42 protein-coding genes and 2 pseudogenes (1 of these 44 only partly in view) are annotated in these 57,671 nt (G+C 42.6%); 21 read left to right on the forward strand and 23 right to left on the reverse strand.

Features of this window, described 5'->3' with window-relative positions; all coding sequences use genetic code 11:
• The 3 genes from KA717_15595 to KA717_15605 form a co-directional block, all read right to left on the reverse strand.
• Positions 1 to 384: the 5' portion of a gamma-glutamylcyclotransferase gene (locus KA717_15595; protein ID UXE63846.1), read on the reverse strand. It extends 36 nt beyond the left edge of the window; the window shows 384 of its 420 coding nt (coding positions 1-384); its start codon is at positions 382 to 384; its stop codon lies off the left edge, out of view.
• Positions 385 to 633: 249 nt separating this feature from the next.
• On the reverse strand, positions 634 to 2,001 hold the full coding sequence (locus KA717_15600; GenBank protein UXE63847.1) for a cytochrome c biogenesis protein: 1,368 nt from the start codon (positions 1,999 to 2,001) through the stop codon (positions 634 to 636).
• A 74-nt stretch (positions 2,002 to 2,075) separates the two neighbouring features.
• Positions 2,076 to 3,863: a ShlB/FhaC/HecB family hemolysin secretion/activation protein gene (locus KA717_15605; GenBank protein ID UXE63848.1), complete on the reverse strand. Its 1,788-nt coding sequence runs from the start codon at positions 3,861 to 3,863 to the stop codon at positions 2,076 to 2,078.
• Between the two features lie 163 nt (positions 3,864 to 4,026).
• Between KA717_15605 and KA717_15610 the strand changes: the two genes are divergently transcribed.
• A complete protein-coding gene (locus KA717_15610) occupies positions 4,027 to 5,106 on the forward strand; it encodes an IS1 family transposase (GenBank protein UXE63849.1) in 1,080 nt (359 codons plus the stop codon).
• 217 nt (positions 5,107 to 5,323) lie between these two features.
• Here KA717_15610 and KA717_15615 read toward each other — a convergent pair whose 3' ends face one another.
• Entirely contained in the window at positions 5,324 to 5,809 is a 486-nt protein-coding gene (locus tag KA717_15615) for an alpha/beta hydrolase (protein UXE63850.1), read from the reverse strand.
• A 131-nt stretch (positions 5,810 to 5,940) separates the two neighbouring features.
• On the opposite strand from KA717_15615, the gene KA717_15620 reads away from it, so the two are divergent.
• The 3 genes from KA717_15620 (at position 5,941) to KA717_15630 (ending at position 9,797) form a co-directional block, all read left to right on the forward strand.
• Positions 5,941 to 7,239 (forward strand): hypothetical protein, encoded by a 1,299-nt coding sequence (locus KA717_15620; protein ID UXE63851.1) that lies wholly within the window; start codon positions 5,941 to 5,943, stop codon positions 7,237 to 7,239.
• A 60-nt stretch (positions 7,240 to 7,299) separates the two neighbouring features.
• A complete protein-coding gene (locus KA717_15625) occupies positions 7,300 to 8,256 on the forward strand; it encodes a PhoH family protein (protein UXE63852.1) in 957 nt (318 codons plus the stop codon).
• Positions 8,257 to 8,546: 290 nt separating this feature from the next.
• Complete coding sequence (locus KA717_15630; GenBank protein UXE63853.1) at positions 8,547 to 9,797, forward strand: AmpG family muropeptide MFS transporter; 1,251 nt, start codon at positions 8,547 to 8,549, stop codon at positions 9,795 to 9,797.
• A gap of 356 nt (positions 9,798 to 10,153) precedes the next feature.
• On the opposite strand, the gene KA717_15635 is transcribed toward KA717_15630, so the two are convergent.
• Positions 10,154 to 10,672: a YqeG family HAD IIIA-type phosphatase gene (locus tag KA717_15635; GenBank protein UXE63854.1), complete on the reverse strand. Its 519-nt coding sequence runs from the start codon at positions 10,670 to 10,672 to the stop codon at positions 10,154 to 10,156.
• Positions 10,673 to 10,927: 255 nt separating this feature from the next.
• On the opposite strand from KA717_15635, the gene KA717_15640 reads away from it, so the two are divergent.
• The 7 genes and pseudogenes from KA717_15640 to KA717_15670 all read left to right on the forward strand — a co-directional run bounded on the left by KA717_15640 (position 10,928) and on the right by KA717_15670 (position 20,584).
• Positions 10,928 to 15,157 carry a DEAD/DEAH box helicase gene (locus tag KA717_15640; GenBank protein UXE63855.1) on the forward strand — a complete coding sequence of 1,410 codons (4,230 nt, stop codon included), beginning with the start codon at positions 10,928 to 10,930 and terminating at the stop codon, positions 15,155 to 15,157.
• Between the two features lie 1,034 nt (positions 15,158 to 16,191).
• On the forward strand, positions 16,192 to 16,665 hold the full coding sequence (coaD, locus tag KA717_15645) for a pantetheine-phosphate adenylyltransferase (GenBank protein ID UXE63856.1): 474 nt from the start codon (positions 16,192 to 16,194) through the stop codon (positions 16,663 to 16,665).
• Between the two features lie 32 nt (positions 16,666 to 16,697).
• A complete protein-coding gene (locus KA717_15650; GenBank protein ID UXE63857.1) occupies positions 16,698 to 17,492 on the forward strand; it encodes a DivIVA domain-containing protein in 795 nt (264 codons plus the stop codon).
• Positions 17,493 to 17,545: 53 nt separating this feature from the next.
• On the forward strand, positions 17,546 to 18,574 hold the full coding sequence (locus tag KA717_15655) for a glycosyltransferase (protein ID UXE64677.1): 1,029 nt from the start codon (positions 17,546 to 17,548) through the stop codon (positions 18,572 to 18,574).
• Positions 18,575 to 18,766: 192 nt separating this feature from the next.
• A complete protein-coding gene (locus tag KA717_15660) occupies positions 18,767 to 19,096 on the forward strand; it encodes a DUF4277 domain-containing protein (GenBank protein ID UXE63858.1) in 330 nt (109 codons plus the stop codon).
• 53 nt (positions 19,097 to 19,149) lie between these two features.
• A pseudogene (locus KA717_15665) lies at positions 19,150 to 20,218 on the forward strand (IS4 family transposase).
• 63 nt (positions 20,219 to 20,281) lie between these two features.
• Complete coding sequence (locus tag KA717_15670) at positions 20,282 to 20,584, forward strand: hypothetical protein (protein ID UXE63859.1); 303 nt, start codon at positions 20,282 to 20,284, stop codon at positions 20,582 to 20,584.
• Positions 20,585 to 20,764: 180 nt separating this feature from the next.
• On the opposite strand, the gene KA717_15675 is transcribed toward KA717_15670, so the two are convergent.
• Positions 20,765 to 20,995: a NifU family protein gene (locus KA717_15675; GenBank protein UXE63860.1), complete on the reverse strand. Its 231-nt coding sequence runs from the start codon at positions 20,993 to 20,995 to the stop codon at positions 20,765 to 20,767.
• Between the two features lie 82 nt (positions 20,996 to 21,077).
• A complete protein-coding gene (locus KA717_15680) occupies positions 21,078 to 21,512 on the reverse strand; it encodes an NUDIX hydrolase (GenBank protein ID UXE64678.1) in 435 nt (144 codons plus the stop codon).
• A 101-nt stretch (positions 21,513 to 21,613) separates the two neighbouring features.
• Between KA717_15680 and KA717_15685 the strand changes: the two genes are divergently transcribed.
• A complete protein-coding gene (locus KA717_15685; protein ID UXE63861.1) occupies positions 21,614 to 22,546 on the forward strand; it encodes an NAD(P)H-dependent glycerol-3-phosphate dehydrogenase in 933 nt (310 codons plus the stop codon).
• Here KA717_15685 and egtD read toward each other — a convergent pair.
• Positions 22,543 to 23,550 (reverse strand): L-histidine N(alpha)-methyltransferase, encoded by a 1,008-nt coding sequence (gene egtD / locus KA717_15690; GenBank protein UXE63862.1) that lies wholly within the window; start codon positions 23,548 to 23,550, stop codon positions 22,543 to 22,545. The genes KA717_15685 and egtD overlap by 4 nt on opposite strands.
• A gap of 125 nt (positions 23,551 to 23,675) precedes the next feature.
• On the opposite strand from egtD, the gene rdgB reads away from it, so the two are divergent.
• On the forward strand, positions 23,676 to 24,242 hold the full coding sequence (gene rdgB, locus KA717_15695; protein ID UXE63863.1) for an RdgB/HAM1 family non-canonical purine NTP pyrophosphatase: 567 nt from the start codon (positions 23,676 to 23,678) through the stop codon (positions 24,240 to 24,242).
• Positions 24,243 to 24,258: 16 nt separating this feature from the next.
• Here the strand turns inward: rdgB and KA717_15700 are convergent, their stop codons facing one another.
• Positions 24,259 to 24,597, reverse strand: a complete 339-nt coding sequence (locus KA717_15700; protein ID UXE63864.1) for a P-II family nitrogen regulator — start codon at positions 24,595 to 24,597, stop codon at positions 24,259 to 24,261.
• Positions 24,598 to 24,870: 273 nt separating this feature from the next.
• Between KA717_15700 and KA717_15705 the strand changes: the two genes are divergently transcribed.
• Complete coding sequence (locus KA717_15705) at positions 24,871 to 25,767, forward strand: cation diffusion facilitator family transporter (GenBank protein ID UXE63865.1); 897 nt, start codon at positions 24,871 to 24,873, stop codon at positions 25,765 to 25,767.
• On the opposite strand, the gene KA717_15710 is transcribed toward KA717_15705, so the two are convergent.
• Entirely contained in the window at positions 25,764 to 26,306 is a 543-nt protein-coding gene (locus KA717_15710; protein ID UXE63866.1) for a peroxiredoxin, read from the reverse strand. The two genes, KA717_15705 and KA717_15710, sit on opposite strands and share 4 nt — an antisense overlap.
• 129 nt (positions 26,307 to 26,435) lie before the next feature.
• On the opposite strand from KA717_15710, the gene KA717_15715 reads away from it, so the two are divergent.
• Positions 26,436 to 26,591: a hypothetical protein gene (locus KA717_15715; GenBank protein ID UXE63867.1), complete on the forward strand. Its 156-nt coding sequence runs from the start codon at positions 26,436 to 26,438 to the stop codon at positions 26,589 to 26,591.
• On the opposite strand, the gene KA717_15720 is transcribed toward KA717_15715, so the two are convergent.
• Positions 26,588 to 27,922, reverse strand: coding sequence for a HAMP domain-containing histidine kinase (locus KA717_15720; GenBank protein ID UXE63868.1), 1,335 nt, complete (start codon positions 27,920 to 27,922; stop codon positions 26,588 to 26,590). The two genes, KA717_15715 and KA717_15720, sit on opposite strands and share 4 nt — an antisense overlap.
• A 250-nt stretch (positions 27,923 to 28,172) precedes the next feature.
• Between KA717_15720 and KA717_15725 the strand changes: the two genes are divergently transcribed.
• Positions 28,173 to 29,042, forward strand: a complete 870-nt coding sequence (locus KA717_15725) for a class I SAM-dependent methyltransferase (GenBank protein UXE63869.1) — start codon at positions 28,173 to 28,175, stop codon at positions 29,040 to 29,042.
• Here the strand turns inward: KA717_15725 and KA717_15730 are convergent.
• Positions 29,039 to 30,877 (reverse strand): APC family permease, encoded by a 1,839-nt coding sequence (locus tag KA717_15730; GenBank protein ID UXE63870.1) that lies wholly within the window; start codon positions 30,875 to 30,877, stop codon positions 29,039 to 29,041. The two genes, KA717_15725 and KA717_15730, sit on opposite strands and share 4 nt — an antisense overlap.
• Before the next feature lie 278 nt (positions 30,878 to 31,155).
• Positions 31,156 to 32,193, reverse strand: coding sequence for a fatty acid desaturase (locus KA717_15735; protein UXE63871.1), 1,038 nt, complete (start codon positions 32,191 to 32,193; stop codon positions 31,156 to 31,158).
• 469 nt (positions 32,194 to 32,662) lie between these two features.
• On the opposite strand from KA717_15735, the gene KA717_15740 reads away from it, so the two are divergent.
• Entirely contained in the window at positions 32,663 to 34,024 is a 1,362-nt protein-coding gene (locus KA717_15740) for an NAD(P)/FAD-dependent oxidoreductase (GenBank protein UXE63872.1), read from the forward strand.
• Between the two features lie 83 nt (positions 34,025 to 34,107).
• Here the strand turns inward: KA717_15740 and KA717_15745 are convergent, their stop codons facing one another.
• From KA717_15745 to pheS, 4 genes and pseudogenes are all read right to left on the reverse strand, one after another.
• Positions 34,108 to 34,566 (reverse strand): DUF4164 domain-containing protein, encoded by a 459-nt coding sequence (locus KA717_15745; protein ID UXE63873.1) that lies wholly within the window; start codon positions 34,564 to 34,566, stop codon positions 34,108 to 34,110.
• Between the two features lie 322 nt (positions 34,567 to 34,888).
• Positions 34,889 to 45,085 (reverse strand): hypothetical protein, encoded by a 10,197-nt coding sequence (locus KA717_15750; GenBank protein ID UXE63874.1) that lies wholly within the window; start codon positions 45,083 to 45,085, stop codon positions 34,889 to 34,891.
• Between the two features lie 49 nt (positions 45,086 to 45,134).
• A pseudogene (locus KA717_15755) lies at positions 45,135 to 46,416 on the reverse strand (ISKra4 family transposase).
• A gap of 541 nt (positions 46,417 to 46,957) precedes the next feature.
• A complete protein-coding gene (gene pheS, locus KA717_15760) occupies positions 46,958 to 47,953 on the reverse strand; it encodes a phenylalanine--tRNA ligase subunit alpha (GenBank protein ID UXE64679.1) in 996 nt (331 codons plus the stop codon).
• Positions 47,954 to 48,101: 148 nt separating this feature from the next.
• Here pheS and glgA point away from each other — a divergent pair, with 148 nt between their 5' ends.
• The gene (glgA, locus tag KA717_15765; GenBank protein ID UXE63875.1) at positions 48,102 to 49,577 is read left to right on the forward strand and encodes a glycogen synthase GlgA; all 1,476 of its coding nucleotides are present in this window, start codon (positions 48,102 to 48,104) and stop codon (positions 49,575 to 49,577) included.
• A 162-nt stretch (positions 49,578 to 49,739) separates the two neighbouring features.
• On the opposite strand, the gene KA717_15770 is transcribed toward glgA, so the two are convergent.
• Complete coding sequence (locus KA717_15770) at positions 49,740 to 52,046, reverse strand: ATP-dependent helicase (protein ID UXE63876.1); 2,307 nt, start codon at positions 52,044 to 52,046, stop codon at positions 49,740 to 49,742.
• A gap of 169 nt (positions 52,047 to 52,215) precedes the next feature.
• Here KA717_15770 and KA717_15775 point away from each other — a divergent pair, with 169 nt between their 5' ends.
• Positions 52,216 to 53,652, forward strand: a complete 1,437-nt coding sequence (locus KA717_15775; protein ID UXE63877.1) for a DUF697 domain-containing protein — start codon at positions 52,216 to 52,218, stop codon at positions 53,650 to 53,652.
• A 212-nt stretch (positions 53,653 to 53,864) separates the two neighbouring features.
• On the opposite strand, the gene KA717_15780 is transcribed toward KA717_15775, so the two are convergent.
• The 5 genes from KA717_15780 to KA717_15800 form a co-directional block, all read right to left on the reverse strand.
• Entirely contained in the window at positions 53,865 to 54,446 is a 582-nt protein-coding gene (locus tag KA717_15780; GenBank protein UXE63878.1) for a Uma2 family endonuclease, read from the reverse strand.
• Between the two features lie 113 nt (positions 54,447 to 54,559).
• Positions 54,560 to 54,916, reverse strand: a complete 357-nt coding sequence (locus KA717_15785) for a type II toxin-antitoxin system PemK/MazF family toxin (protein UXE64680.1) — start codon at positions 54,914 to 54,916, stop codon at positions 54,560 to 54,562.
• Positions 54,888 to 55,127 carry a hypothetical protein gene (locus KA717_15790; protein ID UXE63879.1) on the reverse strand — a complete coding sequence of 80 codons (240 nt, stop codon included), beginning with the start codon at positions 55,125 to 55,127 and terminating at the stop codon, positions 54,888 to 54,890. Before KA717_15790 ends, KA717_15785 begins: the two co-directional genes overlap by 29 nt.
• 143 nt (positions 55,128 to 55,270) lie before the next feature.
• A complete protein-coding gene (locus KA717_15795; protein UXE63880.1) occupies positions 55,271 to 55,486 on the reverse strand; it encodes a HigA family addiction module antitoxin in 216 nt (71 codons plus the stop codon).
• A 71-nt stretch (positions 55,487 to 55,557) separates the two neighbouring features.
• Complete coding sequence (locus KA717_15800; protein UXE63881.1) at positions 55,558 to 55,773, reverse strand: type II toxin-antitoxin system RelE/ParE family toxin; 216 nt, start codon at positions 55,771 to 55,773, stop codon at positions 55,558 to 55,560.
• Positions 55,774 to 56,200: 427 nt separating this feature from the next.
• Here KA717_15800 and KA717_15805 point away from each other — a divergent pair, with 427 nt between their 5' ends.
• Both KA717_15805 and KA717_15810 read left to right on the forward strand, forming a co-directional pair.
• Positions 56,201 to 56,395: a transposase gene (locus tag KA717_15805; GenBank protein UXE63882.1), complete on the forward strand. Its 195-nt coding sequence runs from the start codon at positions 56,201 to 56,203 to the stop codon at positions 56,393 to 56,395.
• 17 nt (positions 56,396 to 56,412) lie between these two features.
• Complete coding sequence (locus tag KA717_15810; GenBank protein ID UXE63883.1) at positions 56,413 to 57,588, forward strand: IS4 family transposase; 1,176 nt, start codon at positions 56,413 to 56,415, stop codon at positions 57,586 to 57,588.
• The last annotated feature ends 83 nt before the right edge of the window (positions 57,589 to 57,671 follow it).

Raw genomic sequence — 57,671 nt, forward strand, 5'->3', positions numbered from 1 at the left:
CCATCCTGATGGCAACACGATCCCCTCTAATTCTTGAACCTTTTCAGGTCGCATCACATAACCCCAAACCTGTTCCAGAAAATGGCCGCTTTCTAGATCGTAAATGGGAATGAGACGGCGATCATATTCGTTGTCCTGGGGGGCGGATTGAGGATCATAGGTTTCCAGTTGATCTAGAATCTGGAGAGGCATTTCATCTGCAAACTTTAGAACGTAGCCATAGACTTTCTGATCGCCCTCTGTCATGCCTGGATAACCTACTTGATTGAGATGATAAAGCTGACCGTAGGTATAAACTTTCCGGGATTGTATCACCTGGTTTTGGCAGTAAAGCGGATAATTACATTCTCCAGGCTTAAGGGTTCCATAAACGAAGACTTTCAAGGGACTGCTGGTCGAAACGATTTCATGATAGTACTCAAGAATATAACAAAATATGTCAAGGCTGAATAGTGGGTAATGGTTCAGTCTGATTATTGGAATTGCATCAAACCCCTGTGCAGCAAGGGATACAACGATTTTTGCCCTGAATCACTAAAATCCTTACAGGGCAAGACTTTCAGGCTATTTAACAACTAAGCTGAACCAGTGCCGAATTGGCCAATCTTGATTCGAGGTGGGCAGGTTGTAAAATTAATTTTCTGCCTGAAGTTGAGCAATGATCGCCACTAATTCCCGTTCAAAACTGACCTGGGCACGATTCGTTTTTCCCCCTAGATAAAGTTTGGTCAATTCACTTCCAGAATCTTGAGCTAGTACCCAAATCTGAGAATGGGAAAAATAACTTATTATTACTCCCAACATCAGCAAAGCAAAACCGAGATAAACAAAGGGAATCCCTGGATCTGCTTTAATTTGCAGTCCCGTACTGCCAACTAATTCAAAGACCTTGAGAGTGACACCATTAATCTCGATACTACTACCAGCTCTTACTGCATTAAATAAATTTCCCTGTTGATCATAAAGAATCATGGTTCCCTGAAGATCCTTGACCAGCAGAGCCACACCTTCACTTAGATCCGTTTTTGTGGGAATCCAAGTTCCCCAAAGTTTACCGCCATTTTCCGTATTCAGAGGAGCCATCGGCAATTGAAAAATCGGACTATTATTAATTTGGACTTTAACTCCTGCAATACCCCAATTCGTTTGGTAAAAAGTCACACCGTTATAGCGCAAAGGTTGATTAACAAAAATCGTTTTGCGATCTAATTCTTCGCCGGTTGTTTTAACCACCGATAGATCGGAATAAAACTGATCAATATTACCGTCTGGTGTATAGTCGATCCAAAAACGATTGACCTTAATTCCCCAATCTGTCGGAATTTGTCTTTTGGCCAGAGGGCCGGCTTCAATAATATTTTTAACTTGAAAACTGTCGCCACTGGCCACCATTTCCTGGGCCAGAAAGCCGGTCATGATTCCCCAAATAGCTCCCCCTAAAATAATAAGCATGGCTGCATGAACAATGATCGGGCCAATTTTGCCCACCAAGCCTTTTCGAGCGTAGAGCGTTTGATTTTCCTGAAAGATTTTGTAACCTTGATTTTGTAGGTGAGGAATAATTTTACTGAGGGAAAGATTGTCTAAGGTAATACTAAAGGCTAATTTTTGAAATTGACGAGGTTGTTGATAATATTGCCAACGTTGAGCAGCTTTAAGGGCTGGAAATTGACGATTAAAAGTACAGGCTGTTAAACTGCTACCAAATAAAATGAGTAAGGATAAAAACCACCAAGTACTGTAAACGTGATTGAGACCGATCGCTAAAATAATTTTCCAAGATAAAAACCCAAACAGAGCTGGATCTTCAGGATAGTTGGTTTGATAAAACGTTAGGGTTTCACCCTGTTCAAGGACAGTTCCACTAATACTAAAAATAGCAATTAAAAGCAGTAAAATAATCGCTAGTCGTAAATCAGCGATCGCCTTGATCACGGAACGCCAGGTCTGTTGTAGAAAATGAAAAGGAGAGAGGTTAGAGGAAGATTCAGAGAGCGTCATAGGTTGACCCAGAAGAAGGGGAAAAGAGAGGATTAACCACTCGATTTTAAGTAGTATTAAGTTAATTATATTCGTTAAAAAAGATTGTAACTCACCGAAAAATAAAGACTTTGCTGAGACACGGTGTTACCTTGTACTCGAAACTCTGTTAGCGGCAATCCCCAATCTAAGCGGGCTGTAAGGCGATCGCCCATTTGCCAGAGCAGTCCCAGCCCCACACTAGCTAAAGTATTCGGATTAGGTGTTGGGATCGGATTATCCCGATCATTCCAGCCGACTCCAAAATCCAGAAAGGGAACAATTTGCAGGACTCCTTGAATTTCCTCAACTCGTAGCACGGGTAAACGCACTTCGGTAGAGGCAAAAATGCCGTTATCAGTGAGCAATAAATCTTGACGATAGCCCCGCACCGTATTGAGACCCCCTAGGGTTAATTGCTCCAAGGGAACCAATGGCTCAGTGGATAATTGCACTGCCGAGCGAAAGACAAATAATGTCTCTGGCCCTAACAAACGAACATATTGTCCCTGACCCCGCCATTCAAAAAAACGTCCATCGGGTGGCAAATTATTGACATTTGCATCCAGAATGCCTAATCCCAGACTGAATTGGGAACGCAACGCCAACACATCCTCGCTGCCTCGTTCTGTCCATTCCTGAAAAAAGCGTAGGGCGGCAATGCGAGTTTGGCCATCATTATTAGCTCCTGGTGAGAGCGGAAATCCCTCTCCCAATAAACTGGTCTGACTAGCAGAATAGGAGGTTGTCAATCCTAAGGCTAATTCTTGACGAGGGGTTTGGATCAGGGGTTGACGATAGCTCAGATCAAAATAGAGGGAGTCACCAGTAATATCGAGAATGTTAAAAGGTTCTTCTATTACCACTGTATTATTGTACTGAATTGCTGCTTTTAAAGTGCCGTTATGGGGATTAAGGGGCAGGGTATAACTAGCCGTTACAGCGTTACTGCCATCACTATTGGCATAATCCAAGGTAATCCCATCTCCAATTCCCAAGAGGTTCCCTTCACTGATTCGCAGTCCTCTTTCCCAACTACCAATACTCTGGACTCGGCCATTGTCAGTAAAAGTTTCAATATTAAAGGTGTTGGCTTCTTTGACTTGCACTGAAAGCAAACTTAATTCAGGACGAGGGCCAGCAGATAGTTCGGCGGAAATGGATTCAATAAGAGGATTGAGTTGTAGCAGTTGTAAGGCTTCGAGCAGGCGTTTCTGATTGAAGGGTTTCTCCGTCGCGATCGCCAAACGACTTTTCACATAATCGGGATCGAGTTGGCCCTCTACCTGGACTTGAATATCTTCTAACCCTCCCTCAACGATTTGTATGGTAATAACAGCCTGATTTTGATCAAAGATCTGACCAGCAGGAATCATGACTCCCGAATTAATATAGCCCGCCTCGGTATAAAACTGAGTGACGGCGGATTCTGCGGCTAACAGTTCGGCAAAGGTGAGAGGACGTTGGGTAAAAGGGGCTGTAACCTCTGCTAATTCTTCTGAACTAAATGCACTATTGCCTTGAAATTCAAAGCGCGAGACGGTAATCGTCCCTGGCACATTCTGCGGTAAATTGGGCGGTATGGGATTGCTGGGGAAAATTTCTAAAGGAGGCGAGGGTAGAGGACTAGGAGGAATAATCGGTTGGGAGGGTTGGGGCGGCAACAAAATTCGCCCAGGACTGGGAAGATCGACCCTCTGACTCTCAAGACTTGGTGCAACGAAAGATTGAGCTAGTAGGGGAGTTAGGGGATCATAGAAACCCCAAAATAGTCCAGCGATCGCGGCAAGGACGACTAGAACATTGCCACTGAATTGGACTCGGCAGCTAAAACCATTATTCATTGGAGTCAGAAATAAGGAACTGGTATCGTCTGATCAAAGTTGGAAAAAGTTTATGGTGTAAGGCCTTGAGAAAATAGAAAAATAGTTTAAGACTAGACATCGTCCCGTTTTTATTATACTATTATTATTGTCATTATATCAAAGAAGAAGGAAACAGAAAACAATGTCAATATTAAAGAAAAGCTCTATGGAAATCCTGAATGATGTTGGCTTGTGCCAAGAGAAAGAGGATGCCTTATTCAAGAAAAACTGTCCTCATTGCTATAGTGAAAACGTAAAAATACATTCTCATTATCAAACGAAAGGTAACGGGGAACGTAAAATGTTCATTTGTCAAGAATGTAGTTCTTGTTTTGCTGAGACTTATGATAGCGTAATCGCTGGCTTAGAAACCCCATTAAGTGAAATTGTAAAAGTATTAAAAGCCAGAATGGAAGGAATAGGATTAAATGCAGCAGCCCGAGTATTCGGCTACGCGAAAACAACAATATTGAATTGGGAAAAGAAATTATCAGGATTACAAGAGACATTATTTTTATACGCCTTAGTGAATGAATTTGTTAAATTAGTAATAGAAGGGGATGAACTATACACAAAAGTTGGAAAAAATAAAGAAGCAAGTGCCTCTGAGGGGTGGACAATCGTTCTCATGGACAGGGCTAGCCGCTTTATTTGGCATTTAAAATGTGGTCGAAAAGAGCAGAAATTATTTCTAGAAGCAATGATGACGGTAGCGGAATTATTTGAAAGGAGTGCAGAATCTCTCCAGTTATTTACAGATGGAGAAAAGCGATATAGTCAACTGCTATTTGATATTTGTCACGAAGTATTAAGGACTGGAAAGCGAGGTCGTCCCACCAAAGTATTACCGAAGGGTCTTGTGGTAAGACTAAAAAATAAGAGTAGTAAACGTCGAGATTCTGAGGGTAAACTAAAGAAAGTAGAAACTCCGAAAACTGAACATCCTGAGACAACAGAAAAACCAGAAGAAAAGGACATCCATGCCAACCACGTTGAGGCATTTAATAGTGCTATCCGACGCTATTTAGCCGCCTTTCGCCGTCGTACAAATACTTATGCTAAATCTGTTGTGGGATTACAGCGAGTCCTAGATATTTTCTGGATGGTTCATAACTTTGTTCGCAGCCATTTTACGACTAGAGAAGTTCCTGCTGTAGCTCTCGGTATAATTGAAAAAGGGTTAACTTGGGAGGACTTACTCCAAATTCGCCTGATTTCTTGAACCTCTTGTATTGCAACGTTTGTAGCTTCTAGCTAGACGATACCAGTGCCGCTTGCCCTGAAAATAGGGCAAAATTACAGATTACGTAAAAAATCTCAATGTATTTTCGCGGAGAAGACTACTGGATAGTCAAAAAGAAAGATCTTCAATCCGAAATTTTCAGGGACAAGTTCGTCAACCATTCTCTTTGTATCATCCGCTACTTTCTTGCCTTCGTTTAAAGAGGAAAACGGGGAATCTTGCCGACGAGTCCCTTAATTTGTTGATAGAGTTCCATCAGGCGATCGCCTTCTACCTGAAGTTCAGCCGTGGGATAATTTTCTAAAACTTCTATGAGACTAATATTCTGATCTTCCGTTGCCGAGGAAATGAGCGCGCCCCGTAAGGCTTCTATGTTAGATCGCTGGGACGGTGTATGAATGACCTCTGCGATCTGTTGGAGCAAATATTTTCCGACAAAACTATTAAGAACTTCAGATAGCACGATAGGATCGATATTAAACGATTGATTGAGCCAACGCTGTAGATCTTCTGGCTTTTGATTCGCTAAGTTGAGATAGGACTGGAGCGATGAAGAGACTTCCCCTGTTTTGCTTAACTGACTCAGTTCAGGGATAGAAACCGACTCCCGCAAAATACTGTATTTGAGGATGATCTTTTCAGCAGCTTGACTAGGTAAGGGAAAGCCCGTTGTGAGTGCCATGACCAAAAATAATTTTAGGCAAATCCTTGTCATTGAGCCTGTTCCTCTGAGAATAATCATTTAACCTTCGCTTTTCTTATTTATACTGAGTAAATAGATCTTTACAAAACCTTAGTCCGTGAGACGCTTCTATGACTGTAACGCTTAATCCTCAGATTATGAGGTCAGTTGAACAACTCGATTATGCCGTTACCATTGGGGATGTGGCAACCCAAGCAGGCTTAGAACTGAATGTTACCCAGCAGGGTTTATTGGCCCTAGCCTCGGAAGCAGGGGGACATCTACAGGTGACGGATTCTGGGGATATTCTTTACCAATTTCCTAAAAATTTTCGCACTATTTTACGCAACCGTTTTTGGCGACTGAGACTACAGGAACTTTGGCAAAAGATTTGGGGGGCATTATTTTATCTGATTCGGATTTCCTTTGGTGTTATTTTAATTATCTCGATTATTGTGATGTTTTTGGCAATTGTGGCAATTTTGATTGCTGTTAATTCTAAAGATAGCGATAGTAATTCGGGCGGCGATCGCGATGGTGGTGGCTTTTTCTTCTTTCCGACGGATATTTTCTGGATTTTTAATCCTAGTCCTGACTACAACCGTTATGAATCAAGGGCTGGCCATGGTAAATCATCCTCGGTACGATCTATGAATTTTTTAGAAGCTATTTTTTCCTTTTTGTTTGGAGATGGCAATCCGAACGAAGATTTAGAAGAAAAACGTTGGCAGACAATTGGCACTTTAATTCGCAATCAGGGGGGCGCGATCGCCGCCGAACAGGTTGCTCCCTATCTGGATAATGTCACGAGCAGTAATCAAGAAACAGAAGATTATATTTTGCCGGTACTGGCTCGCTTTAATGGTTATCCTCAAGTTTCTGATCAGGGTGATCTTATTTATTATTTCCCCGAACTCCAGGTGACAGCCAAAAAGCGGACATTAACTGCCATTTCTAGTTTTTTGAATGAGAAACGTTGGCAGTTTAGCCAAGCCGATAGCGGCCAAATTATGCTGAGTTTAGGACTGGGAACAGTTAATATTGTTCTAGCTTTGATGTTAGGCGGTTTATTACGACAATATAGCGCAGGCATTGCTATTGCCAGTTTAATACAGCCTGTTTATGGTGTTTTATTAATCTATGCGATCGCTTTTTTGGCCATTCCCCTCGGACGTTATTTTTGGCTACAATGGCGAAACCAAGGCATTGATAGTCGCAATCAAAAACGTCAAGCTAAGGCCGAATGGTTAACCCTTCCTAATCCTAAATTCCGTCAGAAACTTCAATTTGCAGAAGATTTTGCGGCAGAAAAAGTGATCACGGCGGCGGATATTACCTATCGTACCGATGAGGATTTATTAACGCAAGAAGCTCTACAATCCGATAAGATTGATCAAGAATGGCAACGCCGTCTAGAATCACATTCCTAAACCATTTTATCTTCTTCTTGATGTTTCTTTTTTATCTTTAATTTTGCCATTTTTGAATTCATGTCTGAAATTTCTGAAATCCTTCAGCTTCCCAGTCCCGAAAGTGCGATCGCGTTAGCCGGTCAAGGAGAAGATAATTTAGCCTATCTTGCCCGTCATACGGGGGCCAAATTGGTGCTTAGGGGTCAGGATTTACAACTCTATGGAGAAGAGAAAAATGTAGAGCGGGCGATGAAAGTCCTGCGATCGCTTTCCACCTATTGGCAAGAAGGTAAAGCCATTTCGCGGCCTGATATTTTAACGGCATTTCAGGCCATGGACAGTGGCCGAACGGAAGAATATCGTTCTCTCCAACAAACAATCCTGGCGAAAACTCGACGGGGTGAAATTATCCGTGCTAAAACCTTTCGGCAAAGACAATATGTTAAAGCCATTCAAAGCCACGATGTTACTTTTGGCATTGGCCCAGCCGGAACTGGAAAAACATTTTTAGCCGCAGTTTTAGCCGTTCAAGCATTATTAAATAATGACTATGAGCGTTTGATTTTAACTCGTCCTGCTGTAGAAGCGGGTGAAAAATTAGGGTTTTTACCAGGCGATTTACAACAGAAAGTAGATCCCTTTTTGCGTCCCCTATATGATGCTCTCTATGAATTTATTGATCCTGAAAAAATTCCTGATCTGATGGAACGAGGCAAAATTGAAGTAGCTCCCCTCGCCTATATGCGTGGACGGACACTGAGTAATGCTTTTGTCATTGTTGATGAGGCTCAAAATACCACTCCAGCCCAATTAAAAATGGTACTTACCCGTCTTGGTTTTGGTTCTAAAATGGTGGTGACAGGGGATATTACTCAAACTGATTTACCCAGTCATCAACCTTCCGGTTTAGTGGTATCCCAATCAATTTTAAAAAATGTAGAAGGAATTGCTTTTTGCCACCTGAGTCAGGCGGATGTGGTTCGTCATCCCTTGGTACAAAAAATTGTAGAAGCCTATGAAAAAGAGGGAAGTTAAATAGGTAACTTTCTAAACGGCTTAATAGATAATCATAAAAAATAGGAAGTTCAAAATTAGTGAACCATGCTATTCAAGGTGATTGTTTGTCCAAAACCTTTTTTAAATAAACTTATCTACCCAGGCAAATATTCTTTATCAAGGATTTGTTCTTAGCTGAAAAGGCATTCTAGCAGAAAAGTTTTGCGGAGAAGATGGGTTTGATTAGCAGTATGATGGGGAACAGTTCATTTTCTTGTTCAATCCTTGTTATGGTTGCTAACTGGTTCAAAGTCTTCCAAAGCCGCAAGATGTCAGCCCTGATTTTTCTGGGATTTGCATCGGGACTTCCCTTCTATCTCTCTAGTAAAAATCCGATCCAGGCTTGGATGAGTGAGGATGGGGTCAGTTTAGAGGCCATTGGTGCGTTTGGGTTGGTCAGCCTTCCCTATTCCCTTAAATTTCTTTGGTCGCCGCTCCTAGATCGCTTTGTTCCTCCCTTTTTAGGACGCAGACGAGGATGGTTAGTCATTTCCCAGATTGCCTTAATTGTGGCGATCGCGGCCATGGCGTTACAAAATCCGTCCAAAGCCCTGCAATTTCTGGCTATCAATGCTTTTTTAATTGCTTTTTTTAGTGCAACCCAGGATATTTTAGCCGATGCCTATCGCACTGATGTTCTCGAAAAACCGGAATTAGGGGCAGGAGCTTCTGTTTTCCTATTGGGATATCGTTTAGCCATTATTTTTACGAGTTATTTACCCCTTTGGATTGCTGAACAAACCTCATGGAATTTCTTTTATTTATTAATGTCTGCCTTAATGATCATTGGTCTAGTCAATTCATTTTTTGCACCCGAACCACCTAAAAAAGGAGAGCCGCCCAAGAGCCTAAAGGATGCGATTGTTTATCCCTTTCTAGATTTTTTAGAAAGGAATGGACTACAAAAATCTATTTTTATTTTATTGTTTATTACTATCTATAAATTAGGGGATGCAATGGTTAAAAACCTTTCGACTCCTTTTTTATTGGAGCAGGGTTTACATTTTAGCAAAAGTGACCTTGCCTTACCCGGAACCCTTAGTATTATTGCCACTATTGTGGGGACATTGGCGGGGGGAGCCATTATGACTAGGATTGGCATTAATCGTTCTCTTTGGATTTTTGCCATTGTCCAAGCGGTCGGCAATTTAATGTACTTCGCCTTGGCTTTAGTGGGAAGAAATCAGCTTTTAATGATTGGAGCCATTAATGTGGAAAGTTTTTGTTCTGGCTTGGAATCCGCCGCTTTTGTGGCCTTTTTGATGAGCCTTTGTAACCAACGTTTTTCTGCAACTCAATATGCCTTACTTTCTAGTTTAGTTGCCTTCAATCGAGATATTTTAGTCGCGCCTTCTGGTATTTGGGCTAAGGCAATGGGTTGGCCGAACTTTTTCTTGATGACGGCGATCGCTGCTTTACCAGGCTTAATTTTATTGCCCTTTTTCGCGCCTTGGCAGGAAAGGGAAGATTTAGCTCCCCAACTCACCTCTCGATTTGGCTCTGAAGATGAGGATAATTGAGCATCATCTCAGCAAAATTAATGCAAATGCTCTAAAAGCTTTCGTTGACTCAGAAAACTAGAGGCTCAAACGACTGGAGTTTGTAAAGTTATCTAAAGTTTTGTCCCTGCCCTTCACCAAAAGTGAGGAAGTAAAGATATATAAATTGATGTTCCTTGAGCTAAAAATTTTAAAGGGGCAAGGCACTTAATAGACCTTAACCCCCTTGAGTTGCTTGTTATAGTTAGGATCTTTATATCGGCTGACCCCATTTGAACTAAGTATTATTATTGACGATATTTGGGAATTGTGTCGAATCCTTAATCTTTTTTTTAGATTTGATCCGGCTAACGTTTAAAGACTTTTGTTGACTAATGTTACGAATGATGAAGTGTAACCCCCAATTTCTCAGAAATCCAAACTTCTAGGTTTCGCAAAGAGTGACTTTTGGGTGATAACTCAGGATGTACCATCGGCTCCACTAAAATAGTAAACATTCCCAAACGATTACCGGCCAAGACATCGGTAAATAAGCGATCGCCCACCATTGCCACCGTTGATACAGGTAAATTCATGGCTTGAATGGCATAACGAATTTTCCGTCGAGAGGGTTTTCCGGCCCCAAATAGGTAGGGCAAGTTGAGGCTATCGGCAATGCGCCCAATCCGAACCTCGCTAAGATTATTACTCACTAACCAAATGGGAAGGATCGGTCGAATTTTTTCCACCCAAAACTGTAACTCCTCAGAAACATCTGCCCGTCGAAAGGACACTAGGGTTTCATCCACATCTAAGACCAGTCCCTGTAAATGATGACGTTGTAAAATCCTCGGTGTCAGATGCAGGATAGTATTGCCGAGAACAAGGTCGGGTTGCAGGAGTTTGGCTCTAGTCATCAGAAAAATCGGTTTGAAGGTCGTCTCTTGATTGTAACCCTGACGGTTAGACCGATTAGCAGGAAGTAAAAAAAGTCGAAGCATTGTTCTGAATCTGTGGGGTTTAGACTTCTGTTCGTAGGGTGATACGGAAATAAGTTTTAGTTGCGATCGCAGTAGATTAGGATAAGATTAAAAATTAGACTTAATTCTCTAAGTCCAAACAGTTTGAGTAAGTTGAAGACACCTAACTGCACTTAATCCCCTCTCGACAACATGACTAGTACTAGCCTCCCTGAATCCTATCAAGTTCTCCAAACACGGTACGAGCAATTACCTCTCCTAGAGAAGACCATTCTGCAATTATTGTCTATTCTCTATCACCCAGTTACTCGTATGGAGTTAGCAAATTGCTTGAATCATCTGGGTTATCGGGATAGCAGAGAGAAAACCTGGAATGTTGCCAGTCTGAAGCCAATCATCGAGCCACTCTTAAAATTAGAATTGCTAAAAACAGGAAGTAACACCGGAATAACCTGCCATCAACAATTGCGGGAAATCCCTAGTCGGGATGCGGTAAAAACAGGGATATTTGAAAACTTAGTAACGGCGGTTGAAATGGCTTATCCCATTCGGGAGTCTAGCTATAATTCACGACGATCATTTCGGTCGGATTCTGAACTCATTCGGGAAGTTCGCATTGGCATCCACAATCAAGATCTGGTTTTCATTGAGCGTCAATTTGAAGATTTCTATCATTACTCATCTAGCTCTCGGCAGATTACCCTGGAGAGCGTTTTCCTAGAAATGCTAGAAAATCCTTTTGATCTGGAATGGCTAAAGAGTTTATCGCCTGAGCTGATTGAATTTGCCTTACAGATTCGACTATCAGAATCCCTCCACAAGTTGTCCACCACAGAAGATGAACTAGAATTACTCAAGCAGGAAGTCCTGGTCGTTCAGCGTAAATCTCCTGTCCTGGTCGTGTTATTGGCAGAGCAATTGTTATTACGGGGTGAGTTGAAGGAGCTAGAATCTTTCTTTCAGCAGATTGAAAAACAAAATATTGATCTTCATCCTAGTAACTTCTTTATTTATCAAGGGAATATTGCTTGTTTGAAAGGACATTATGCTGAATCGATCGCCAGTTATCGTCAAGCTTTAGTAAGTATTAGGAAACTAACGAAAAAACGCAAAATTTATCTGCCAGGCATTGCTGGCCTATTATTCATTTTGTCCCTCCTGGGAGAAGGCTCAGGGGACTGCAAACAAGAAGCTCAGGGCTATGTCAAAAATGCCTTAGATCTAGCGGTTTCTGACTCCTTTAATGAAATTTATGTGCTTTTAGATAATTTACTTCAGTGGCAACAGGGCAATCAGCCCTACCGAGAGCGTTTACGCCATCTTTGCATCACCGACCCAGAAGAACATAGCTTAGTAACTTTTTTTAAATTAATCTGTACCTACTGGCTAAAGCCTGATCGCCAGGAATCTCTGCTTAATTGGGCTAGAAATTTTCAAACACGAGCCTATCGAGCCGATTATCAATGGTTGGCAGTCGAAATAGCTGACTTGATCCTACGCTGTGACTCCCTAAGTCAGGATTCTTATGGGGAGATCGTCCAGCAATGGCAGGCAGTGGAGGGCGGTGTTAGTTTACTGGATATTGTTAAACCCCAAAGTGAGTGGGAATTGTCCTTAACGGCTTTAGCTAATTTAGTGGGTCAACCTTCAGCTAAAAGTCTGGAAAAGATACCTGTGGCGACTAAACGTTTAGCCTGGTTTGTCACCTATTATTCTGAAAATAGTTATTCTTTATCTCCCCGTGAACAGAGTTGGACAAAAAAAGGAGATTGGACAGCCGGACGAGCGATCGCCCTAAAACGCTTAACCAAACAATCCTCAGATCTCAATTATTTCACCCCCCAGGATTGGCAAATTTGCAGTTATTTAGAAAGTTATTCAGTCGGTTATTACGGACAGATGGATTATCGTTTTGATAATCTGGCTTTTGTGGCCTTAGTCGGTCATCCTTTGGTCTTTTTAGATAATACTCCGCCGGTACAGCTTGAGGTTGTTGCTGGAGAACCAGAGTTAAAGGTCGAAAAGCTCAAAAAGACAAGAATTGTTCTAAAACTTGAGCCTAATCTGGCTAGTGGAGAACAAGTATTAGTGATCAAAGAAAGTCTGACTCGTATTAAAGTCATTGAGGTTACTCCGCAACATCGAAAAATTGCCACTATTTTAGGCGAGAATAATCGTCTAGAAGTGCCTCTCGCAGCGCAAGAACAGGTTTTAACGGCAATAAATGCCGTTGCTAGTTTAGTAACGGTGCATTCCGACATTGGGGGTGGCTCAGAAAATGCTCAGGAAGTACCGTCCTATAACCGACCCCATATTCATCTTTTGCCGATGGGAGGAGGCTTAAAGGTCGCCATTTTAACTCGTCCTTTTGGAGAAACAGGCCCCTATTTTCAGCCTGGCAAAGGAGGAGAAACCGTGATTACAGAAATTGAGGGTCAACGTTATCAAACCAATCGTGATCTCCAGGAAGAAAAGAAACGGGCCAAGGAAACGATTAATGCTTGTCCGACTTTGGCTTTAAATGATAGTGAGGGAGGAGAGTGGTATCTGGAAGAGCCAGAACATTGTCTGGAGTTACTCTTAGAATTGCAAGGCTTAGGAGAAAATGTCAAAATTGAATGGCCCGAAGGTGAAAAATTACGGGTCAGTCATCAGGCTAGTTTTGGTCAATTTAATCTCAATATTCAACGTCAACGGGATTGGTTTGCTGCCGAAGGAGAGTTGCAAGTTGATGACAATTTGGTGATCGGATTACAACAGTTAATCGAATTACTGGAAAAAAGTCCTGGGCGGTTTATCGCTTTGGCCGATGGGCAATTTCTGGCTCTAACCAACGAGTTTCGACAACGATTAGAGGAGTTAAAAGCCTTTTCGGAAAAACAAGGTAAAGGACGACGTTTTCATCCCTTAGCAGCCTTGGCCCTTGAAGATATGTTAGACGAAGCCGAAAGCCTAAAAAGCGATCGCCATTGGAAGGAACATATCAAACGCATCAAGGAAATGAAAGACCTCGATCCCCAACCACCTTCGACTTTGCAAGCGGATTTGCGGGATTATCAGGTAGAGGGGTTTCAATGGTTAGCTCGTTTAGCCCATTGGGGTGTGGGGGCCTGTTTAGCTGATGATATGGGACTCGGTAAAACGGTGCAGGCCTTGGCCTTAATTCTCACCAAAGCCGCCGCAGGGCCGACTCTGATTGTGGCTCCCACTTCCGTTTGTCCCAACTGGATCAGTGAGGCTAATCGTTTTGCGCCAACCCTAAATCCGATGCAGTTTGGTAGTGGCGACAGAGCCTTAGTTTTAGAAAACTTGCAACCCTTTGATTTAGTGTTATGCACCTATGGACTTTTACAACAGGAAGAAGTGGCTGAGATGTTGGCCAAAGTGCAGTGGCAAGTGGTGGTATTAGATGAGGCCCAGGCGATTAAAAATATGGCCACCAAACGTTCCCAAGCGGCAATGAATTTACAAGCAGAATTTAAGTTGATTACCACCGGCACTCCCATTGAAAATCATCTAGGAGAACTTTGGAATTTGTTTCGCTTTATTAATCCTGGTTTATTGGGTTCCCTGGATAGTTTTAATGAACGGTTTGCCAATGCGATCGAGCGGGGTCAAAATAAGGCTGCCCGTAATCAACTCAAGCGTTTGATTCAACCTTTCCTATTGCGTCGGACCAAAAACCAAGTTCTCAAAGAATTACCCGCCCGGACTGAAATTCTGTTACAGGTCGAACTGAGTTCAGAAGAAATGGCTTTTTATGAAGCTCTCCGTCGTCAGGCGATCGCCAAATTGGAAAATAGTGATGCTCAAGCAGGAGCCAAACACTTACAGGTTTTAGCGGAAATTATGCGGTTACGGCGAGCTTGTTGTAATCCCAGTCTCATCATGCCGGATAGTCCGGTCAAAAGCTCCAAATTGGAAACCTTTGGGGAGGTTTTGCAAGAATTATTAGAAAACCGTCACAAGGCCTTAGTTTTTAGTCAATTTGTCGATCACTTGACCATTCTTCGTAACTATCTAGACGAGCAAAAAATTAATTATCAATATCTCGATGGTAGCACTCCAATTAAGGAGCGTAAAAAACGAGTAGATGCTTTCCAAAATGGGGAAGGGGATGTCTTTTTAATTAGTCTCAAAGCAGGGGGAACGGGTTTAAATTTAACGGCTGCCGATTATGTGATTCACATGGATCCCTGGTGGAATCCCGCCGTAGAAGATCAAGCCAGCGATCGCGCCCATCGTATTGGCCAAAAGCGTCCTGTTACTATTTATCGTCTAGTGGCAAAGAATACGATTGAGGAAAAAATTGTCGATTTACACCATCAAAAACGCGACCTAGCGGATAGTTTATTGGAAGGTACGGATGTTAGTGGCAAGGTTTCGACGGATCAATTGTTGCAGTTGATTAGTGGGAATTAATTGATCGGCTTTTTGGGCTAAATCGGATAAGACGGGCTGAAGTTTCAGCAAAGCTTACTAAGCCAACCCATCTTGTTTTATTTTCGGATGTATCCCACATTCCGCAGGTTGTCGAAGAGGCGAAGTAGTTCGCGCGAGCTATTATGGGTGCCTGTGCATTAATTTTGGGTAAGGATAAAAAATATAAATAAAGTTCTAAAATAGAGTCTTGTAGTAAGGATTCAGGAAAGGGGCAGGGCGAACGCATCTTATTTTTGAATGATAGGCTAGGTAAAGGTTTCAGTGATCATGATTGATTTTTTATGAAATGCTAAAAGGCTTGTCAAATAAAGGGTCTAGAATTTCAGGGCAAACGCATCTTATTTTTGAACGATAGGTTAGGTAAAGGTTTCAGCAATCATTATTGATTTTTTATAAAATGCTAAAAGGCTTGTCAAATAAAGAGTCTAGAATTTTGATGCGTTTGCCCTGGCGATTATCCCTAAATGGTCTAGATTTTTAACGCTTAACTTAGTCATTTTTTCTTGAGGTTTATTCGCTTAAGTGCTTAAGTAAAATTATTTATACATAGCGATCCTTGTGTAGCAAGGCTTTCGGATTTATCTAAAGGGTAATTCATTTTGCATAACCACTTATTTGATTTTAACTATTCCGTTACCATTTCTCACTTTATTTTTATTTTTTCAAAATCAGTACGAAATATGAGTTATCAGATAAGGAGTCTAGAATTTAGATGCGTTTGCCCTGAATGATTTGTTATATTTCGTTTGCTGTAGCATAGAAAATTACAATGGACAGTGGCATTTGTACTAAAAATGGAATGGAAAGTAAATTGCCAAGACTTTAGAAAGAATTACTAAAGAATTCTGTTACGATCGCTACCTTTACCACTCAGAGGAGTCGCTGTGCAAAATATTTGCTTGAGATCGGGAGTTAAGGATAAACTAGGGGTCAAGCGATGAAGATTGCTAATATCGGACGTACAAAAATCCCTAAAACTGATATTCCAGTTATTGTTTTATTACCCAAATCCTGTGATTGCCATTTACCCTGGAAGCTTTGACCCCATTACCTTAGGACATCTCGATATTATTCAGCGTGGTAGTCAACTTTTTGAACATGTCACGGTTGCTGTTCTCTGTAACCCTGGTAAGCAACCTCTCTTCTCCGTTGAAAAACGGGTTGAGCAGATCCGTGCCTGTACAAGTCATTTACCTAATATTGAAGTCGATAGCTTTAGTGGCCTAACGGTAGAATATGCCAAGCTCCGCAATGCTAATGTTTTGCTGAGAGGGCTACGAGTTCTATCCGACTTTGAGAAAGAACTCCAAATGTCCCATACCAACCAAACCCTTTGGGACGGCATTGAGACAGTTTTTTTGGCGACAACCAAAGAATATAGCTTTTTAAGTAGTAGCATTGTCAAAGAAATTGCTCGATTTGGCGGCAACATCACCCACTTGGTTCCTGAAAATGTCGCCGGTGATATCTATTCATACTACCGTTAACCACAAAACATAAAATTTTATTATTAAACGCTATGGCACGTCGCGAGAATCCTAATACTGAGATCCCTGCAACCAAATCCCTGGGTCGTCGTCGGGTTGTCGATTTTGACATTCAACAGGAGTTAGCACAACTTCAGGAACTGATCTATGAGAGTTTTCATATTCCGGTTTCTCCTTGGACGATAATCGATGAGGGTAAAATTCTCGATCAAATTGAATTAATCAGCGACAATCTACCAGAGGCTATCCAAAAAGCCCTGGCCGTTCTCGATCAGGAAGAGGCGATCATGCGACAAGCCGAGGAATATGCCCAGCGGATTATTCAATCAGCCCAACAACAGGCGGCTAAGATTCTAGATGAATCGGGAATTATTCAGCAGGCAGAACAACAGGCTGCTCAGGTTCGTTATCAAGTTCAACAGGAATGCGAATCGATGCAACGTCAAACCCTAGGAGAGTTAGAACAAATTCGGCAGGTGACAACCCAGGAATTACAGCAGTATCGCCAGCAAACAGTACGAGAGTGCCAAGAAATTCAACGAGATGCGGATAATTATGCAGATACAGTACTAGGTCGTTTAGAGCAGGAATTGGGGGAAATGATTCGTATTGTTCATAATGGCCGCCAACGTCTCTACGATAATTCCCCTAGCAATAATCCCAATAATCCCAATAATCCCAATAATCCCAATAATCCCAATAATCCCAATAATCCCAATAATCCCAATAATCCCAATAATCCCAATAATCCCAATAGTAATAATCCGAATGTTGTGCAGACAGCGATCGCCCCTATAGCCGATAGACCTCGTAGGCGATCGCGGTAAAGGTGAAAAAGGGTAACTTATCTGGGTGTAATAGTACTAAGAAAAACAATGCCATGAGAAAGCTATACTTTTTAGTCCCTGGTACAGGAGGGAAATATACCTGTGGCGGTCTCTCGGTAGAATTAAAAACCCTTGCTCTGGCCCAGCAAATCTGTTTGGCGGAGGTAGTGACTTATCGGCAACGGGAAAAAGAGGTTTTATTTCTCGATGATTTACTGAGACAAAAAAGCTTAGCAGATGTCATTTTTGTGATTAGCTGGGGTTTTGATGTTGCCAAACTAGCGGCTAGACTAAAACGTCAAAACGTCATCTATCATGCCCATAGCGCGGGCTACGGCTTTAGATTACCTCCTAGTATCCCCATCATTGCCGTCAGTCGAAATACGATGGGTTATTGGGGACAGCGATCTCCTAATTCCATGATTTATTATTTACCTAATCAAATTAATGATGAATTTCAGAACTTAAACCGCGATCGGGATCTTGATGTATTGGTGCAGACCCGCAAATCCTCCACCTACTTGATGCAAGAACTTATTCCAGCCTTGCAAAAGCGATGTAAATTATACGTTGTGGATTCCTACGTGGACAATCTTGCCGCTCTCTTCAATCGAACGAAAGCATACCTCTACGATTCGGCTGAATACTGGGCACTTCAGGGAGTTAGCGAAGGATTTGGGCTACAACCGATGGAAGCTTTGGCCTGTGGTTGTCAGGTTTTTTCTAGCATCAATGGTGGTCTGTCCGACTATCTTGATCCTGGTTTTAATTGTCACAAAATTGCTGGCTATTCTACCGAGTATGATGTACAACGCATTCTTAAGGTGATTAATCGTCCAGTAACGGATAATTCCTCTTCACTATTTACGCAATTAGTTGCCGAATATCGGACTGAAAATATTCTGAGGCGTTTACAGGTCATTCTGGAAGATATTAATCAATTCTTTGATTGTAAAGAACAGCTTTCCTCTAGCATCCCTAGTTTGAGCAGTACACGAATGTTAACGTTACAAGGGCAAAGAATATTCGATAAGTTAAAGAAGAAATTAGGACTTTCAAAAAAGGCTAAGTCACTGGGCTAACTAAAGCATTATGCACTGAAAGTGCATAGGTTTGATGGGGACTGAAAGTCCAATATCTTAGCTTCGTTATTATACTTTGCACGGTCATAACTTACATCCCATATTCCGTACTGATTTTGAAAAAATAAAAATAAAGTGGGAAATGGTAACGGAATAGTTAAAATCAAATAAGCGAATAAATCTCAAGAGAAAATGACTAAGTTAAGCGTTAAAAATCTAGACCATTTAGGGATAATCGCTACCATAGTTGACGAACTTGGCATCGTGGATTACATTAATGAACAGTTACAAGAAAATGACCGTGCCGAAATCAGCGCAGGTCTAGTGGTCAAAGCAATGATTCTCAATGGTCTAGGATTTACCCACTCTCCGTTGTATTTATTCAGTCAGTTTTTTGAAGATAAACCCCTAGAACATCTCTTAGGAAAAGGAGTAAAAGCCAGTTACCTGAACGATGACCGTTTAGGGAGAGTCTTAGATTTAATATTTATGGCAGGCCTAAGTACAGGACAAAAGGCTTGAAAAGTATACGAGAAAGGGGTTTCATGGAAGATGAACGTAATGTAAGAAAACCCATGAACCAATATAACGCATTGAAACAAGCCCTAAAACCCCATTTGGGATGGCATGGTGCCAGACTCTCCTTCCTAGCCTTGTTCTTACTCGCCCTCCTCAAAGTGAAAACGGTTAACCTTAAAGAATTGGCTCTGGGTTTTGAAGGTCGGGCATTGGTGGATTCTCATTACAAACGCTTACAACGCTTTTTCTCAGGATTTGAGCTGGATTACCATCACATTGCCCGTATTGTAGTCAGTTGGCTGGATATCCCTCAACCTTGGGTATTAAGTATTGACCGCACAACCTGGGAGTTTGGCAGTCATGGTTATAATATCCTCACTGTCGGCATTGTCCATGAAGGAGTAGCCATTCCCATCTTGTGGTGGATGCTTAGCAAGAAAAAGGGCAATTCTAACAGTGATGAACGAATGCGTTTTATCGAGGAGATGCTCAAGATTTTTCCCACCGCCCTGATTCGTTGTTTATGTGGCGACCGTGAGTTTATTGGTCAGGCTTGGCTTCGCTATCTTCTGCTCGAACCGCTACTGGCTTTCTGTCTGAGAATTCGGGCTACGGACAAGATTGAGCACAATGGCAAGCTTTTGGCCGCCAAAGTCATTTTTGCCCATCTTGCAAAAGAGTGAATCTCAACGTCTTCAAGGGAGTTGTCGGGTTTGGGGATATCCTGTTTCTGTAGAGGCTCTTCGCTTGCCTGATAATTCTCTACTCATCGTCATTGGACATCCCGATTCCCAAGGTCTTATTCACGATTATGCCCTGCGTTGGGGCATTGAAACCCTTTTTGGCATCTTTAAGACTCGTGGCTTTTGCTTGGAATCTACTCACTTTACTGACCCCAAGCGTCTTCGTAAGCTTTTGGCTTTACTGACTTTAGCTTTGGCTTGGTCTCTCAAAACTGGTCTAGCAATTCATCATCTTCATCCCATTCCCCTCAAGAAACATGGTCGCCTAGCGCAGAGTCTTTTTCGTCTTGGTTTTGACCATCTTCGTCATCTTGTTCTTAATCCTTCTCTACCCAATTTTTCTCTTTTTCTCGACTCCCTACATTTTTTGTCCTGTACTTAGATGGCAGGCATCAGCCGTTTATTTATCGGCATTTGTCTAAGAGCTGTAGAAATCTTTAAAATAATGATGAGAAGTTCTCATCTAGACTCAAGTTCATTATCAGAAGAAAAAGACGTCCATGCCAACCACGTTGAGGCATTTAATAGTGCTATCCGACGCTATTTAGCCGCCTTTCGTCGTCGTATAAATACTTATGCTAAATCTGTTGTGGGATTACAGCGAGTCCTAGATATTTTCTGGATGTGGATGGTTCATAACTTTGTTCGCAGCCATTTTACTACTAGAGAAGTTCCTGCTGTAGCTCTCGGTATAATTGAAAAAGAGTTAACTTGGGAGGACTTACTCCAAATTCGCCTGATTTCTTGAACCTCTCGTATTACAACGTTTGTAGCTTCTAGCTAGACGATACCAGTGCCGACCGTAAAAAGCCCCCTAAAAAGGGGGTGGAGATCAATCTCTTTTATCAAGGGGGGGGGAGCAAAAGGGGGATCACATTCAGACGAAGGCTGCTGGTACTTTTACCAAATCATCAGCAACGTCTTGCCCCTAGATCACTTGCTCTACTTCGGCAATTTCAGGAATCATCTCTCTGAGGCGGCGTTCAATCCCCATTTTGAGTGTCATAGTCGAACTAGGACAGGAACCACAAGCACCTTGTAAGCGTACTTTAACAATGGGGCCATCAAGGTCAACAATTTCCACATTACCGCCATCCGCAATTAAGTAAGGGCGCATTTCGTCTAAAACAGTTTCTACATTAGCTACGGTTAGTTCCATGATTAACCTCAAAGGCGAATTATTAGGTTGCGATAGTTATCACGCCTATCCTAACCTATTTGCTGAGTTTCGAGATCTTGTCTCAAAACGATAAACGGGGACGCAACTTGTAATAACGATAGTGGAGATAATCTTGCAGGATTTTTTGATGATCAAAACAAAGTTGATTTGGTAATTCCCAAAGATCAAAGGTTCCTACTTTTTTGGCATCATCTGCGGCATGGGCGACTCCCCTAGCAGTAGCAATAAAGACAATACTGACGGTATGCTGACGTTCATCCCGATTAGGGTCAGAATAAACATAAAATTGTTCAATTAATTCAACATCTAAGCCAATTTCTTCTTTGGCTTCCCGAATAGCGGCCACCTCGACCCGTTCTCCGTAGTCCACAAATCCCCCAGGCAAGGCCCAACCATAGGGAGGATTTTTACGCTCAATCAGTAGGATCGGACGTTTAGGTTGATCAATCAGTTCAATAATGATGTCAACAGTAGGAACGGGATTCCGAAATGTCATAATTTGAAAGGTGATCACAACAACTGTCCTCTATCCTAACAAGTTAAAAGACAAGATTGAAGGCGATTTTTGAGCATCTTAGGGTTATCAACAGGTTAAATATGGAAAATTCCGGCAAAATGGTGACTGTTCTGGGGGCTGGACATTGGGGAAACGGATTAGCCAGCTTAGTGAAAAAAAAGCAGAATTCTGTCTGTGTCTGGTCACGCCAAAGTTCCGATTCTTTAGAGCAGGCAGTGGCATCGGCAGAGGTGATTATTTCCGCTGTGTCCATGAAGGGGGTTAAACCGACGATCGCCGCTCTACAGGCCATTAATCTGAAACCGGAAACAATTCTGGCTACTGCTACCAAAGGATTAGATCTCGAAACCCTGCAAACGCCTTCTCAACTTTGGCATCAAGCCTTTCCTGAACAACATTTAGTGGTACTCTCTGGCCCTAATCTCTCCAAGGAAATTGCCGCAGGTCTCCCCACCGCAACGGCAGTCGCCAGTCTCGATCCCACCGCAGCGGAAACCGTACAAAATATTCTGTCTTCAGAACAGTTTCGGGTTTATGTCAATGCCGATCCCCTGGGAACAGAACTGGGGGGCACTTTAAAAAATGTCATGGCGATCGCCGCCGGAGTCTGTGATGGTCTGAATCTGGGAACGAATGCTAAGGCTGCTTTATTAACGAGGGCTTTACCAGAAATGATGCGAGTCGGAATCGCATTGGGAGCCTCACCGGAAACTTTTTTCGGACTATCGGGATTAGGAGATCTCTTGGCAACCTGTAATAGTGCTCTATCCCGCAACTATCAGGTCGGCTACAAACTGTCCGGCGGCAAGTCTTTAACCCAAATTTTGATGGAAAGTGACGGAACCGCTGAAGGAATCAATACCACAGACGTTGTTATCCAAATTGCTAAGGCGCGATCGCTGTCAGTCCCCATTACCTATCAAGTTTATGCCCTGCTCCAGGGACTCATTACGCCTCAAATCGCCGTCAAGAATCTCATGGCGAGAGATCTAACCTCAGAGTTTTCTGTTTAGGAATCAATTTTTTGGCACAGCATCACACCAAACCATTGTTGTGGATCAGTCCAACTATGAAGAGGTTGCAAGTGGTGTTTTTCTAAATTGGCTGCCATCGTCGCCAGATTAAATTTCCGAGAAATTTCCGTCAAAATAGTTTCCTGATCAGCAAAATTCACCGCTAAAGCCAATTTTTTCAGATGTACAACTTGGGAACATTGGCTGATAAGATGCATTTCAATCCGAGATTCCGTTTCATTATAAAAAGCCCGATGCTGAAATCGTGTGAGATCAAAATCTCCCTGAAATCGCCAATTGAGATGACGTAACATATTCAAATTAAATTGCGCCGTAATTCCCTGACTATCGTTATAGGCTGCTTCCAAAACCTTTATGTCTTTTTGTAGATCCACCCCAAATAAAAAATAATCACCTGGGTCTAGAGCCTGATAAATCTGGGTAAATAATTGCTCACATTGCTCAGGGGTAAAGTTGCCTAAAGTACTGCCTAAAAAAACAACCATTTTAGTCGGTAGAGAGGAAACGGGTAACTCCTGTAAGGCTAATTCGTAGGTGCTAACCAATCCATGAATGGTTAAGTGAGAAAACTCTTTTAATAATTCCTGGGCACTGACTTCTAGGATGACTGGACTAACATCAATCGGCACATAGCGAATCCCATAACCTAATTCTTCATAAGCACTGAGTAATAAACGGGTTTTAGCAGAACTCCCACTTCCTAGCTCAATACAATCACAAACACGGGTTATTTCCGCAATGACTGGCGCGATTTTGGCGAGAATACTGGCTTCTGTTCGAGTGGGATAGTATTCAGGTAAATGACAGATCTGCTCAAACAAGTGAGAGCCATCATCATCATAGAAATAATGAGGGGGTAAAATCTTGGGAAATTGGGTTAATCCTTTAATAACATCATTACCGTGTTGGGTATAACTGAGGGGATGAGTTAATAATAAATTCTCAATCTGAAGGCGTTCCTTAGGGTTATTTTGAGTAATCATGCTGACTAAATACGCTTTAATAACACTTTTATGAATGTACACCAAATTGGCTTTTCCTTGATCTCCGGCTGCTATCTCATCAAGAAAGCAGGATATAATTTCAACTGAACTATTTTGATTTTTCTATGAAAACCCTGGTGGTGGCAACGAGTAATTCCGGTAAATTAGCTGAAATTCAAGCCTATTTGGTGGGACGAGATTGTCAACTCAGACTGAAACCCTTGGCATTAGAGATAGAAGAAACGGGTGAGACTTTTTTAGCCAATGCCTGTCTGAAGGCGGCCCAGGTAGCTCAAGCCTTAGGAGAATGGGCGATCGCTGATGATTCTGGGTTAGCGGTGGCAGCACTTCAGGGGGCACCAGGACTGTACTCAGCCCGTTATGGAAAAACCGATGCAGAGCGGATTGAACGGTTGCTACGAGAATTGGGAAATCATCGTCACCGTCAGGCAAAATTTGTTTGTGCGATCGCCTTGGCTCGTCCTGATGGCACAATTGCTGCCGAGAGTGAAGGCATCTGTGAAGGTGAAATTCTCTTTGCCCCTAGAGGAAAGCAGGGTTTTGGCTATGATCCCATATTTTACGTACCTGAGTATCAAAAGACCTTTGCCGAAATGACTCCAGCAGAAAAACACCAGGTCAGTCATCGAGGGAAAGCCTTCGCGAACTTACTCCCTCAATGGCCAGCCTGACGAGTAAAAACAGAGACTAGATCGCTTCTAGATTCTTTTCCCCTGTCCGAATCCGAATGACAGCATCAACAGGACTAACAAAGATTTTCCCATCACCGATTTCTCCAGTTCTGGCTGCGGAGATCAGTTTATCCACAACCATATCAACCTGAGCATCTTCGACAACGATCTCGATCTTGAGTTTTTGGAGGAACTCCACGGTATATTCAGAACCTCGATAGCGTTCCGTTTGGCCTTTTTGACGACCAAAACCACGTACCTCTGAAACTGTCATACCAACGATTCCAGCATTAACAAGGGCGATTTTGACTTCATCGAGCTTGAAGGGGCGGATAATGGCTTCTACTTTTTTCAAAACGTTACTCCTCTGGCGATAATCTTGCTTTGTCTTTTATTTATAAAGCGAGCCTGTCACTTTCTAACACTTTCAGCTTAGAAAATTTTGTGCTTTTTAACACTTTTAGGCAACTTCATAATCTGCAATTTCCGACTCAATTGCTCAGAAGGCAGAATAGATCGTTAAATTTTCCTCCCCCTTTTGAATTTGGCCTCAGTCCTGCTCTTAGACTTTTAGGTATTATCCTGCGCTTTCTGTTTTCTTGTTGAGTCCAATTCTGGAATCCTATCTATGAGTGCTAAATCGGCTCGACCCTATACTATTCTGTCTATTTTGGCCGCGATCGCCACCATTGCCTTAAAATTCGGGGCCTATTTACTGACAGATTCGGTGGGACTGCTTTCTGATGCGATGGAATCAGGTGTTAACTTACTTGCTGCCTGTGTCGCGTTTTGGGCCTTGTCCTTGGCGGCCAAACCCCCCGATGAGGAACATCCTTTTGGTCATGGCAAAGCGGAATATTTTTCGAGTGGCTTAGAAAGTGCCTTTATTCTGATTGCTGCCCTCAGTATTGCGATCGCGGCCTGGGGAAGATTATTAGATCCTCAACCTTTGGATAAAGTTGAATTAGGTTTAATTCTCTCTTTTTTGGCCACAGCGATTAATGGGGTCGTTGCCTGGATCTTGCTCAGGGCAGGTAAACGTTTGAATTCCATCACCCTTCGGGCCGATGCCCATCATATTTTCACGGATGTCTGGACTTCCATCGGTGTGATCATTGCCATTCTCCTCGTCAAAATCACAGGTTGGCTGATTCTCGATCCCCTCATTGCCATCGGTGTTGCCCTGAATATTATTTGGACAGGGATAAAACTGATGCGGGAAACCCTATCTGGTCTCCTGGATCAAGCGATTCCCAAAGCTGATATTGACCGTATTATTGAGATTTTTAGCGATTACGAAGTTCAGGAAATTCGCTTTCATTTGCTCCGAACTCGCCTGGCTGGAGCCGAACGCTTTATTTCCTTTCATGTCCTCGTCCCTGGCTGCTGGACAGTACAAAAAGGCCATGATCTCTGTGAAACCCTGGAAAACGCGATCGCTGCAAAATTACCAGGCAGTCACGTTACCACCCATCTTGAACCAATGGAAGATCCCCGTTCCTGGGAACATTCTCCCAAAGATTAACGCTGTAATTCCCGTAAGCGAGCCAAAACTTCCTGACTATGAATAACCGGTTGAACCCCTAAAAAGCGTTCCCGCAAAATACCATCGGGATCAATGAGATAGGTATGACGTAAAGAGCGACCCCCTAGCCAGGAACCGTAGGCTTTACTAACCGTTCCGGTTGTATCTGCTAACAGAGGAAATCGTAGGCCCTCCTCGGCACAAAATTCCTCGTGGGAAACCACATCATCGGCACTGACTCCAATGACTTGGGTATTCAGGCCTTGATACTTGGGTAAATCCTTTTGAAACCGTTGAGCTTCGAGGGTGCAGCCAGGGGTGAAGTCTTGAGGATAAAAGTATAGAACCACCCATTGGCCCCGATAGTCCTTCAGACTGATTTCTCCATCCCCACTATTGGTCGCTAGGGTAAAACTGGGAGCCAGTTGATTGAGGAGCGGTTGGGGGCCACCTAAGGCTAAGGCAGGAGTCGGCAATAGAATCAGGACAAGGGTTAGAGCCAATGCTAACAGTAAAGAAAACCACTTGAATCGGTGCATCATCAGAGATTTTAGCCAAAAATGTTACAGAATCTTATGATAACTTGATATAAGTTCACGTTTATGACAACGTTTTGTTGTATAATCCATTCACCTTTACAATACTTTATTTAAAACATCCCCCTAATCATGACTACTGCTTTAAAAACCAGACCTTCTAGTTCCGTCCTTGTCAAAAAGCCTTATCAAGCGGCGCAACAAGTTGAATACGTCTATTTAGAAGCTGAAATTGATGTTCTGCTCCGTCAATTACAAAACCTTAAATCCCAAAAAGCGGCCAATTAGACGTTTTTGACCTTAGCAAGGGTAGCCGCAAACGGTAGGGTGACAGTAAAAGTTGTTCCCACTCCTTCTTGACTTTCTACGGTAATTTGCCCTTGATGATTGATCACAATGGCTTGAGCGATCGCCAATCCTAGTCCTGTCCCCTGACCGATTGCATGGGAACGAGCAGGATCAAGACGATAAAAGCGGTCAAATATATGGGGAAGAGCCAAGGCCGGAATTCCCACCCCGTTGTCTTTAATCTCAACCTGAAGAGAGGGATAGCGATCGCGTTTAACCTGTTTCAATCTGAGGCTAATGGCTGTTTCTCGGTCATCTGTCCGATGGCTATGTTCAATAGCATTACTCATTAAATTGGTGAATAGACGGGCTAGTTGATCCCAATCTCCTAACAGTGTAAAGTCCTCCTGAAAATCTTCGGCGGTCGGTTCTTCGATTTGTAGGGAAAGAAAACTGCTTTTGGACTCTAAATTAATCCGTTGTTCTTCCATGACCTCAATCAAAAGCGCATCGAGGGGAATGGGTTTAGGAATGAATTGGAGCGTGCCGCTATCCGTTCGGGCTAGAAAGAGCAGGTCATTCACCAGATTGCCTAAACGTTGGGTTAAACGTTCAATAATCCTGAGTTGTTGCTGTTGTTGTTGGGGATCGGCATCAGGATAAGCGAGGGCCATCTGTACATTAGTCTGAATCACCGCGATCGGATTCCGTAATTCGTGGGAAGCATCGGCAGTAAATTGCTTTAGACTTTGGTAAGACTCCTTAATAGGTTGCATGGCTAAACCCGATAGAAACCAACCGATCGCCGCCACACTGCTAATCATGACGACAAGACCCAGGGTTAAATCCAGTAAAAATTGCTGTATTGGTTTAGTCACTTCAAACCAGGGATGACTGACCCGTAGATATCCTAAGACCTGATGATCCCGTTCAATCCGCTCTGTAACTTGACGCAGGAGATGATCGGGAGAAAAGGTGACGGTTTCCGTTTTGCGGCTTAAGGGTAAAGTAATTTGGGGGATTTCACTTAAGGTTGACCAAAGCAATACTCCCTGGGAATTAAACCATTCCAAATCAATGTGATCATCCTCAGCAGCACCGCTATTTTCCTGAAAACTGGCTTCCACATTTAAACGATACCGACCGGCGGCGATCGGCTGGATCACCAAGGAACGATTAACCACTTCGATAACGTGCTTGAGGGTATCATCAATTCGTTCTACCAAGGTTTGGCGCACATAGAAATAGATCCCCGTGGCAAATAAAATGAGTAATAGAGCCGTCACCAGTGTGTACCATAATGCCAATCGACGACGAGTTGCTTGAAACATTTCAAATTAATTTTTACCGACAAGGAATAGATTGTGCTTAAAATAATTCAACTGTTGCCCATACCCTGATTCTGACTGTCAACTTAACCGCTATACTTAAGATTCTCTAGCTCTAGTTTAATGCCTAGAATTTATACCCAGCAATATTTACCAGAAATGACGATTGCTTGAGCACTAAGAGGCTTCAGCCTAACTGTGGATTGCGACCTAACGATTAAATTTAAAGCCTAATTAACTTCTAGTAATACTAATGCCCAAGCCCTCATCCAATCGAGTTTCCTCCGTTACCCGTTATCAAAATGCTGCCCTTAATTATTATTTAAAACTGACAGGTTCACCCTATCTTCACTATGGTTACTGGGAACCGTTACCCACTTCCATAGAGGAGCGATCGCTGTATCGGTTACGCATTGCTCAGGAAGCCTATTCCAAAAAACTTTTAAGTTTTATACCCCCTGAAATCCAAACCTTATTAGATGTGGGTTGTGGGATTGGTGGGAATGCCTTTTTTCTGCTCAAACAAGGACTAGATGTAGAAGGACTGGCTCCCGATCCTTTTCAAAAAGAAAAATTTTTAGAGATGACAGAGGGTAAAGCCATTTTTCATTTGATGAAATTTGAAGACTTTACCCCTAAGACCTTGTACGACCTGATTCTTTTTAGTGAAAGTAGTCAATATATGGCGGCGATCGATATTGCCCAGGGAGCGGCTAAGGCTCTTAAACCAGGCGGTTATCTTCTCTTGGCAGATATGCTGCGCTCTGATGCCAGCTATAGCGAGGGAATTTTTTCTAATTGTCATGTCGTTGCAGAATTTGATAAAGCTCTATCTAAAGCCGGATTTCGTCTAGTGAAACGGGAAGATATTTCTCCACAAGTTGCCCCCACATTGGATTTAGCCATTGAACATTTACGTCAGTTTGGGTTAAGTACAGGAGAATATATTGGCAATGTACTGGAAATAGCTGTTCCTCCTTTATACGCAATTCTCAAATGGGCCTATGGACGTTGGCTAGAAAAAACTCTTTTAGAAGGATTAGAAGCCCGTAAAATTTTTGACAAGCATCTTTGCTATGAAATTCAACTTTGGCAGCGATCAGACGAGAATTTTAATTTCTAGAGATAGTAACGGACACTAGTGACAACCCGTTTTTTACTGGCCCGTAAAGCTGCTTTTAAGAAAATAGTGGTTTGGTTGTGGAGTAGATTTTCCCACCAATTACGGGTCACAAAGGTAGGAATAATGATGGTGGATAATAATCCTGTATGTTCCTTTTCAAACTGGTTGACAAAATCAACTAGGGGCATGATCACCGAACGATAGGGAGATTCTAAAATAACTAAATCTAAATCTCCTTCTAGTTCTTGCCAACGTTTCTGTAATTTTTCGCGATCAGTGCTACCGAGATCCACATGAACACCCACAATATAGTCTGCAATGGTACGGGCATAGTCTAGGGATTCCAAAGTTCCCCGATTTAATTGACCGACAATGACAACGGCGGGATGGGTAATAACGGCGGGTTTGGGATGGGGTAAATAACTTCTAGGAGCCACACCATCTAGGCTGAGACGTTGGGCAACGTAACGATAATGACCTCGAATTTTCAGGAAAACGGCAACCACCAGGGGAATGGCAATTACCACTAGCCAAGCTCCCAGTTTAAATTTGGTAAAGATAATCACCCCTAGAACGAGCAAGGTTGCTAAGGTACCGATCGCATTCATGAGGGCACTCGCTTGCCAACCAGAGGATCTATCTTTGTACCAGTGTTGCACCATGCCAGCCTGGGAAAAGGTAAAGGAGGTAAAAACCCCTACAGCATAAAGAGGAATAACGGCATTAACATCCCCTCGAAAGATAATGATTAAAAAAGCAGCAAATAAACTCAGCATCATTACCCCGTTGGAATAGACGAGTCGATCGCCTAACAGGGATAATTGACGCGGTAAAAACCCATCCCGACTGAGGAAATAACAGAGACGAGGAAAATCGGCAAAACTGGTATTAGCGGCTAAGAGTAAAATTAAAAGGGTTGAAAACTGAAGAAAATAGTAAAGAAAATTGTCCCCAAAAATGGCTAACCCTAACTGGGAAACAACAGTTTGCCCTTCACGATGAGTAATATGGTAGGCATTGGCTAGGTAGGTAATCCCTAAAAACATCAGGCCTAAGATGATGCCCATCCACAGGAGCGTTAGCCGTGCGTTTTTCCATTCTGGAGTCTTAAAGGCCAACACCCCATCGGAAATGGCCTCAACTCCTGTCATTGCCGAACAACCTGCCGAAAAAGCCTTTAAGACTAGAAAGAGACTCAGGGATTGTTCAATGGGAAAATCAGGATAGGCCGTTGGAATATAACCTGTACTTAAGCGATAAATGCCCACCGTAATCAAGACAAAGACCCCAAAGATGAAGGCATAGGTGGGAATCATAAAAATCCGTCCCGATTCCTTAACTCCCCGTAGATTCGCTAACATCAACAGCAAGGTAAAAAACAAGCACAGATCAATTCTCCAACTATGAAGAGAGGGAATGGCGGCGGTGAGGGCGGCGGTACCGGCTGACACACTGACCGTGACGGTCAAAATATAGTCGATCATCAAAGACGCAGCCGCAATCAGTCCTGGGTAGAGTCCTAAATTTTCCCGTGCCACAATGTAAGATCCTCCGCCTTTGGGATAGGCTTTAATCGTTTGGCGGTAGGACAACATGACAATCATCAGTAACGCAATAATCGCAATGGCGATCGGCCAGGAGTACCATAGAGAAGCACTGCCGGCAGTGACTAAAACAATTAAGGTCTCTTCTGTCGCATAGGCAACGGAGGAAAGCGCGTCAGAGGATAACACCGCCAAGGCTTCAGCATTGCTTAGACGTTCTTCAGAATGGGCACTAGTGGGAAGTTGATGACCGAGGACTAAGGTCTTGAGTTGGGAATAAAATGATGTCATAGGTTGACCGCAACAGAAACCTCAATTGAGTTTAGACCTTTTACTTAGTTTTATAACGGATCTTTGTCTTCCTGGTAACGCTAGTTCGGGATAACCTTGATAAGGGCTTAGCAAAATCCCCAAGAAATGCTCCAAAAAAGTTCTTTTGAATTTATTGTGAAACAAGTCTGCCAGCCTTCACGATGGGTTCCATGTTGTGTATTCAAATAAAAAACCGAGTCAAGCGAATTCTAAAACTCAACTTGCTCAGTCTGATGATTAATTTGATTTGTTTCAAGTTATTGCAAAGAAGCAAAGGTTCGATAACCATTCTCTGGATCATACAGATGACATTTATCGCCAATCTCTTTCATTAATGGCCAGCCAAATTTACGTTCATGGATCACATTACCCCAATTTTTTTGGATGCTGGCATGAGCTTTTCGCAGATTATAGGAAGGAATGGCAACGGAAAGATGGTGAGGAATGTGTACATTAATGTCATGGCACAGAACCTCGACCCACTTGGGATAGTCACAGTGAACGGTTCCCTTTAATTGGGCTTCTCCTGCACTCCATTGATCCGGTGTTTTAAAAGTAATTTCAGGGATAGAGTGGTGAACAATGGTAAAGGTACTCATCCAGAAATGATAGACTAACCAAGGCATAAGCCAAAATTTAACAAAACCCCAAACACCAGTGGTCAGAATTAAGGTTGGAAAACAAATTGCTCCAAAAATAACCACAACGGCGATCGATAACTTGACTTTACTGCGATCGCGTTCTGCAAAATTAGCAAGTTTGAAGTGTAGCAGTGACCAGTGGAAAATGGAGCCAATCCACCAGAACCGTCCCCGAATTGCACGATAAAAGGCCTGAACGATGGGATTAGCTGTTTGATAAGCTTCTACTGTCCAAACATCCCAGGCATTATCAACTTCTAGTTTATTGGTGTGGAGATGGTGATAGTCATGGAGAATACGCCAGCAATGAAAGGGATAAATGAGAGGCATCATAAAGAAATGACCCACTAAATCATTAACCCAACGGCGTTTGGCAAAGGAACGATGGGCGCAATCATGGCCGATAACAAACCAGCCGGTTAAAGCGGTGCCGGTAAAGATCCAGGTCACAGGTAAACAGTACCAGGGCAGATAGATAATACCCAAATAGCCAACGATCGTCAGGGTTAGACTCAGAAGAACCGTAAACCAAGCCTTGCTAGGATCTTTGTCAAAGCATTCGGCAGGTAGGGTTTTAACAATATCTTTGAGTTGTAACTCGGTTGTTTCGTAAGCTATTGAACTAGGGTTGAACTTTTCTGTCGTTGCAGTCATGTATAAAAACCAATCTCTAGGTCGAGGGATAAGCAAGGATTCGATTAACCTTAAGGTCAAAAGCTTGTTTTCCCTAGAAGATGGCTGGACAAGCTTAAGTTGGGGTAGCAAGAATCCTGGGGTTTATGTCGTTATCTTAAGACACCTTAACAAACCTTTACTTTTATATCACGATTGGGAGTGAGTAATATTACTCGTGAGGAAAATTAAAGGAAAATCCGTTAATTAGCCATTGGGGGAAAGTCAATAAATCTGGATATGGAATTTTTGGAAGATCGCCACTTTTGGTCGTATAAAGGGGAATTTAAGCAAAAATTGACGAAAATTGATAGTCCTGCATCAAAGATACTAATAACGTCTTGAGCTAAACCTGGTAGCGATCGCTACCCTGGAAGCGTGTCAGGTTATTTAGACTAGGGACAGCTAAAAATTTACAAATCTTCAAAAAATTCTTCCCAGGAGTCCGGCTATGAGTCATCCTAATCGCTCAGACAAACCTCACGTCGTCATTCTGGGTGGAGGATTTGGCGGTCTCTACACGGCAAAACATTTAAAAAATGCCCCTGTCCAAATTACCCTGATCGACAAACGCAATTTTCATCTCTTTCAGCCCCTACTCTATCAAGTCGCCACTGGTAGTCTTTCCCCTGCTGATATTGCCTCACCTTTGCGGGTTGTCCTACACAATCATGCCAATACCAAAGTCCTGCTAGATGAGGCCATTGATCTCGATCCTGAACAGCAAAAAGTCATCCTCAAAGATCATGAACCAATTTCCTACGATATTTTGATCGTAGCGACTGGAGTTAGTCATCACTATTTTGGCAAGGAGCAGTGGCGACCCCTGGCACCAGGTTTAAAAACAATTGAAGATGCCCTAGAGATGCGGCGGCGTATTTTTCTCGCGTTTGAGGCTGCTGAAAAGGAAACCGATCCGATCAAACAACAGGCTTGGTTAACCTTCGTGATTGTGGGGGGTGGCCCGACTGGGGTGGAATTGGCCGGGGCGATCGCTGAAATTGCCCATAGTTCATTGCAGCTTAATTTCCGCACAATTGATACTCGACAGGCCCAGATTTTACTGATTGAGGGCATGGATCGGGTATTGCCGCCCTATGCTCCCCAACTATCCGCTAAAGCGCAGACAGACTTAACTCAGTTAGGGGTAACAGTACAAACCCAAACAATGGTTATTGATATCACGGATGACACCGTGACTGTGCGCCAGGGAGAAACCATTCGCGCCATTCCTTGCTATACAGTGCTGTGGGCAGCCGGAGTGACGGCCTCTGGGTTAGGTAAAATTTTGGCAGAACGGACAGGGGCCGAACTGGATCGGGTAGGACGAGTTGTGGTGAATGCAGATTTAAGTGTGTCCCATTATGACAATGTTTTTGTCCTAGGAGATTTAGCCCATTTTGCCCATCAGGATAATCAACCGTTAGCGGGTGTGGCTCCAGTCGCCATGCAGCAAGCAGCCTATCTTTCTCGCTTAATTCCGGCTCGTTTAGCGGGTCAAACCTTGCCTTCTTTCCGTTATATTGACTACGGTAGTTTGGCCGTGATTGGACAGAATAAAGCAGTGGTGGATCTCGGTTTTGCCAAGTTTACGGGTTTATTAGCTTGGATGATCTGGGTTTGGGCCCATATTTATTATTTAATTGAGTTTGATAATAAGTTAATTGTGATGTTGCAATGGGGCTGGAATTATTTTACGCGCGGTCGAGGAGCCAGAATTATTACAGGGGAGGGACAAATACAAGTTTCGTCAGTAACAGACATTCCTGATCAGAAAGTTAAAGAGAAGGAAAAATCCCTAGTCGCGTCCTAAGTTAAGGTCTATGGCAATGGCAGCGATCGCCCCTTCCCTTCTTAACCAGGAAAAAAAGCGATCGCTTGCAAAATTGAGAGCGTTTAACTGGTCGGCAACCATCCAAACAATTTCGCTGCTCCACCAATAAGAGCAACAATCAGTGCAACTAAAACTCCTCGATTAATAAATTCTTGATTATCTAGACGTTTATCAATACCACTGACTTTCTCGTCTAGAGTTTTAATTTCGCCGGACAGTTCCACTTGCCCAATTTCCAGTTTATTAAGCTTTTGGTTAACTTCGGCAAACTGCCTGTCCATTTTTTGGTTAACTTCGGCAAACTGCCTGTCCATTTTTTGATTGACTTCGGCAAACTGCCTGTCCATTTTTTGATTGGCTTCGGCAAACTGTTTGTTGACTTCAGCAAACTGCCTGTCCATTTTTTGATTGGCTTCGGCAAACTGTTTGTTGACTTCGGCAAACTGCCTGTCCATTTTTTGCTCAAAGCGATCTAGAACATCTTCGAGGGTATAGCTAACCGTAGTGGGTGTGGTAGTCATTGCTCATTCAGAGAACTGTTGAGTTTATTATAAGCGATCGCTGATAATTGATAATTGATAATGAATAGTTGATAATTATCCATTGTTAATTGTCCATTATCCATTCAAAAAAATAGTTGATAATTATCCATTGTTAATTGTCCATTATCCATTCAAAAAAATAGTTGATAATTATCCATTGTTAATTGTCCATTATCCATTTTAAAAAAGAGATCGCCTCTTCCCCTTCAACAAAAAAAAGCGATCGCTATAAAAAAGAGTATAGGGTGAGTCATGCCCACCCTACTTTAGGATTTAAGGTCTATCGGCGATTAATATCACACTAGACAATGGTAACTGTATTCGCCGCGCTGATATTGTAGCCAGATAGTTGAACGATAGAGTCAGTTGCCGCATTGAAAGCAGCCGTTGCATCATTGAAAGCAAGGAAGGTTCCGCTTTGACCAGTTACGGTAAACGCTTTAGCAGTATTGGCTGCAAACACGCCTAACGCACTAGAGATATCTGCTGCTGCCAGACTAGCTGCAATACCACTAGAAGTGTTGAGTACAACAGCAGCGACAGTAGGCGGAGCATCTATTTGCTCACCGATTGTGTAGTCAGAAATGACATCATAGCCAGCAAGCAGGGAATCAGCGAGGCTAGTAAATACAAACCGGTCTGTCCCTGTGCCACCTGTTAGGGTATCTTTACCAGATCCACCAGTAAGAATATCGTTACCAGTACCACCAATGAGGACATTATTACCAGTGTTACCAGTTAGGACATTGTTGCCACTGTTGCCCGTGCCATTAATAGCATTAGCACCAGTTAGGGTGAGGTTTTCAATGTCTGGGAAAACCTGAAGGCTAAAGGTGACAGAGGATTGAACCGTATCAGTGCCAGCCCCTGCTCCTTCCAGAATAATATCTGTAGTACTATCGACCACATAAATATCGTTACCAGTACCACCGTTCAGGGTATCAATGCCAGCACCACCATTCAGGGTATCAGCACCAGCACCGCCATCAATGGTATTATTGCCAGTGTTGCCCGTTAGGACATTATTGCCTGAATCTCCTGTCGCACTAATGGAACTAGCTCCGGTTAAGGTTAGGTTTTCGATATTGACAACGGTAGCTAGGCTAAAGGTGACAGAGGATTGAATGGTGTCGGTTCCTTCGTTGGCATTCTCGGTAATGATATCGGTTGTGCTATCAACTTGGTAAATATCATTGCCTAGACCACCGATTAGAGTGTCAACTCCTGTACTACCATTGAGAGTATTGTTGGCAGTATTGCCTGTGAGGATGTTATTGCCAGCATTACCTGTGCCGTTAATAGCACTAGAACCCGTTAAGGTCAGATTTTCGATGTTTGGTAGAGAAGAGATCGTATAGGTGACAGAGGATTGAATCGTGTCGGTTCCTTCGTTGGCATTTTCGGTAATGACATCAGTGGTGCTATCCACTTGGTAAATATCATTGCCTAGACCTCCGATCAAGGCATCGACTCCTGTACCACCATTAAGGGTATCATTGCCATCACCGCCATTGAGAGTATTGTTGGCAGTATTGCCTGTGAGAATGTTATTGGCAGCATTACCCGTACCATTAATCACGCTAGAACCAGTTAAGGTTAAGTTTTCAATGTTTGGTAGAGAAGCGATCGTATAGGTGACAGAGGATTGAATCGTGTCGGTTCCCTCGTTGGCATTTTCTGTGATGATATCGGTGGCATTATCCACAACATAAGTATCATCTCCTGTACCTCCAATCAGGGTATCAATGCCTGTGCCACCATCTAAGATGTTATTGGCGGTGTTACCCGTTAGGATGTTGTTACTAGCATTGCCTGCACCATTAATGGCATTAGAGCCGGTTAAGGTTAGGTTTTCTACATTGACAAGGGACGCGAGGCTAAAAGTGACGGAGGATTGAATGGTATCGGTTCCTTCGTTGGCATTTTCAGTAATGACATCGGTGGCATTATCCACAACATAAGTATCATCTCCTGCACCTCCAATCAGGGTATCAATGCCTGTGCCACCATCTAAGAGGTTATTGGCAGTGTTGCCCGTTAGGATGTTATTACTAGCATTGCCTACACCATTAATGGCATTAGAGCCGGTTAAGGTTAGGTTTTCTACATTGACAAGGGACGCGAGGCTAAAAGTGACAGAGGATTGAATCGTGTCGGTTCCTTCGTTGGCATTTTCGGTAATGATATCGGTGGTGCTATCAACTTGGTAAATATCATCACCTAGACCACCGATTAGGGTGTCAACTCCCGTACCACCATTGAGGGTGTCATTGCCATCACCACTATTAAGAGTATTGTTGGCAGTATTGCCTGTGAGGATGTTATTGGCAGCATTACCCGTACCATTAATCACGCTAGAACCGGTTAAGGTTAAGTTTTCGATGTTTGGTAGAGAAGCGATCGTATAGGTGACAGAGGATTGAATCGTGTCGGTTCCTGCACTGGCATTTTCGGTAATGATATCGGTGGTGCTATCAACTTGGTAAACATCATCACCTAGACCACCGATTAAGGTATCGACTCCTGTACCACCATTGAGGGTATCATTGCCATCACCACTATTGAGAGTATTGTTGGCAGTATTGCCTGTGAGGATGTTATTGCCAGCATTACCAGTACCATTAATCACGCTAGAACCGGTTAAGGTTAAGTTTTCGATGTTTGGTAGAGAAGCGATTGTATAGGTGACAGAGGATTGAATCGTGTCGGTTCCTTCGTTGGCATTTTCGGTAATGACATCAGTGGTGCTATCAACTTGGTAAATATCATTGCCTAGACCACCGATTAAGGTATCGACTCCTGTACCACCATTGAGGGTATTGTCGGCAGTATTGCCTGTGAGGATGTTATTGGCAGCATTACCCGTACCATTAATTACGCTAGAACCGGTTAAGGTTAAGTTTTCGATGTTTGGTAGAGAAGCGATCGTATAGGTGACAGAGGATTGAATCGTGTCGGTTCCTTCGTTGGCATTTTCGGTAATGACATCGGTGGTGCTATCCACTTGGTAAATGTCATCACCTAGACCACCGATTAGGGTGTCAACTCCCGTACCACCATTAAGGGTATCGTTACCAGCACCACTATTGAGAGTATTGTTGGCAGTATTGCCTGTGAGGATGTTATTGGCAGCATTACCCGTACCATTAATCACGCTAGAACCGGTTAAGGTCAGGTTTTCGATATTGGGGAAAGCAGCTAGGCTAAAGGTGACAGAGGATTGAATCGTGTCGGTTCCTGCACTGGCATTTTCGGTAATGATATCGGTGGTGCTATCAACTTGGTAAACATCATCACCTAGACCACCGATTAGGGTGTCAACGCCCGTACCACCATTGAGGGTGTCATTGCCATCACCACTATTAAGAGTATTGTTGGCAGTATTGCCTGTGAGGATGTTATTGCCAGCATTACCAGTACCATTAATCACGCTAGAACCGGTTAAGGTTAAGTTTTCGATGTTTGGTAGAGAAGCGATCGTATAGGTGACAGAGGATTGAATCGTGTCGGTTCCTTCGTTGGCATTTTCGGTAATGATATCGGTGGTGCTATCAACTTGGTAAACATCATTGCCTAGACCACCGATTAAGGTATCGACTCCTGTACTACCATTGAGGATGTCATTGCCATCACCACTATTGAGAGTATTGTTGGCAGTATTGCCTGTGAGAACATTATTCCCTGTATTACCAGTACCATTAATCACGCTAGAACCGGTTAAGGTTAAGTTTTCGATGTTTGGCAGAGAAGCGATCGTATAGGTGACAGAGGATTGAATCGTGTCGGTTCCTTCGTTGGCATTTTCGGTAATGACATCGGTGGTGCTATCCACTTGGTAAACATCATTGCCTAGACCACCAATTAGGGTATCGACTCCTGTACCACCATTAAGTACGTCGGCACCTGCACCCGTTGCAACCCAGTCATTGGCAGTTGTGCCTGTGTAGGTAACTTTGCCGAGGAAGCCGCTTAGGTCAAAGCGTTCAAAACCGTTGATGGTTGTATTTGTGATGTTGAGTTGGTTGGTGGTGTTGCTGGCATTAATGGTGACGGCATTTGAAGTGGTTCCTTCGGTGATAACTAAAGTATCAATGCCTGTTCCGCCTTTAATGGAGTCCTGTTGTTGCAGGTTAGCAAAAGTCCCCGTAACAGTATCATCGCCATCAAGGGCATCAATAATGTCTTTTTGGGGAGTGATAGTAAAAATATCGTTGGCACTATCGGTGATGTTAATGGTGAATTGTTTTGAGTAAACTCCGCCATTGCCGTCAGAAGTCAAGACCCGAATGCTATAGCTATTTTTGGTTTCGTAGTCGAAAATGGCGTTAGTTTTGAGTTGATTGCCTGCAATAGTAAATAGGGCGTTATCGGTGTCTCCTGAACCTGCTATTAAGCTATAGGTGAAGCTATTACTGTCAGGATCAACGCTTGTTAGTGTACCGACAGAGGTGTTAACGGGCTGGCTTTCAAAAACACTAGCGTTGCTTAAGGCAATATCGGTGGGATTGGCACTGTTAACAACGGCATTGGTAATCTGTTGCTTTAGGGCTGTTCCTATATTTTCTTCTACGGCTTGCGTAATTGTTTTTGTCCCTTGGGCTACCGCACTGAAGTCTTGGGCAACTGCGCTTAAAACAGATTCCGCTTGAGCAAATTGATTCTCAAGGGATGTCGTGGGGGAATTAGCCGCAAAAGTAGCAACACATTGATTGATTTCTGCTATAACTTGAGCAATCCCTTGGGCAATACTGGCATTACTTGGGCTGAATACTCCTGCTTTAGCAATAATGGCATTGATCTGATTTTGATTGGTCAAATCTAAGGAACCAGCTTGAATTTGCGTGGCAATTGCTGGAACTATTTTGTTGAAATTGTCATTTCGGGAAGTGGTAGAAAATTGTGAGGCAACTTCTGTCAGGGCATTCACTAAAATGGCTATTTGGGTATATTCTGCATAGGCCGAGACTGCACCAGCTTCGTTGTTATTAATTGCCAGAATAGGGTCAAAGTTGTTGATGTCAATGGTGTTAGAGATGCCTAAACTTTGGACTAACAGGCTATTGGCTTGCTCTTTGGTCAAACCACTGTTAATTAGTTGATTGAGAATAGTGGTTAAGGGGGATAAGACGGAGGCATCGGCACTGGCAATTAAGGGAGTTGTTTGGGCTAGTCCTGTCGCGGTGTTAATGCCTCCAATAGCGACAATTTGACCTTCTGTAGGATCAAGAATGCCGTTACTATTGGTGTCGTAGAGAGGTAATAAATCAACTGCAAAGGCATATTTACCTTGTTCGTCGGTGCTAGTCTGAACTTCGCCTGTATCTAAAATGCCATTTTTATTAACATCAAAAAATACGGTAGCACCGGCAATGTAATTGTTAATGACCAATCCATTTGGAAGAATTCGAAACAGGAAACTATCGATCGCATCATAAGGTAATGATAAAGATGGGTTATTCAGAGGATCTGCGTCAGAGATTTCAACTGTGACGTAATAAGTTGGTGCACCAATTCCGAATGCACCTAAAGAGTTTTGAAACTGAAACTGAAGAGTGGCTGGATTAATGGAGACAAAAGGATTCTGACTAGAGCTGAATGGTATTGCGCTATCATATACAACCAGACCGGTTGGGCTTCCCTTCCTTACAACCACGTGATAGTTTAATAGATTGCCTTGTTGATAATTAAAGGCATTAAAGATTTGATTCGCTAAAATTCCCCCCAAACCGTTTCGGAAAGCTAGAAATTGATCTTGAAGATAAAATTGAGTTTGAACCTTAGCGTTATCAGTAAGTTGTAGGCTACCAGGTAAGAACTTGGCTCCACCTGGAGATGCCGCATACTCTTCTAGGATGGCTTGGTTCGTTAAGACGGTTTGATTTGGTGGTAATGATCCTCCATCTTGTATGGTTAAGTCATAGGTGATGACTGCGATGTTATCACCACTCAAAAGATTATTTTGTTTAATTGAACCTCCTGAGCCATTATTTAAGGTAATTCCAGTTGTACTGAATAGCGTACCCGTATAGCCAATAGCAGTACCCGCACCATCTGTCACCTTAAGATTGCTAACATCGCTAACAGTATAACCAAGAGGGAGAGCATCCTTAATCAGCACGTCATAGGCCCCAGTGGAACCTGTATTTTCGACAATAATGGCATAGGTAACCTTGTCTGAAGGAGTAGTCCGATTTAGATACGCTGTTACATCACTATCAAAATAGTTGTTAGTCGCCAGAAGACTAGAGTTGATTGTGCCATTAAATGCTTGTGTTCCTGTAGCACCTGGGTTCTGAAAATTAACAGTCGGTGGACTACCAACTACAGGGAAAAATTGGCTATACACTGCTTGAGTAATTGCAGATTCGGTTGTCGCTACCACACCCTTTTGGATACTGAGTTGTGGTTGACCTAATTGAAGACTGGCAAAATTGTAAAAAAGACGATCGCCTGCATTTGTACTGCTTTCTAGCTCATAGACAATATTCGTCAGTAAGTTATTTTGTGTAGGCTGATTACCCACTTTCAAGGTGTAAATCAAATCAACCGTAACAGGAGTAAGATTAGTCGTTGGATCATCAAACGTCCCATAATCAATCTGCAATTTATTGTTTTGAACATCAACACTCAGAGTTGGTGTTACAGAACCATTAGGATTCAAAGTGGTAAAAGTATGAACCGTATCACTTGGGAGATAGGAGACCTGATTTAAGTTTGGTAAGCCTGGTGTACCTGTATTGTATATCTGAGTTGTATCAAAAAGAGATAGATCAAAAACAGGAAAAGGAAGTTCAGAGACGAAATTTAACTTTTCAATGTCTCCAAAAGGAATCGTATATTGAATGCGATAGGTAACTAGATCGCCTGCTACCACAACATTTCCTGGAGTTAAACCATTGATCGCGTAAACACTGACTCCGTAATTAGAATACTGCCCGCGCGGTAGGAGAAGCCCAACACCAGAACTGTCGCTTTCATTGAAACCAGTGGGTGTTAAAGTATTAACTTTTAAAACATTCCCTGTAATGCTGACGTTATTGCTCAAATAGTCACCATTATCAACAGAACTGTCTCCTGATGGAAACTGAGTCGCAAAATCCTCTTGGATGACAGTGCGGAATTTAATGATTCCTGTGGTTTGCCCAAAGTTGCCAGTATAACCACCTGAATTGCCAATCTTACCCCCTAACAATTTGGTATCAGCACCAGAAGCTAATAATTGGGAAGAGAGATTGAAATTTACCGTGCCATTAGTACCAGGATTAGTCACAGAATAGTTGCCAATGGCAAAATTGCCACCAGTTGTAATATTATGCTCAGTAACCTTAAAGAACGGTGCGAAACTGGTATCAAAGGCTTGACCATCAGAAAAGGAATCATTAAGAACCACATTTCCAAAGGCAAAATAATCAGATACAGCAAAATCTAAGGTGTATTCAATGACATCACCAGGGCTTAATCCAACTGCTTTATTGTCCTGTACGATGGAATAACTTTTTCGTACCCCTATTGCCAATTCACTAATGCTGTTATCAATGTCTCCCAGATCTTCCGTTAAATTGGAACGTGGAAGATCGTTCGTATCAATAGGTGTCCAGAGTGCAGCAGTAACAAAAGCGTCATTATCCGCGACGACATCATCAGCCGTATTTGGATTGAGAACATCCACAGGAAGATTATCTTTAAGTCCGATATTGACATCAAAGCTTAAAGAAGCATCAACCTGACCATTCACACCTGTTATGTTGCCAAAAGACGCAGTGACAGTACCACCAGGAACGCCAGTAGGTGAGTAGCTCCAAGAAGTCGCGTTAGTAGAAGCAAGATTTGTGAATAAAATATCTTTGAATAAAGTATCTGACATATTTAATGTATTGATGGTCTGTCCAGGAGCAACATCAATAAAAATGTCATAGCGTCCACCAAAGTTTTCACCTGTAATAATCTTGCCGTAGTCAAATCCATTATTAAAGGTTTTCCAGACCCGAAATAGTTGCGGTTCTAGACTGTCATCCGTAGCCGTTGTATCAAAAATAGGAGTGTTAGCAATACCATTACCTGTTTTAAAACCACCACGAGTAGCTACTGTTAATTTCGTATCTGCTGGGGGAATAGGGAGATTATTAGGGTCTAGATAATCTGCCTTGTCGCTAATCTTGACTTCTACTTCAAATTTTAGCGGTTGCTGATCAGGGGCAAAACTCTGTGTGAATAAGGGAACAACATACAACGTATCCCCTACCCCAATATCCGTAGGTAGAGAAGGAAGAGTTGCAGTTAAATTAATTGGCACCGAGTCGTAGGGATGAAGAACCATTAAATCTCCAGCATTTGCACCCGTACCTAAATAAATAGTAGAAGTCAAAATATTCGGCAAATAATTAATAGTATTTGCTCCGCTAGGCTGGCCTGTGACAGGATTAACTGGGTAATAAGCATCTGAAAGAGCCGTAACTTGTATCCCATTAGTCCCAAAAGTCGTATCAAACCCGTCGGGATTGGCAGGGCCATCCGCGCCATTTGTATCGAGGAATATGTCGAAAAAAGGCTGATAACCAATATTGCCAGGGGATGAGGCTACGTTATCAAAAGTAACCACAAATTTGTGATTTTCTCCAATCAAACGTTTTCCCAAATCGTTGTAGCCATAAAGAGAATTTGCAGGATCAACACCATTGCCATAAACATAACTGGGATAAAAATCAACAGTAGTTTCAGGAATAGGTACATTTGTTGGGTGTCCCGCCACAACATAAACCCTTCCGTCACCTCCATTGGCACCAGGCGCACCAATCAAGAAATCATCAATTCCGTCCCCAGTGATATCCCCTCCATTGCTAACAGACAAGCCAGTCAAATCACCCGCAGTCAGGCCACTAATCTGGACTGACCAACCATCATTGATGCCTAAAGTTGCCAGATTAAGAGTACTACCAAAAGGTGTTGACCCATTCCGATCTTTTCCGTAAACGACAGTAACTAGACCAGAATCAACTAATCCACTGGTATCTTTGTAGGCTTGGGCGATGATGAAATCCTCAATATTATCGTGGTTTATATCACCCGCCGCACTAATCGCCTCCTCAAATGTGTTAAACAGGTTAGGGTCATCAAGACCGGTAATGCGAAAACCATTTGGGCTAGTAATACTGCTAGAGGTAATGTTTGGGGTAAAGGTTGAGTTACCAAAAAGGACGTATCGCAATGGGTTTGACGTACTTGAACCCGTGCTATTTCCAGGGGCAGTGACAAGCAAATCATCGTAATTATCTTTATCGATATCACCGACACTGCTAACTTTATAGCCTAAAAATTCTGGAGGAAGTGATCCGCCGTCGAAACTGAAACCATTGCTGCCACTAAGAAGACTCAAGTTAGTATTGATGCTTGAGGGAGTGCCGTAGATAGTGTTGTCCCCAAAAACAACATAGGTCTTGCCTTGATTTACAGACGAAAAAGGCGCGCCGATAATAATGTCTTTTCCAGCAGTTCCGTCAATATTTCCAACCGAAACAGAAGCACCTAGACCACCCGATGAACCACTAGGAGCGTTAATTTTTAGGAAATCAGTATTAAGGGCGAGCGTACTAATATCGACAGTTCCCGAACTCGAAGAAAGACTAGGATTACCACCAAAGATGACATGAACCTGACCATCAGTACCCGCCGCAAAGAGATCGCCGATGATGACATCATCTTTGCCATCATTGTTAACATCACCTGCACTGACCGAAGTGCCTAAACTACCAGACGTGTTGCCCCCGTCATAGAAGGTAAAGCCATTGCTTCCATTAAGGCTTGTTACACTAGTAGCAATATTAGTAGTAATGAAATCACCAAAGATGACATGAACTCCACCTCCTGGGTTATTGCTGGTAGCAGAATCACCAATAATGATGTCATCGAAACTATCTCCATCAATATCGCCAAGACTTACCGCTATTTGATCAGCAAAAGATGAATTAAGATTGATAGCAGTAGAGGGAATTATGCTTAAAGTATTGGGATCATTTCCGCCATAAAAGACATAAAGAATACCATGAAATAAATTTTCGTCTGGTGCAAGAGCAACAAAATCATTGAAACCATCCCCATTGATGTCGCCATTACCTTTAACGACCCGACCTAACCTTGCTGTACCGCCAGGGAGAGTCGCGTTGATCACAAAACCTTTCGGTATCGTTGAGGGCGAAATAGAAATAACAGCACTCTGCTCGATCGCCACTTCTTGGCCATCAACCACAATCACCGCATGATCATCCTCCGCTTGAATGCGACCCAACTCAGCAGCACTCAAACTCACCCCGCGTACCAAATCCGAAAAAAGTTCCCCTTCATCTCCTAACGTATCTGTTGCATTAACCTGAGCATCCACAAAATGCCCAAACTCTTCTAAAATAACCGCTTCCAAAGACTGCTGACTCGCCGAACTGATAAACGCATCCGACAAATAAATCTTATTCGTGCTAATGGCATAAGCACCCTTCGCCGTTCCCAAAACCTCGCTACTGACGGGTGCGACCTTTAGTTGATAAAAGCTGTTGTAATCAGGGTTCTACAGGGAACCCATATTGATCAAGTTTTGCCCAAAATTGACTCCATCGTTCCTTGGTCAATACCAAAGCTCGTAGGCTCAAAATAATTCCTGCTCCTTTTTCCTTCCATCGCATTCCTGAACAACATAATCGTTGTTTGACCAACGTCTTACAAGCTGCTTCCGTAACACCTGAACCAATCGGATACTTTTTCTCTAAGTATTCAGCATAATCCATTTGATGCTGATGATTCTCGTAATAAGTAATCGCCGCTTGTAGTTTCTCGGTAAGATTCTTAGAATGACTTTTTTCTTCTTTGACTTCTTTCATCAGATTTAGCAGTTCTCCTGCTTTTCCTTTTTCATGCTTGAGTTCTCGACAATTTTCAGTCAACCATTCTTTTTGTTTTGACACGGTATTCGGATGCAACGCTTCTGCCAACGCTCCTAAGTAACCAGAGGCATGATAGAAATCTAATATCTGTTCTTCCGTCTGCTTTTCTAAAAACTTCCAATTTGATTCTGCACCATCTGCTATACCGACAAATTTTGCCTCTGGATAACGGTTTTTCGCTCGCTCAATTTCTCTTTCCAATCTTTCTAGAAAACTCTTTTTTCCGTACTCTGGTGCCGCACCTAGATAGATTGTCTGTTGACGTTCTCCCTCACTATCGTATAGGGAAACGGTTCCCACCATTGCTTCACGGTAGCCATCCTCACACATCAGCATACAGGTTCCATCTAATCCTATTCCCACTGTTGCAATTTGGCTATCCTCCTTGGGCGGGGCATAACTCCACGCTTCTTCTTTTGCCTGTACCACACTTCCTACTGCTTCACTCAATCTTTGGATATAGGATAGCGCTACTTTTCTACCATGATTTTCTAATAAATCATTTTTCACCTCTTTGCCTGCCATCCCTGACATTTTTGAGGATACCTGTTTTGCCAATAATGGCGTTGATGTTATGATTATCCTTGCTTCTCTTTCTAAGGGGCAATACGTTTTTCCTCAAAGGTGAACGCTGATATACATGACGATTCACTATAACCTCACCATAAGGTGTTTGATATTCTTTCGGTTGCTCTCCCTTACTCTTCCAGATTTCTTCACCGATTTTTAAGGGTGAACCATCTGTATCTAAATATTTCAAGGCTTCTTTGCTGGCGATGCAACCTACTTCGTTTAAGCCTTTTTGAATATTTATTTCTGTATCCAACATTGAACGACTGAGTTCTAATGTTAGTTCTATTTTTATCTTTGAACCCTCTACATTAATTAGTTTTGCTGTCATCATTGTTTCCTCTTTGTCACTTTTCATCTCATGTTAACACTTTTCTTTTCCTTCATCAACTAAAGGTCACACCCCTACTGACGACCTCAATCTGGGGAAACAAACTAAAATCCTGACTTTGCCATTGCGACTTAAGCGTGAAAGCCGTTAAATAGTCGTATTGCGTTCCAAACGCCGTATCAAATAGACTCCAGAAATTTTCCAAACTCGCAAAATTGCTAAGTTGGTCATAGACAAGGCTCAATGTAGAGTTAATGCTCATAGTGGTAATAAGTTAAGTGATTATTCTTGATGGAGAATGATTGAAAAACTTTAGAGCCGCGAAAAAGAGAATCTCTAACAACAGAAGTTTTTCCAGAAATTTCAGAAATACTAAATTTGAATAGGATTCTTAGCGGGCATACTCTTCGGTAGTTTAGCAATAAATACAAAAAAAGCAAGCCCTGTTCTAACGGTCAATTACCACAAAGCCAGTAGATACAAGGGTTAGGGCGAATGTTAAATTTTGTTACAAAACCTCCTTAATTGTCGTGATTTTAATTTAAAACTGACGTAAAAAACGCAGATCGCTGTTATACAAACGGCGAATATCATCAATTTGATGTAACACCATCGCAAAACGTTCGACCCCAAATCCTGCGGCATAACCCGTATAAACTTCGGGATCATAACCGACGGATTTCATCACATTGGGATCAACCATGCCACAACCCATCACCTCTAACCATTTGCCTTTCCATTGCACATCGACTTCCGCAGAAGGTTCGGTGAAAGGAAAATAACTGGCACGAAAACGGACAGGCAAGGCTTCCCCAAACATTTGTTTAACAAATTCTTGAATAGTTCCCTTCAGATCGGTAAACTTTAACCCCTTGTCGATCGCCAATAGCTCCACTTGATGAAAAACCGCAGAATGGGTGGCATCCACCGTATCCCGACGATAAACCCGACCAGGGGCAACAATCCGAATCGGGGGTTCGTGGCTTTCCATATAACGAATTTGCACCGGAGAGGTGTGAGTTCGCAAGAGACGACCATCTCCTAAAAAGAAAGTGTCCTGCATATCGCGGGCAGGATGATCGGCAGGAATATTGAGAGCTTCAAAATTGTAATAATCGGTTTCCACTTGTGGGCCCGTGGCCACGGTATAACCTAAACCGACAAAAATATCTAAAACCTTATCTACCGTGCTGTTGAGAGGGTGAATGCGTCCCAAGGGGCGATAGGTGCCAGGCATCGTTACATCTAGGGTTTCCGCCGCTAACTGCGCTTGAATTTCCGCATCCTGTAGATTTTGCTTGCGCTCCTCTAATTGATTTTGGACGGCTTCTTTAACTTCATTGGCGATCGCACCAATCCGAGGGCGTTCTTCCGCACTTAATTTGCCCATGGCCTTGAGAATGAGGGATAGCTGTCCCTTTTTACCCAAATAATGAATGCGTAGTTGTTCCAGGGCATTGAGATCGGTTGTAGCGGCGATCGCGGTTTGGGCTTCTTGCTGTAGGGTGTGTAAATCCGTCTCTAACTGCGTGGTCATAATGGGCAAAGGCGTGGAAAAATGAAAGCTAATTGTGGGCTAAGACTATACCTGAGTTTACTGTGAATCAGGACTGTTGCAAAAATATAGGACAATACAAGCAACTAAATTAGGATAACCCAACGTTTCATCTCACTAAGGAGTCAGCATGTATATCGTTCAAATTGCCTCAGAATGCGCCCCAGTCATCAAAGCAGGAGGCTTGGGGGATGTCATTTATGGGCTAAGTCGGGAACTCGAAAATCGCGGCCACTGTGTCGAAATTATTCTTCCCATGTACGATTGTATGCGTTACGACCAAATTTGGGGTCTCCATGATGCCTATCGAGACTTAATGGTGCCTTGGGATGGCGGAGAGGTTCACTGTTCCGTCTTTTGCGGTTGGGTTCATGGCCGTCTTTGCTTCTTTATTCAACCCCATTCTGAACAAAATTATTTCAATCGTGGTCATTACTATGGCGCGTTAGATGACCATATGCGCTTTGCTTTTTTCAGTAAGGCAGCGATCGAATTTTTACACCGGAGTAATAAACGCCCTGATATTATCCATTGTCACGATTGGCAAACAGGACTGATCCCCGTTTTATTATTTGAAATTTATCAATATCATGGCATGGGAACTCAGCGAATCTGCTATACCATCCACAACTTTAAACATCAAGGTATTGCTGGCCCCAATATTCTCTGGTCAACGGGCTTAAATAATGATGCTTATTATTATGAATATGATCGCCTACAAGATAACTTTAATCCGGGGGCAATCAACTTTATGAAATCGGGCATTGTCTATGCCAATTATGTCAACACCGTTTCTCCTCACCATGCCTGGGAAGCTCGTTTTAGCGAGATTAGTTGCGGCTTAGGTCATACCCTAGAAGTTCATCAAGGCAAATTTGGTGGCATCCTCAACGGACTAGATTATGAAGTCTGGAATCCTGATAAGGATCTGTGTATCCCTGTCCACTATAATAGTAAAACTTTTGAAGAAAAAGTCAAAAACAAAAAAGCCTTACAAGAACGTCTATTACTCCAAGATTCTGATAAACCCCTCCTCTGTTTTATTGGCCGTTTAGATGATCAAAAAGGGGTTCATCTATTGCATCATTCTATTTACTATGCCCTAGCTCATGGCTGCCAATTTGTCCTGCTTGGCTCAGCCACCGATCCTAAAATAAATAGTCAATTCTGGCATGAAAAACAGCATTTAAACGATAACCCAGATGTTCATTTTGAGCTAGGTTTTAACGAAGAGTTATCACGCCTCATCTATGCGGGTTCCGATATGATTGTAGTTCCCAGTAACTATGAACCCTGTGGTTTAACCCAAATGATCGGACTGCGCTATGGTACAGTACCGGTGGTGCGTGGAGTCGGGGGTTTAGTTAATACGGTCTTTGATTGGGACTATGATCAGGAACATTTACCCCAAGAACGCAATGGTTTTGTCTTCTATCAAGCGGATCAACAAGCTCTCGAATCTGCCCTAGGGCGAGCTATTGATTTGTACAAAAATAATCCCCAGGAATTCCGTCAGTTAGCCATTCAAGGAATGGAATATGATTATTCATGGAAGATTCCAGGGGAAAAATATGAAGGAGTTTATGATTTTATTCGTCATAAATAGGTATTAAAAAGTCATTTATTGTGTTCAAATTTGATAGATGATGGGGGCATAATAGCTTGTGTCCCTTTTTTGGGTCGAGTTGAGCTATTTTTAACACCTTTTTCTCGCTAATCTTTGTATTCGAGTTCTCAAGGCTGAGTGCCTTTGTTTAGTTCTTGGAGATTATACTTGTTGAAGGGCAAGCCAAGCTGGACAAGGTTGTTTAGGTTCCAACTTAGGATTTTTATCGCCTTGAAAAATACTCCAACGAAAGGGAGCCTGTTGCTCGGCCGCTAACCATAACAGTCGTTTTGCCCTAGTCATAGCCACATAGAGTAAACGGTATTCTTCCGCTTCTTTCAGTTTTTTAGCTGTTTCCCAGGCAGTGAGAGGATCAGGCAAATGGGAAATACTTTTGTGATGAATATGTTGATAGTGAATGGCAGTACGAATTTGGGCGCGGGCTACTTCTGCTAGGGTATAGTCGCCTAAAAACTTGGCGGCGGTGGGAACCCAAAGTTGACCCGGAATGATATCTTGGTGCAGAAAGGGAATAAACACATAATCCCAATCTAATCCCTTGGCTTTGTGCATGGTAATAATGGTAATTTGCCCAGGTCGGGTGTAGAGATCATCGCTATCTTCTTCGATGCCTTCAAAACGTTCCGAGTTGACAATTTCTTGGAGGACAATCAGGGTATTTTTTAAGGAATTTTGCTGATTAATTTCCTGTTGAATGCGTTCGGACAGTTTTTGGAGCGTGGCTAATTGGGAACCATCATAATTGAGGGTCATACCCAGAAAAGGCATTAATTGATAGTGGGGTAATTCAATTTTTGCCCGTAATAAATTACAGCAATAACGACGGGCTAGGTTAACCGCTTCTGATGTGGGAGATTCCAGGGGACTAGGATAAAGAAATTGTTCGGGATAGACGGCTAAACGGTTAATATCCTGGGCCGGAATGAGATTTTTTTCCTGCAAAATACCCAGGGCTGCTTTCAAAAAGTCGGGAGAATGGGGACGGTCAATAAATTTTAGGAGGGTCAGGATTTCTTTGGGAATTTGGGAAAAGCGATCGCTGCCTCCCACTTCATAAACGGGAATATTTTCATTTTTAAAGAGGTCTTCTAACTGTTGGGCTAAAAATTGAGCTTGACGATTTTCTCGGACTAAAATGGCTAGATTGTGATCCGGATTAGCTTTTAATAAGGCGATCGCCCTTTGTCGGATCAGGGTGACAGTGTGAAAAATATCTTCCGGTTGACATAATTCCAAGCCTTGGCCAGTGGCGGGCGGATTGGGTTGGGGATCGTTGCTGGCCACGGGATGAATATTTTGGCAGCGAAAAGGAGGGGGGATGGGGAGAGGGGGGGACGAGGAGAGGGGGGGATGGGGAGAGAGGGAGGAGGGTTTTTGCCAGTTTTGATTGACCCAATGGAGGAGAAAGTTAGCGGCTTCGATAATGGTGGGATTACTGCGACCCGCTTGATCCATGGTGGCAAACTGATCCTGGCGATCGCATTGTTCACAGAACCAATTAAAGTAAAGGGGATCGGCGGGGGTAAAAGTGGAATTAATCGCCTGATTGGGATCGCCCACTCGAATTAAATTGGCCGGTGTTTCGGGATGATAGGCATTGGAGGCAAGACGGGTAATTAAAGCTTCTTGAAGTGGGCTAGAATCCTGGGCTTCATCTTCAAAAACACCAAAAATTTGTTGTTGCCAATGGTGACAAATATCTGGCTGATCTAAAACGCGCAAAGCCGCCAAAATCATATCATCGTAATCAATCCAATCCTTAGCTTGCATTAAGCTTTGGTATTGTTCATAAAGACCGGCCGCGATCGCTAAAATGCCATCTCTCTGGGAGAGATTACTTAATTCCCAAATTGCCTGGGGCAACAAACCAGAACTTTTTGCTTCTCGTACTACGGTAAAGGTTAAACTGGGCAAAACTTCAGTTCGTAATACCGATTGTCGCCGTAATTTTTCCGTTTCTTCACCATCAAAAATACCAGCCGTTAATAACTCTCGATAATCAATCGGGTAATTTTCTATCCATTGCTCTACCGTATCTCGAATAATGCGATGGCCTGGATTAGGAGTAATTAACGTCATCTGCTCTAAATTCAGACCGGAGACTTCTGAATGACGGTTAGCAATTTGCAGAGCTAGACCATGTAACGTTTGGACAGAAAAACCGATGGCCGGTAGGGCCAATTCCTGAAGACGTTCTCGTACTTTACTTTTAATGGCCGCTGCGGCTGAACGGGTGTAGGTGACAATGATTAACTGGCGTTGAGCTTGCAATTGATGACGGGCAATGGCGATCGCGGCGGCCACCGCCAGACTATGGGATTTACCGGCTCCTGGTACGGCTGAAACGGCCATTTCTCCCCCAGACCAATCGGCTAAAGGACGTTGACCTGGCCGCAGAGAATCTCGCAGTTGGTTAAGTTTTTGGGTTAAGACGCTGGCTTCCAACATAGTCCTCAAAACAAAAAAAGCAAAAGAACAACAATCGTTAAAAATCGTAAATGGATATGGGAGAGAGAAAATGCGATTCCCCCCTTGCAGTAGCATAGAAAAGAATGGTTACGTCTCTTTTAGAGCGTGGTCGGGCAAAGCATCTATTTTTTGCAGAGGGGCAAGGAAAATGGGAATTCCAGGACGGAAACCACTTTTAATGACGGGCATGGCATTATGTCTTTTATTAGGAGCTTGGGAAGGTTTACACACCCACATTTTAGCGGTGGGCCAATGGGGTCTTTGGGGATTAACCTTGCTCGGTCTGGGAATTTGGAGTCTGAAACGTCCTGCTAAAGTGGCCTCTTCTAGCCCTCTTGCCCCTTTGAGTGTCGAAACGGTCTCAACGGCGATCGCCACAACTCAGCATTGTTTAGAAACCATTGCCCAGGACAATCCTGATTTAGATCTCAGAGATTTAGCTTTACCCAACCTTGCCCAAGGTCTAGAACGCACGACCTTAACGATTGGCATTACAGGCGGCAAACGCACGGGCAAAACGGCTTTTAAAGCCTTAGTTGAGTCTCAAGCCTGGTCAAAAAAATTAGGTTTAACTTGGCTGGAAACAGACCCCCTCTTTTTAGAAAAAGAATCTCTTGATCCGCTACAGTCTTTGACCCAGGTAGATCTGGTTTTATTTTTAACCAATGGCGATCTGACCGATCCAGAATGGCAATGTGTAGAATCCCTGCATCGTCAATACTACCATTGCCTATTACTGTTCAATAAGCAAGATCAATATTCCCTCAGCGATCGCCAGGAAATTTTGCAACAATTACAACACCATTGGCAAACCATTGCGCCACTAGAAGATGTCTTGAGTATGGCGGCGGCTCCTCAACCCATTGCCGTGAGAAAACATCAAATGAATGGCACAGTGGAGGAAATTTGGGAACAACCCAATCCCGATTTAGGCAATCTTAGCCAACGCCTTGATCACTTAATTCAATCAGAAAAAGAACGTTTACTGTTAGGTACACTGTGGCGAGAAGTACAGCAAATAAAAATCACGGCCCAAACCCGTTTAAATCAAATTCGCCGCGATCGCGCTTTACCGATTATTGAACAATATCAATGGTTAGCCGCCGGAACCGCTTTAATTAACCCTATTGCCAGTGTTGATCTGCTAGCAACCGCCGCGATTAACGGTCAGATGGTCTTAGATTTAGGCAAGATTTATCAACAAAAACTTTCCCTTTCCCAGGCTGGAACAGTGGCCACAACCCTAGCGCAACTCATGGTTAAACTCGGTTTAGTGGAACTTTCGACCCAGGCGTTAGGCAGTATCTTGAAAACCCAACCCCTAACCTATGTGGCGGGTGGAGCGTTACAGGGGATTAGTGCAGCCTATCTCACCCGTGTCGCTGGTTTAAGTTTGGTGGAATATATGCAGGAAGCCGAAGTAAATCTCAATACTAATCATGGTTTGAATATTGAAAATCTGAGTCAAAAGATCCGACAAGTTTTCGAGCAAACCCAGCGTTATAGTTGGCTTCAGAATTTTGCCCAACAGACGCTTAATCAGGTTAAAGGCAATGCTAGTATTAAGCTAGGTTTATCGAACTAACATCATGATTGTCGGCTTGGAATAGGTCTAATGACGGAAAATATCGCTGAACTGCCAATTCTAGTAGTGAGATGTTAGTTTTCCTCTTGTCAACTAAAGGAGGGGCGATCGCCTTTTTCAATTACAAGTAATAACGCAGCGATCGCTTTTCTAAAACTTTATTGTCTATGCTCGCCAATTCCTCATTTACTCTAGAAAATTACCGTTTATTTTTATCGAGTTGTAAACCGTTGGATTGCCTCCAGTCGGGAAGGCATCATTACGCATTCCTCCAGTAGTGCAATATCTAAATTTGGCAGTAATTTACTGGTTGGAGTTTCCTGGTAGCGATCGCCTTCTAAGACGTAAATCACCAATTTTTCAGCTTGCCATATCCAAACTTCTCGAATACTAAGCCGTTGATATTTTTCCAGTTTTTGGGGACTACCACTGGTGACATTAACCTCGATCGCCAAATCAGGATGTTCTTTTTTTTCTCCTAGATAATAGGATTCATCTGGCTCAAAAGATACCGATTTTTCTTTAGATTCACGGGTCGCACTACCGACTGGAATAAATTGAATTCCTTGTTGCCAAAAATAAATCCCTAACAAAATGGCAATCATGCTTTTAATTGTTTCGTGGTACTCACCCAGAGTCATGAACTCAATTACTCCGTCTAGATAGGTCATACGCAGTCCAGATTGCTGTTCCATCACCCCTTGAATCGCCTTAAAATCCTGCCAAGAATGGCGACCAGGTAAGACAAAACGTTGGTTTTCGGTAAGGATGGGCGGAGAAGTGACAACGGTCATGGGGACTGCTCTCTGCTTAGATGGCAAATGCGACACTCTCTATCTTAATGACTTTTGGAATAAACAGTGATCGCCCTTTTCAATTACAAACAACAAAACCGCGATCGCACTTTTTAGGAGCGTAGAATATCATACAAAATATTTACAATTAAGGTTCGAGTTTTTAAGGATAATAATCCTAGCTCACGCTGAATCAGTGAAGCTCGAAGTGTTACCAAGTGATCAAGCCTGATGGTTGATGATTTGCGAAGACCACTCATCATAAAATCTGGATTTTCTGGTCTTAGAATAATATCTGTATGGAGGGGACTTTCGGGAATACGGCTGGTGATTAGAGCAAAGATAATATGTTGATAGACTCCAACTTTATTTGTTAGACAATAAGCAGGACGAACTTTACTGGAAGATAAATCTTCAAAGGGAAATTGAATCAAAACGATTTTACCCTTCATTTGCCACAGGTTGTCCATCTTCAAGGGTATAAATATCTTCTTCTGAATTATGCAGAAAAGCAAAGCTAGGGTTATTTGCAACGGCATCTAGCCAGGTTTTTGCATTGAGTTCATCCTCTGGGATCAAAAGAATAACACGCACAAACCTGGCCTTTTCTTGGGGAATGGGATGATCAAGTTGGATTTGCCCTTGGGTATTTAGAATACCAGTAGTTTCAATCGCACGCATAGAAAAACCTAAAAGTAGTTATTTCATTTTAACATTAAAGCAATAATGAGAAGCTGTGACAATTAGCTACAGCGATCGCCTTTTTCAATTACAAACGAAAGAACCGCGATCGCACTAAAAAGTCATAAAGTTTGCATATCTCTTCAAGTTGTTATTGCCTGTTTAACGTCTTTAGGTTTATTCAAGGCTAGATCGTAGTTAGTCTGTAAATTCATCCAAAATTGTGGTGTGGTATTAAAAGCTTGAGCTAATAACCAGGCTATTTCTGGTGTAATTTTATCTTTTTCTTGAATGATTTCGTTAATTTGCTTTATTGAGATATTCAAATAACTTGCTAGAGTTTCTTGAGTAATATTCATCGGTTGGAGAAATTCTTCTAAGAGAATAATTCCAGGATGGGTGGGGATGCGATTGGTAGGTATCATATTATTTAATCGTGATAGTCAATAATTTGGACTTTGCTAACGTTACCATTTTGCCATTGAAAGATAATTCGCCATTGATTGTTAATCCGAATACTGTGGAATCCTTTCAGATTGCCCTTAAGTGCTTCTAAACGATTGCCTGGCGGACTTTTTAGGTCATCTAACTTTTCAACAGAGTTTAAAATATCCAATTTCTTTTCAACAGAGTTTAAAATATCCAATTTATTCAAGGCTTTTCGAGTGATCTCAGAGGGGATTTTTCTTGAGTCTCTGCTATTTAGGGCTTGCTGAAAAAGTCAAAAAACGAAAGAAATGTGGGTTAGGGAAGTATGGACTGAAAAAGCATAGATAACTTATCCTTATGGAAACAAATCAAAATACAGATTTTGTTTAATCTATTGTTCCTTTCTGTCTAAAAAGGTCAACACAAATCACTCCTCACAAAAGCTGACTTTTCCCGTTAAGTCCAAAATCCAGCAATGCAAACTTCTAGAGGCTTTATCTGGCAAGGGTTTGAGTAATGATTCTCTTGACAGGAAAAAAATATTCTGAAGCCATCATCCCGCTTATCGTTCAAATTTCAAAAACAAAGGATGAAGGGAGTATGAGACTGTAAAATGGAGAAAATCTTAAAGGGCAGGTCAAAAAATGTTGGAATGGTGGACAAAAAACTTTGCCAGTTGTGAATTGGGAGACGAGAGGCTAAACAATCGTGCCTTCTCGATTGGGAAAAAGTTAAGTGAGGGGTTTGGAAAAGCCTTATCAGAAGTGTTTAAGGGAGGAAACGAGTTAAAGAGGGCCTATGAATTTTTGGGAATCCGAAAACAGACTTTGTCAAGATAATAGAGCCGCACTGTGAAATGACAACTGCCGCCGTAGAAGAATATAAGATAATGCTATCAGTCGGAGATACGACCTTCTTAGATTATCGCAATATCAAGGAAAAAAGGGAAGGGTATGGGCCGACTGGAAAAGGAGGGAATGGATTAATACTGCATAGTGCTTTAGCAATTGAGCCAGAAAAAGGACAAGTATTAGGTTTATTATGGCAAAAACTGTGGAATAGGGAGGTAAAAGAAAAGCCCCCAACAGATGAAACGGCGAAGCAGAAAAAAGAAAGACAGAAAGAACAAAGAAAAGCAGCTCGTCAAAGACCATTTGAGGAAAAAGAATCCTACAAATGGGTAGAGGCTCTAAACACCTGTGAGAAACAGGTAGAAAGTTCAACGAGGGTAATTCATGTATTTGACAGAGAAGGAGATGTTTCAGAAGTCTTTGACTCAGTGCGTCAACTCAAGCATACAGGAGTGCTGGTCAGAGCGTCTCATAATCGTAGTTTAGACAAAAATAGTGAACGACTTTGGCAACATTTGGAATCAGAACCGATTCGTTTTCATCAAGAAATCGAGATTCCGAGTACAGGAAAAAGAAAAGCACGGAAGGTTAAGCTTGCCGTCCGATTTTGCTCAGTTAATCTACGAACTCCCTATCGTTTTGATAATCGTGACCCGTTGAATGTCTATGCTGTTTATGCGACAGAAATCGATTGTCCCGAAGGCGAAACTCCTTTATCTTGGATGCTTCTGACTACAGAAGTTGTTGAGACTATTGAGATGGCTGTCACTATTCTTCGTTGGTACACCTACCGATGGCGGGTTGAAGAATTTCATAAAGTCCTTAAGTCTGGTTGTCAGAGTGAGCGTTATCGACTTGCCTCTGATGGAATGAAAACTCTTTTGGGTTTTTTAAGTGTCATTGCTGTTGAACTTTTACACGTTACTTATCTTCATCGTACCCAGCCCGATGCTCTCGCGATTGAAATTCTTAATCCTCTTCAACTTCAGGTGTTAAAAGCAGCCGCCTCTCAAAAACTTCCCCCTATTTTGACTGTTGCTTGGGCTGTCGAGTCTGTTGCTTTTCTTGGTGGTTATCTTGAACATCGTCGTAAAACTCCTCTCGGTATCCAAGTCCTTTGGCGCGGTTGGTTGAAGTTGCATGACCTTTGCCAAGGCTGGCAGCTTGCAATCCGCACTTAACGGGAAAAGTCAGCTCACAAAAGAGAGGAAAATTAACACCATTTTTCACAAGAAAAACGACTCTACAACTTTTTACTTTTTGT

Source organism: Woronichinia naegeliana WA131, assembly GCA_025370055.1.
GTDB classification, from domain to species: Bacteria; Cyanobacteriota; Cyanobacteriia; order Cyanobacteriales; family Microcystaceae; genus Woronichinia; species Woronichinia naegeliana.

Coding starts and splice junctions, on each gene's coding strand:
- KA717_15600 (UXE63847.1), bottom strand. CDS start 2,001: ATGACGCTCTCTGAATCTTCCTCTAACCTCTCTCCTTTTCATTTTCTA.
- KA717_15605 (UXE63848.1), bottom strand. CDS start 3,863: ATGAATAATGGTTTTAGCTGCCGAGTCCAATTCAGTGGCAATGTTCTA.
- KA717_15610 (UXE63849.1), top strand. CDS start 4,027: ATGTCAATATTAAAGAAAAGCTCTATGGAAATCCTGAATGATGTTGGC.
- KA717_15615 (UXE63850.1), bottom strand. CDS start 5,809: ATGGCACTCACAACGGGCTTTCCCTTACCTAGTCAAGCTGCTGAAAAG.
- KA717_15620 (UXE63851.1), top strand. CDS start 5,941: ATGACTGTAACGCTTAATCCTCAGATTATGAGGTCAGTTGAACAACTC.
- KA717_15625 (UXE63852.1), top strand. CDS start 7,300: ATGTCTGAAATTTCTGAAATCCTTCAGCTTCCCAGTCCCGAAAGTGCG.
- KA717_15630 (UXE63853.1), top strand. CDS start 8,547: ATGTCAGCCCTGATTTTTCTGGGATTTGCATCGGGACTTCCCTTCTAT.
- KA717_15635 (UXE63854.1), bottom strand. CDS start 10,672: ATGACTAGAGCCAAACTCCTGCAACCCGACCTTGTTCTCGGCAATACT.
- KA717_15640 (UXE63855.1), top strand. CDS start 10,928: ATGACTAGTACTAGCCTCCCTGAATCCTATCAAGTTCTCCAAACACGG.
- KA717_15650 (UXE63857.1), top strand. CDS start 16,698: ATGGCACGTCGCGAGAATCCTAATACTGAGATCCCTGCAACCAAATCC.
- KA717_15655 (UXE64677.1), top strand. CDS start 17,546: ATGAGAAAGCTATACTTTTTAGTCCCTGGTACAGGAGGGAAATATACC.
- KA717_15660 (UXE63858.1), top strand. CDS start 18,767: ATGACTAAGTTAAGCGTTAAAAATCTAGACCATTTAGGGATAATCGCT.
- KA717_15670 (UXE63859.1), top strand. CDS start 20,282: ATGATGAGAAGTTCTCATCTAGACTCAAGTTCATTATCAGAAGAAAAA.
- KA717_15675 (UXE63860.1), bottom strand. CDS start 20,995: ATGGAACTAACCGTAGCTAATGTAGAAACTGTTTTAGACGAAATGCGC.
- KA717_15680 (UXE64678.1), bottom strand. CDS start 21,512: ATGACATTTCGGAATCCCGTTCCTACTGTTGACATCATTATTGAACTG.
- KA717_15685 (UXE63861.1), top strand. CDS start 21,614: ATGGAAAATTCCGGCAAAATGGTGACTGTTCTGGGGGCTGGACATTGG.
- egtD (UXE63862.1), bottom strand. CDS start 23,550: ATGATTACTCAAAATAACCCTAAGGAACGCCTTCAGATTGAGAATTTA.
- rdgB (UXE63863.1), top strand. CDS start 23,676: ATGAAAACCCTGGTGGTGGCAACGAGTAATTCCGGTAAATTAGCTGAA.
- KA717_15705 (UXE63865.1), top strand. CDS start 24,871: ATGAGTGCTAAATCGGCTCGACCCTATACTATTCTGTCTATTTTGGCC.
- KA717_15710 (UXE63866.1), bottom strand. CDS start 26,306: ATGCACCGATTCAAGTGGTTTTCTTTACTGTTAGCATTGGCTCTAACC.
- KA717_15715 (UXE63867.1), top strand. CDS start 26,436: ATGACTACTGCTTTAAAAACCAGACCTTCTAGTTCCGTCCTTGTCAAA.
- KA717_15720 (UXE63868.1), bottom strand. CDS start 27,922: ATGTTTCAAGCAACTCGTCGTCGATTGGCATTATGGTACACACTGGTG.
- KA717_15725 (UXE63869.1), top strand. CDS start 28,173: ATGCCCAAGCCCTCATCCAATCGAGTTTCCTCCGTTACCCGTTATCAA.
- KA717_15730 (UXE63870.1), bottom strand. CDS start 30,877: ATGACATCATTTTATTCCCAACTCAAGACCTTAGTCCTCGGTCATCAA.
- KA717_15735 (UXE63871.1), bottom strand. CDS start 32,193: ATGACTGCAACGACAGAAAAGTTCAACCCTAGTTCAATAGCTTACGAA.
- KA717_15740 (UXE63872.1), top strand. CDS start 32,663: ATGAGTCATCCTAATCGCTCAGACAAACCTCACGTCGTCATTCTGGGT.
- KA717_15745 (UXE63873.1), bottom strand. CDS start 34,566: ATGACTACCACACCCACTACGGTTAGCTATACCCTCGAAGATGTTCTA.
- pheS (UXE64679.1), bottom strand. CDS start 47,953: ATGACCACGCAGTTAGAGACGGATTTACACACCCTACAGCAAGAAGCC.
- glgA (UXE63875.1), top strand. CDS start 48,102: ATGTATATCGTTCAAATTGCCTCAGAATGCGCCCCAGTCATCAAAGCA.
- KA717_15770 (UXE63876.1), bottom strand. CDS start 52,046: ATGTTGGAAGCCAGCGTCTTAACCCAAAAACTTAACCAACTGCGAGAT.
- KA717_15775 (UXE63877.1), top strand. CDS start 52,216: ATGGGAATTCCAGGACGGAAACCACTTTTAATGACGGGCATGGCATTA.
- KA717_15780 (UXE63878.1), bottom strand. CDS start 54,446: ATGACCGTTGTCACTTCTCCGCCCATCCTTACCGAAAACCAACGTTTT.
- KA717_15785 (UXE64680.1), bottom strand. CDS start 54,916: ATGGACAACCTGTGGCAAATGAAGGGTAAAATCGTTTTGATTCAATTT.
- KA717_15790 (UXE63879.1), bottom strand. CDS start 55,127: ATGCGTGCGATTGAAACTACTGGTATTCTAAATACCCAAGGGCAAATC.
- KA717_15795 (UXE63880.1), bottom strand. CDS start 55,486: ATGAATATTACTCAAGAAACTCTAGCAAGTTATTTGAATATCTCAATA.
- KA717_15805 (UXE63882.1), top strand. CDS start 56,201: ATGTTGGAATGGTGGACAAAAAACTTTGCCAGTTGTGAATTGGGAGAC.
- KA717_15810 (UXE63883.1), top strand. CDS start 56,413: ATGACAACTGCCGCCGTAGAAGAATATAAGATAATGCTATCAGTCGGA.